At 72.1% G+C, this 50,929-nt stretch carries 54 protein-coding genes and 2 pseudogenes; 20 read left to right on the plus strand and 36 right to left on the minus strand.

Going from position 1 to position 50,929, the window contains the following annotated elements:
* From EAO73_RS31980 to EAO73_RS32005, 6 genes are all read right to left on the minus strand, one after another.
* The coding region (locus EAO73_RS31980; RefSeq protein ID WP_147975419.1) for a DoxX family membrane protein at positions 1-1,319 on the minus strand (1,319 nt) is incomplete at its 3' end.
* 190 nt (positions 1,320-1,509) lie between these two features.
* A complete protein-coding gene (gene rlmB, locus EAO73_RS31985) occupies positions 1,510-2,466 on the minus strand; it encodes a 23S rRNA (guanosine(2251)-2'-O)-methyltransferase RlmB (protein ID WP_147974987.1) in 957 nt (318 codons plus the stop codon).
* 82 nt (positions 2,467-2,548) lie between these two features.
* The gene (cysS, locus tag EAO73_RS31990) at positions 2,549-3,952 is read right to left on the minus strand and encodes a cysteine--tRNA ligase (protein ID WP_147974988.1); all 1,404 of its coding nucleotides are present in this window, start codon (positions 3,950-3,952) and stop codon (positions 2,549-2,551) included.
* Between the two features lie 107 nt (positions 3,953-4,059).
* Positions 4,060-4,578, minus strand: a complete 519-nt coding sequence (gene ispF, locus EAO73_RS31995) for a 2-C-methyl-D-erythritol 2,4-cyclodiphosphate synthase (RefSeq protein WP_147974989.1) — start codon at positions 4,576-4,578, stop codon at positions 4,060-4,062.
* Positions 4,568-5,314: a 2-C-methyl-D-erythritol 4-phosphate cytidylyltransferase gene (gene ispD, locus EAO73_RS32000; RefSeq protein ID WP_147974990.1), complete on the minus strand. Its 747-nt coding sequence runs from the start codon at positions 5,312-5,314 to the stop codon at positions 4,568-4,570. The genes ispF and ispD overlap by 11 nt, the downstream gene beginning before the upstream one ends.
* Before the next feature lie 436 nt (positions 5,315-5,750).
* Positions 5,751-6,233, minus strand: a complete 483-nt coding sequence (locus EAO73_RS32005) for a CarD family transcriptional regulator (RefSeq protein ID WP_006380568.1) — start codon at positions 6,231-6,233, stop codon at positions 5,751-5,753.
* 628 nt (positions 6,234-6,861) lie between these two features.
* Between EAO73_RS32005 and EAO73_RS32015 the strand changes: the two genes are divergently transcribed.
* Positions 6,862-7,512 carry a copper chaperone PCu(A)C gene (locus tag EAO73_RS32015; RefSeq protein ID WP_147974991.1) on the plus strand — a complete coding sequence of 217 codons (651 nt, stop codon included), beginning with the start codon at positions 6,862-6,864 and terminating at the stop codon, positions 7,510-7,512.
* Positions 7,513-7,593: 81 nt separating this feature from the next.
* On the opposite strand, the gene EAO73_RS32020 is transcribed toward EAO73_RS32015, so the two are convergent.
* Both EAO73_RS32020 and EAO73_RS32025 read right to left on the minus strand, forming a co-directional pair.
* On the minus strand, positions 7,594-8,274 hold the full coding sequence (locus tag EAO73_RS32020) for a response regulator transcription factor (protein ID WP_018519642.1): 681 nt from the start codon (positions 8,272-8,274) through the stop codon (positions 7,594-7,596).
* A complete protein-coding gene (locus EAO73_RS32025; RefSeq protein ID WP_147974992.1) occupies positions 8,271-9,545 on the minus strand; it encodes a sensor histidine kinase in 1,275 nt (424 codons plus the stop codon). Before EAO73_RS32025 ends, EAO73_RS32020 begins: the two co-directional genes overlap by 4 nt.
* Before the next feature lie 209 nt (positions 9,546-9,754).
* On the opposite strand from EAO73_RS32025, the gene phoU reads away from it, so the two are divergent.
* Together phoU and EAO73_RS36195 are read left to right on the plus strand one after the other, a co-directional pair.
* Positions 9,755-10,432, plus strand: coding sequence for a phosphate signaling complex protein PhoU (gene phoU, locus EAO73_RS32030; RefSeq protein ID WP_147974993.1), 678 nt, complete (start codon positions 9,755-9,757; stop codon positions 10,430-10,432).
* Positions 10,433-10,641: 209 nt separating this feature from the next.
* The gene (locus EAO73_RS36195; protein ID WP_191134298.1) at positions 10,642-10,791 is read left to right on the plus strand and encodes a hypothetical protein; all 150 of its coding nucleotides are present in this window, start codon (positions 10,642-10,644) and stop codon (positions 10,789-10,791) included.
* 35 nt (positions 10,792-10,826) lie between these two features.
* Here the strand turns inward: EAO73_RS36195 and EAO73_RS32035 are convergent, their stop codons facing one another.
* Positions 10,827-12,200: an MDR family MFS transporter gene (locus tag EAO73_RS32035; RefSeq protein WP_147974994.1), complete on the minus strand. Its 1,374-nt coding sequence runs from the start codon at positions 12,198-12,200 to the stop codon at positions 10,827-10,829.
* A gap of 217 nt (positions 12,201-12,417) precedes the next feature.
* Here EAO73_RS32035 and EAO73_RS32040 point away from each other — a divergent pair, with 217 nt between their 5' ends.
* The 4 genes from EAO73_RS32040 (at position 12,418) to EAO73_RS32055 (ending at position 14,623) form a co-directional block, all read left to right on the plus strand.
* A complete protein-coding gene (locus EAO73_RS32040; protein WP_147974995.1) occupies positions 12,418-13,176 on the plus strand; it encodes a phosphoglyceromutase in 759 nt (252 codons plus the stop codon).
* Positions 13,177-13,276: 100 nt separating this feature from the next.
* Positions 13,277-14,077, plus strand: a complete 801-nt coding sequence (locus tag EAO73_RS32045; RefSeq protein WP_147974996.1) for a hypothetical protein — start codon at positions 13,277-13,279, stop codon at positions 14,075-14,077.
* 58 nt (positions 14,078-14,135) lie between these two features.
* Complete coding sequence (locus EAO73_RS32050; protein WP_147974997.1) at positions 14,136-14,384, plus strand: hypothetical protein; 249 nt, start codon at positions 14,136-14,138, stop codon at positions 14,382-14,384.
* Complete coding sequence (locus EAO73_RS32055) at positions 14,381-14,623, plus strand: hypothetical protein (RefSeq protein ID WP_147974998.1); 243 nt, start codon at positions 14,381-14,383, stop codon at positions 14,621-14,623. The genes EAO73_RS32050 and EAO73_RS32055 overlap by 4 nt, the downstream gene beginning before the upstream one ends.
* 7 nt (positions 14,624-14,630) lie before the next feature.
* Here EAO73_RS32055 and EAO73_RS32060 read toward each other — a convergent pair whose 3' ends face one another.
* The 3 genes from EAO73_RS32060 to mshA all read right to left on the minus strand — a co-directional run bounded on the left by EAO73_RS32060 (position 14,631) and on the right by mshA (position 17,620).
* Complete coding sequence (locus EAO73_RS32060) at positions 14,631-15,422, minus strand: hypothetical protein (RefSeq protein ID WP_147974999.1); 792 nt, start codon at positions 15,420-15,422, stop codon at positions 14,631-14,633.
* Positions 15,423-15,644: 222 nt separating this feature from the next.
* The gene (locus EAO73_RS32065; RefSeq protein WP_147975000.1) at positions 15,645-16,169 is read right to left on the minus strand and encodes a YbjN domain-containing protein; all 525 of its coding nucleotides are present in this window, start codon (positions 16,167-16,169) and stop codon (positions 15,645-15,647) included.
* A gap of 89 nt (positions 16,170-16,258) precedes the next feature.
* Positions 16,259-17,620, minus strand: a complete 1,362-nt coding sequence (mshA, locus tag EAO73_RS32070) for a D-inositol-3-phosphate glycosyltransferase (protein ID WP_147975001.1) — start codon at positions 17,618-17,620, stop codon at positions 16,259-16,261.
* 211 nt (positions 17,621-17,831) lie between these two features.
* Between mshA and EAO73_RS32075 the strand changes: the two genes are divergently transcribed.
* The 3 genes and pseudogenes from EAO73_RS32075 to EAO73_RS32085 all read left to right on the plus strand — a co-directional run bounded on the left by EAO73_RS32075 (position 17,832) and on the right by EAO73_RS32085 (position 21,991).
* Positions 17,832-18,611, plus strand: a complete 780-nt coding sequence (locus tag EAO73_RS32075) for a class I SAM-dependent methyltransferase (RefSeq protein WP_147975002.1) — start codon at positions 17,832-17,834, stop codon at positions 18,609-18,611.
* Between the two features lie 288 nt (positions 18,612-18,899).
* Positions 18,900-19,955 (plus strand): annotated as a pseudogene (locus EAO73_RS32080) (C40 family peptidase); the annotation flags it as partial.
* Positions 19,956-20,653: 698 nt separating this feature from the next.
* Positions 20,654-21,991: a PP2C family protein-serine/threonine phosphatase gene (locus tag EAO73_RS32085; protein ID WP_147975003.1), complete on the plus strand. Its 1,338-nt coding sequence runs from the start codon at positions 20,654-20,656 to the stop codon at positions 21,989-21,991.
* Here the strand turns inward: EAO73_RS32085 and EAO73_RS32090 are convergent.
* The 4 genes from EAO73_RS32090 to EAO73_RS32105 form a co-directional block, all read right to left on the minus strand.
* Positions 21,973-22,308 (minus strand): DUF2516 family protein, encoded by a 336-nt coding sequence (locus tag EAO73_RS32090; RefSeq protein WP_147975004.1) that lies wholly within the window; start codon positions 22,306-22,308, stop codon positions 21,973-21,975. The two genes, EAO73_RS32085 and EAO73_RS32090, sit on opposite strands and share 19 nt — an antisense overlap.
* A 114-nt stretch (positions 22,309-22,422) precedes the next feature.
* Positions 22,423-23,079 carry a hypothetical protein gene (locus EAO73_RS32095; RefSeq protein WP_147975005.1) on the minus strand — a complete coding sequence of 219 codons (657 nt, stop codon included), beginning with the start codon at positions 23,077-23,079 and terminating at the stop codon, positions 22,423-22,425.
* Positions 23,080-23,127: 48 nt separating this feature from the next.
* On the minus strand, positions 23,128-23,559 hold the full coding sequence (locus EAO73_RS32100; protein WP_147975006.1) for a helix-turn-helix domain-containing protein: 432 nt from the start codon (positions 23,557-23,559) through the stop codon (positions 23,128-23,130).
* 74 nt (positions 23,560-23,633) lie between these two features.
* A complete protein-coding gene (locus EAO73_RS32105) occupies positions 23,634-24,488 on the minus strand; it encodes an alpha/beta fold hydrolase (protein ID WP_147975007.1) in 855 nt (284 codons plus the stop codon).
* A gap of 74 nt (positions 24,489-24,562) precedes the next feature.
* Here EAO73_RS32105 and EAO73_RS32110 point away from each other — a divergent pair, with 74 nt between their 5' ends.
* Positions 24,563-25,189, plus strand: coding sequence for a sigma-70 family RNA polymerase sigma factor (locus EAO73_RS32110; protein WP_147975008.1), 627 nt, complete (start codon positions 24,563-24,565; stop codon positions 25,187-25,189).
* A 71-nt stretch (positions 25,190-25,260) separates the two neighbouring features.
* On the opposite strand, the gene EAO73_RS32115 is transcribed toward EAO73_RS32110, so the two are convergent.
* From EAO73_RS32115 to EAO73_RS32130, 4 genes are all read right to left on the minus strand, one after another.
* Positions 25,261-25,917: a TetR family transcriptional regulator gene (locus EAO73_RS32115; protein ID WP_191134299.1), complete on the minus strand. Its 657-nt coding sequence runs from the start codon at positions 25,915-25,917 to the stop codon at positions 25,261-25,263.
* Between the two features lie 66 nt (positions 25,918-25,983).
* Complete coding sequence (locus tag EAO73_RS32120) at positions 25,984-27,237, minus strand: GNAT family N-acetyltransferase (RefSeq protein WP_147975009.1); 1,254 nt, start codon at positions 27,235-27,237, stop codon at positions 25,984-25,986.
* Positions 27,238-27,312: 75 nt separating this feature from the next.
* Positions 27,313-28,299, minus strand: coding sequence for an asparaginase (locus EAO73_RS32125; protein WP_147975010.1), 987 nt, complete (start codon positions 28,297-28,299; stop codon positions 27,313-27,315).
* 46 nt (positions 28,300-28,345) lie between these two features.
* A complete protein-coding gene (locus tag EAO73_RS32130; protein WP_147975421.1) occupies positions 28,346-28,936 on the minus strand; it encodes an ABC transporter substrate-binding protein in 591 nt (196 codons plus the stop codon).
* 153 nt (positions 28,937-29,089) lie between these two features.
* Here EAO73_RS32130 and dtd point away from each other — a divergent pair, with 153 nt between their 5' ends.
* Positions 29,090-29,539 (plus strand): D-aminoacyl-tRNA deacylase, encoded by a 450-nt coding sequence (gene dtd, locus EAO73_RS32135; RefSeq protein WP_147975011.1) that lies wholly within the window; start codon positions 29,090-29,092, stop codon positions 29,537-29,539.
* Between the two features lie 6 nt (positions 29,540-29,545).
* On the opposite strand, the gene EAO73_RS32140 is transcribed toward dtd, so the two are convergent.
* From EAO73_RS32140 to EAO73_RS32170, 6 genes are all read right to left on the minus strand, one after another.
* Positions 29,546-30,511: a YgfZ/GcvT domain-containing protein gene (locus EAO73_RS32140; RefSeq protein WP_147975012.1), complete on the minus strand. Its 966-nt coding sequence runs from the start codon at positions 30,509-30,511 to the stop codon at positions 29,546-29,548.
* A 45-nt stretch (positions 30,512-30,556) separates the two neighbouring features.
* Complete coding sequence (locus EAO73_RS32145) at positions 30,557-31,027, minus strand: Fur family transcriptional regulator (protein WP_147975013.1); 471 nt, start codon at positions 31,025-31,027, stop codon at positions 30,557-30,559.
* A 50-nt stretch (positions 31,028-31,077) separates the two neighbouring features.
* Complete coding sequence (locus tag EAO73_RS32150) at positions 31,078-31,650, minus strand: FABP family protein (RefSeq protein ID WP_147975014.1); 573 nt, start codon at positions 31,648-31,650, stop codon at positions 31,078-31,080.
* Positions 31,651-31,901: 251 nt separating this feature from the next.
* A complete protein-coding gene (locus tag EAO73_RS32160) occupies positions 31,902-32,780 on the minus strand; it encodes a hypothetical protein (protein WP_147975015.1) in 879 nt (292 codons plus the stop codon).
* Positions 32,777-33,577: a hypothetical protein gene (locus tag EAO73_RS32165; protein WP_147975016.1), complete on the minus strand. Its 801-nt coding sequence runs from the start codon at positions 33,575-33,577 to the stop codon at positions 32,777-32,779. The genes EAO73_RS32160 and EAO73_RS32165 overlap by 4 nt, the downstream gene beginning before the upstream one ends.
* Entirely contained in the window at positions 33,574-34,422 is an 849-nt protein-coding gene (locus EAO73_RS32170; RefSeq protein WP_147975422.1) for a hypothetical protein, read from the minus strand. The genes EAO73_RS32165 and EAO73_RS32170 overlap by 4 nt, the downstream gene beginning before the upstream one ends.
* A 107-nt stretch (positions 34,423-34,529) precedes the next feature.
* On the opposite strand from EAO73_RS32170, the gene EAO73_RS32175 reads away from it, so the two are divergent.
* Positions 34,530-34,892 carry a DsrE family protein gene (locus tag EAO73_RS32175; RefSeq protein ID WP_147975017.1) on the plus strand — a complete coding sequence of 121 codons (363 nt, stop codon included), beginning with the start codon at positions 34,530-34,532 and terminating at the stop codon, positions 34,890-34,892.
* A gap of 9 nt (positions 34,893-34,901) precedes the next feature.
* Here the strand turns inward: EAO73_RS32175 and EAO73_RS32180 are convergent, their stop codons facing one another.
* The 8 genes from EAO73_RS32180 to EAO73_RS32210 form a co-directional block, all read right to left on the minus strand.
* Positions 34,902-35,216 carry a DUF3099 domain-containing protein gene (locus EAO73_RS32180; protein WP_147975018.1) on the minus strand — a complete coding sequence of 105 codons (315 nt, stop codon included), beginning with the start codon at positions 35,214-35,216 and terminating at the stop codon, positions 34,902-34,904.
* A gap of 155 nt (positions 35,217-35,371) precedes the next feature.
* Entirely contained in the window at positions 35,372-35,659 is a 288-nt protein-coding gene (locus tag EAO73_RS32185; protein ID WP_018101653.1) for a DUF1416 domain-containing protein, read from the minus strand.
* 50 nt (positions 35,660-35,709) lie between these two features.
* Positions 35,710-36,555, minus strand: a complete 846-nt coding sequence (locus EAO73_RS32190) for a sulfurtransferase (protein WP_132904905.1) — start codon at positions 36,553-36,555, stop codon at positions 35,710-35,712.
* A 161-nt stretch (positions 36,556-36,716) separates the two neighbouring features.
* Positions 36,717-36,824, minus strand: a complete 108-nt coding sequence (locus EAO73_RS37450; protein WP_353961620.1) for a putative leader peptide — start codon at positions 36,822-36,824, stop codon at positions 36,717-36,719.
* A gap of 207 nt (positions 36,825-37,031) precedes the next feature.
* Entirely contained in the window at positions 37,032-37,721 is a 690-nt protein-coding gene (locus tag EAO73_RS32195; RefSeq protein ID WP_147975019.1) for a DUF2993 domain-containing protein, read from the minus strand.
* 169 nt (positions 37,722-37,890) lie between these two features.
* Positions 37,891-39,168, minus strand: a complete 1,278-nt coding sequence (locus EAO73_RS32200) for a hypothetical protein (protein ID WP_147975020.1) — start codon at positions 39,166-39,168, stop codon at positions 37,891-37,893.
* A gap of 10 nt (positions 39,169-39,178) precedes the next feature.
* Positions 39,179-39,433: a MoaD/ThiS family protein gene (locus EAO73_RS32205; protein ID WP_018101657.1), complete on the minus strand. Its 255-nt coding sequence runs from the start codon at positions 39,431-39,433 to the stop codon at positions 39,179-39,181.
* 65 nt (positions 39,434-39,498) lie between these two features.
* Positions 39,499-40,374, minus strand: coding sequence for an alpha/beta hydrolase family protein (locus tag EAO73_RS32210; protein WP_412075708.1), 876 nt, complete (start codon positions 40,372-40,374; stop codon positions 39,499-39,501).
* A 243-nt stretch (positions 40,375-40,617) separates the two neighbouring features.
* On the opposite strand from EAO73_RS32210, the gene EAO73_RS32215 reads away from it, so the two are divergent.
* The 6 genes from EAO73_RS32215 to EAO73_RS32240 all read left to right on the plus strand — a co-directional run bounded on the left by EAO73_RS32215 (position 40,618) and on the right by EAO73_RS32240 (position 47,508).
* Positions 40,618-41,403 carry a response regulator transcription factor gene (locus EAO73_RS32215; RefSeq protein ID WP_147975021.1) on the plus strand — a complete coding sequence of 262 codons (786 nt, stop codon included), beginning with the start codon at positions 40,618-40,620 and terminating at the stop codon, positions 41,401-41,403.
* A gap of 24 nt (positions 41,404-41,427) precedes the next feature.
* On the plus strand, positions 41,428-42,474 hold the full coding sequence (locus EAO73_RS32220; protein ID WP_147975022.1) for a LacI family DNA-binding transcriptional regulator: 1,047 nt from the start codon (positions 41,428-41,430) through the stop codon (positions 42,472-42,474).
* Between the two features lie 101 nt (positions 42,475-42,575).
* Entirely contained in the window at positions 42,576-43,733 is a 1,158-nt protein-coding gene (locus EAO73_RS32225) for a S1C family serine protease (protein WP_147975023.1), read from the plus strand.
* Between the two features lie 72 nt (positions 43,734-43,805).
* Positions 43,806-44,534 carry a response regulator transcription factor gene (locus tag EAO73_RS32230; protein ID WP_147975024.1) on the plus strand — a complete coding sequence of 243 codons (729 nt, stop codon included), beginning with the start codon at positions 43,806-43,808 and terminating at the stop codon, positions 44,532-44,534.
* Positions 44,531-45,937: a sensor histidine kinase gene (locus EAO73_RS32235; RefSeq protein ID WP_147975025.1), complete on the plus strand. Its 1,407-nt coding sequence runs from the start codon at positions 44,531-44,533 to the stop codon at positions 45,935-45,937. Before EAO73_RS32230 ends, EAO73_RS32235 begins: the two co-directional genes overlap by 4 nt.
* 263 nt (positions 45,938-46,200) lie before the next feature.
* Positions 46,201-47,508 (plus strand): LPXTG cell wall anchor domain-containing protein, encoded by a 1,308-nt coding sequence (locus EAO73_RS32240; RefSeq protein WP_147975026.1) that lies wholly within the window; start codon positions 46,201-46,203, stop codon positions 47,506-47,508.
* An 85-nt stretch (positions 47,509-47,593) separates the two neighbouring features.
* Here EAO73_RS32240 and EAO73_RS32245 read toward each other — a convergent pair whose 3' ends face one another.
* Together EAO73_RS32245 and EAO73_RS32250 are read right to left on the minus strand one after the other, a co-directional pair.
* Entirely contained in the window at positions 47,594-48,496 is a 903-nt protein-coding gene (locus tag EAO73_RS32245) for a phosphatidylinositol-specific phospholipase C (protein WP_147975027.1), read from the minus strand.
* 172 nt (positions 48,497-48,668) lie between these two features.
* Positions 48,669-50,546 carry a bifunctional metallophosphatase/5'-nucleotidase gene (locus EAO73_RS32250; protein WP_147975028.1) on the minus strand — a complete coding sequence of 626 codons (1,878 nt, stop codon included), beginning with the start codon at positions 50,544-50,546 and terminating at the stop codon, positions 48,669-48,671.
* 210 nt (positions 50,547-50,756) lie between these two features.
* On the opposite strand from EAO73_RS32250, the pseudogene EAO73_RS32255 reads away from it, so the two are divergent.
* Positions 50,757-50,929: pseudogene (locus tag EAO73_RS32255) on the plus strand (mycothiol synthase); the annotation flags it as partial.

Consider the following 50,929-nt stretch of genomic DNA (forward strand, 5'->3'; position numbering starts at 1 on the left):
GTGCTGTGGGACGGGGTGGGGCGGTCCCCGGCGGGGCTCTCGGAGGCCTTGCCCTTGCGGGACTTGTCGGGGAGCGGCGAGCCGGGGAGCTGGTTGGTGGGGACGCCGTGGGGGCCGGGGACGGTGACGACCTCGGTGGAGCGGACGGCGCCGCCGAGGACGGAGCCGATGAGGAGGGTGAGGCCGACGACGACACTGGCGACGACGGCACCGCGGCGCAGGACGCGGCGGCGCAGGTCCCAGATCTCGGAGCGGGGGCCGAGCTTGCGCCAGGCCTCCCCGGCGAGGCGTCCGTCGATGGAGTAGACGGGGGCGCCCGCGATGATCAGCGGGCTCCAGGCGGCCAGGTAGATGATGTCGGGCGCGTCGTAGGCGGCGACGGTGCGCCAGCTGACGGTGACCAGGAGAGCGGCGGACAGCAGGGCGCCGATGGTGGCGGCGACGCGCTGCCAGAGCCCGAGGACGGTGAGGACACCGACGACGACCTGGAGGAAGGCGATGGAGAGCCCGGCGCCGACCGGGTGCGAGAGCGCGAAGTCGCGCAGCGGTTCGGCCAGCGCCCACGGGTGCAGCGAGTTGAGCCACTTGACCATGGAGCCGCGTTCGCCGCCGTCGAAGTAGACGGGGTCGCAGAGCTTGCCCATGCCGGCGTAGATGGAGATGAAGCCGAGGAAGACCCGCATCGGCAGGAGCACGACGCCGAGGTTCATGCGGCGGCCCGGGTAGTACGCGTGGCGCACGTCGTCGTTGCCGTCCCGGCGGCGGCCACGGGTCTCGCCGTCCCCGTCGGTGAGGTCGACGGCGGACTCGTCGTCGTACGCGTCCCGGTGGTCGTAGCGGTCCGCGTCGTACGGGCCGGGGTCGGCGGCGTCGTAGGCGCCGACCGCCCGGCGCATCGGCGGCAGCAGCGGACCACCGGAACGGGGCGCGCCGATGACGGGGTTGGGCTGGGTCTCTTCGAGGGGGTGCTCGTCCAGGCGCGGGATGACCTGGGTGCCGGCGCCGCCGCGTCCGTGGTCGAACTCGTACGAGGCGTACGGCTCGTACGGGTCGTAGGCGGTTTCGGGGCGGCCGGCGGTGGAGTTGCGTACGGCCTGGAGGAGCCCGGTGGCGCCGGGGTCACCGGGGGCGGACTTGCCGCTCCAGACGACGGGGGCGCGGCGGCCGCGTCCGGCTCCGGCGGCGCTCATGGCGGGGATCCTGGGCGCGCCGGCGGGGGTCGCACCGCGCAGCCGTGCGCGCTGGCCGGGGGCGAGCTGCACCCGGAAGCTGGCGTGGTTGACGATGACCTGCGCAGGGTCGCAGTCCACCTTGGTCATGCTCAGGGCGGGTAGTTCGTCGAACCGAGGCGTTCTGGTGTCCACACTCATCTAACCGAGTGATGTGTGATTAGGACACTGCCTGCACCGTGTCGAAGTGTCCGAGACCCGTCAACAGGTGGTGGGGGGTTGCGCGGGGGCGCGTGCACGTGCGTGCGCGCCCCCGCGCGGCCCGTCCGGGGCCGGTGGATCAGGCGCGGCGGCGGGCGACCTCGTACATGACGATGCCGGCGGCGACACCGGCGTTGAGGGACTCGGCGCCGCCGGGCATGTTGATGCGGACGCGGTAGTCGCAGGTCTCGCCGACGAGGCGGCCGAGGCCCTTGCCCTCGCTGCCAATGACGATGACGACGGGTCCGGCGAGCGCTTCGAGGTCCTCGACGGTGTGCTCGCCGTCGGCGGCGAGGCCGACGACCGCGATGCCCTCCTTCTTGAAGGCTTCGAGGGCGCGGGTGAGGTTGGTGACCTTGGAGACCGGGGTCCGGGCGGCGGTGCCGGCGGAGGACTTCCAGGCTCCGGCGGTCATGCCCGCGGCGCGGCGCTCGGGGACGACGACGCCGTGGCCGCCGAAGGCGGAGACGGAGCGGACGATCGCGCCGAGGTTGCGGGGGTCGGTGACGCCGTCGAGCGCGACGATGAGGGGGTCCTCGCCGTTGTCGTAGGCGGCTTCGAGGAGGTCCTGCGGTTCGGCGTACTCGTAGGGCGGGACCTGGAGGACGAGGCCCTGGTGGTTCAGTCCGCCGGTCATGCGGTCGAGCTCGGGGCGGGGCGCTTCCATCAGGTTGATGTTGCCGCGCTCACCGGCGAGCTGGAGGGCCTCGCGGACGCGCTCGTCGTTGTCGATGTACTGCTGGACGTAGAGCGTGGTGGCGGGCACGCCGTCGCGCAGGGCCTCGAAGACGGGGTTGCGGCCGACGACCATCTCGGAGGCGCCCTTGACACCGCCGCGGCGGGGGGCCGGGCGGCGGTTGGCGGCCTGCTTGGCCCTGGCGGTCGCGATGCGGTTCTTCTTGTGCTTCTTGCGCTCCTCGGCGGGCGGCGTCGGGCCCCGGCCCTCCAGGCCCCGGCGTCGCTGGCCACCGCTGCCGACCTGCGCGCCCTTCTTGTTGGACGTGCGGCGGTTCCTGCGCTGGCTGTTCCCGGCCATGACCTACCTGTTTCGTTGCTTCGGTCGTGCGTACGTATAAGTGAAGTGTGCCGCCCGGCGGACCGGGCGGCATGTGGTGGGGCTACTGGCGCGGGCCGAGTGTCCACCGCGGTCCGGACGGGCTGTCCTCGATGACGAGTCCGGACTGGTTGAGCTGGTCGCGGATGGCGTCGGCGGCGCCCCAGTCCTTGCGGGCGCGCGCGGACTGGCGCTGGTCGAGGACGAGGCGGACGAGGGTGTCGACGACGCCGTGCAGGTCGTCGCCGCGGTCGCTCTCGCCGGCCCAGTGGTCGTCGAGCGGGTCGAGGCCCAGGACGCCGAGCATGGCGCGGACCTCGGCGAGGCGCGCGACAGCGGCTTCCTTGTCGTCGGCGGCGAGGGCGGAGTTGCCCTGGCGCACCGTGGTGTGGACGATCGCGAGCGCCTGCGGGACACCGAGGTCGTCGTCCATGGCTTCGGCGAAGGCGGGCGGCACCTCGGAGGCGGCGGCGACGGTCTCGCCGGCCTTCTCGGTGACGCGCTGGATGAAGCCCTCGATCCGGGCGAACGCCGACTCGGCCTCGCGCAGAGCCTCCTCGCTGTACTCGATCATCGACCGGTAGTGCGGGGTGCCCAGGTAGTAGCGCAGGACGATCGGGCGCCAGGCCTTGACCATCTCGCTGACGAGGACCGAGTTGCCGAGCGACTTCGACATCTTCTCGCCGGACATGGTGACCCAGCCGTTGTGCACCCAGTACTTCGCGAAGTCGTCGCCGAAGGCCTTGGCCTGGGCGATCTCGTTCTCGTGGTGCGGGAAGATCAGGTCGATGCCGCCGCCGTGGATGTCGAAGGCGGTGCCGAGGTACTTGTGCGCCATGGCGGAGCACTCCAGGTGCCAGCCGGGGCGGCCGCGGCCCCAGGGCGTCTCCCAGCTGGGCTCGCCCGGCTTGGTCGCCTTCCACAGGGCGAAGTCGCGCTGGTCGCGCTTGCCGGTCTCGCCCTCGCCGGAGGGCTGGCGCAGGTCGTCGAGCTCCTGGTTGGAGAGCTCCAGGTAGCCGGGGAACGAGCGCACGTCGAAGTAGACGTTGCCGTCGGCGGCGTAGGCGTGACCCCGCTCGATGAGGCCGCGCATCATCTCGATCATCTCCGGGACGTGCCCGGTGGCGCGGGGTTCGTAGGTGGGCGGCAGGCAGCCGAGCGCGTCGTAGCCCGCGTTGAACGCGCGCTCGTTCTCGTAGCCGATGGCCCACCACGGGCGGCCCTGTTCGGCGGACTTGGCGATGATCTTGTCGTCGATGTCCGTGACGTTCCGGACGAACGTCACGTCGTAGCCGCGGTACTCGAACCAGCGGCGCATGATGTCGAAGTTCAGTCCGGACCTGATGTGCCCGATGTGCGGGGCGGCCTGGACGGTAGCGCCACAGAGGTAGATCGAGACACAGCCCGCTGCGAGCGGGACGAAGTCACGGATCTGCCGGGCGCTGGTGTCGTACAGGCGAATAGTCACCCCTCAAGGGTAGTGGGCCCGCACCAGTGCCCCGCGCCCCTGTGGATATTGCGGGCGCAGTTGTTACGGGGCGGGTGCGGGCGGCCCGTGCGTACGTGCGGCCGGCGTCAGCCGGTGCGGTAGACGAGGGCGGTCGCGAGGCCGGCGATGCCCTCGCCGCGGCCGGTGAAACCGAGGCCGTCGGAGGTGGCCGCGGACAGCGAGACGGGGGCGCCGACGGCGTCGGACAGGACCTGCTGCGCCTCGTCGCGCCGCTTGCCGATCTTGGGGCGTACGCCGACGACCTGGACGGCCACGTTGCCGATCTCGAAGCCCGCCGCGCGGACGACACGGGCGGCCTCGGTGAGGAGGGTGACCCCGGCGGCGCCGGACCACTCGGGGCGGCCGGTGCCGAAGTGCTGCCCGAGGTCACCGAGGCCGGCGGCGGAGAAGAGGGCGTTGCAGGCGGCGTGGGCGACGACGTCCGCGTCGGAGTGTCCGGCCAGGCCGGGGCCCTCACCGTCCCAGCGCAGTCCGGCGCACCACAGCTCGCGGCCCTCTTCGAAGGCGTGGATGTCGGTGCCGATGCCGACGAGCGGGATCACCGGCGCGGGGGCCTGTGCGGGCCCGGGGGTCTCAGAAGCCATCGTTGGCCCTCCTGCGTGCGAGTACGGCCTCGGCCAGGACCAGATCCAGGGGCCGGGTCACCTTGAACGCCTCTTCGTGTCCGGGCACGACGACGACGGGCGCGCCGAGCTGTTCGACCATGCCGGCGTCGTCGGTGGCGCCCTCACCGCTGACGGCGACCTGTTCATGGGCGCGGACGAGGGTGGCGCGTTCGAAGCCCTGCGGGGTCTGTACGGCCCTGAGCCGGGCGCGGACCGGCGTCGAGAGCACCGGTTCGGGCGCGCCGGGAGCCCCGGGCTCGACCTCCTTGACGGTGTCGGCGAGCGGCAGGGCGGGGACGACGGCGGGGGCGCCGTCGCGTACGGCCTCGACGACCGCGTCCACGGTGTCGACGGGGACGAGGGGGCGGGCCGCGTCGTGGACCAGGACGGCGGTGATGGTGTCGGGGAGGGCGTCGAGGCCGCGCTTCACCGATTCCTGGCGGGTGTCGCCGCCGGGCACGACGAGGAAGTCGGTGCGCTCGGGCAGGGCGTGCTCGTCGAGGAGGTTGCGGACCTCGGGGGCGCCGTCGGGCGGTGCGACGACGACGACCAGGGAGACGTGCCGGGAGGCCGCCATGGCGCGTACGGCGTGGATGAGCATGGGCGTCCCGTTGAGCGCGCGGAGCGCCTTGGGGGCCCCGGGGCCGAGCCGTACGCCGCGGCCGGCCGCGGGAATCACGGCGGCCGTGCGGGAGGGACGCGGTTGTTCAGACATCGGTAGCACTCCGAGGCTTCGGCATGTTTGTGTCCACGGCCGGCGTGGGTATGGCCACAAGCGAGCCGGGGCGCTGCGCCATGACTCGACCGGGACCCTTTCCGTGACCCCGGGCGGGTGGGGGCACGTCGCGGCCGCTCGGGGTCGGCCTCGCACGCCGGTGTCGGCAAGATCGCGAGCAACGTACCAAGGGCGTGCGGCGGGGGATCATCGGCAGGTGCCGGGGAATCCGGCCGAATCTCGCCGTTGGTGGCCGAAAACAATGTCCAGCCGGACCCGCATATGGCTGGAATTCGCCGTTCGCTTGCGACCCCGCAGGTCCGAACATGCCGCAGCGCCCGACGACACAGCGTGAATAGAGCTGGTCAGCGGGCACCGCGGCACATTTTCTACGGCCGGTGCGATCCGGTCGTCAGGACGACCGGTGCCATCCGGTTCAGGATGCGAGAACCTCGTCGAGGAGGGCCTCGGCCTTGTCCTCGTTGGTGTTCTCCGCGAGGGCGAGCTCGCTCACCAGAATCTGGCGGGCCTTGGCGAGCATGCGCTTCTCACCTGCGGAGAGTCCGCGCTCGCGCTCACGGCGCCACAGGTCGCGAACGACTTCGGCGACCTTGATGACGTCGCCGGACGCCAGCTTCTCGAGATTTGCCTTGTAGCGCCGCGACCAGTTCGTCGGCTCCTCGGCATACGGTGCGCGCAGCACCTCGAAGACGCGGTCCAGCCCTTCCTGCCCGACTACGTCGCGCACACCCACGAACTCCGCATTGTCCGCCGGTACACGCACCGTCAAGTCGCCCTGAGCGACCTTGAGCACCAAGTAGGTCTTGTCCACGCCTTTGATCTGGCGAGTTTCGATAGCCTCGATCAGCGCGGCCCCGTGATGGGGATAGACCACGGTGTCGCCAACCTTGAACGTCATGTGACAGGTACCCCTTCCGTGGCTATCAAGCGTAACACGAGAATCGCTTCTCCTGAATGGCGTTTTCGCAGGTCAGGGCATATCTCGGGGCTTGACAACTGCGACAGGGACGTGCTGCGGACGGGCCGCGGAAGACGGTATTCGCAGGTCGGAGCCGCTGTACGGGGACGGAGAAACGCGGACGTTACACGCACTCCGCCTAGCTCCGAAGGGGCCGAACGTCCCGTTTTGTCGGGTTCCGGTTGCCGAACTTTCCGTAGCCCGTTCGGCGATGGATCACTCGTTCGGACGTAAGTGCCGATGGCCAATGAAATTGATCAACGTACGGCCGCACGGGGGATTATGCGCAATGAATGCGCCACCGTCCGTGAACAGCCACGAAGCCCGGGGTGAACGCGCGGCCGGAATTTGATCAAGCGCGTTATGTGAAGAGACCGCGAATGTACGGACGCGACCGGGCCCGGGATCACGGGCCCGTCAGGGGCGGGTCGGGTGCGGGGCGGCGAGGGGGGTGCGGGGCGGCGAGGGGGGCTCGGTAACCTGACGGCTGACAGACCCTTGGGGCGGCTTTGCACCACCCGCCCGACCCGTCCGTACCCGTCCGCTCGTTCAAGGAGTTGCCGCCGCCGTGAGCCGCAGCCTTCGACACGGCGCCCTCGCCGCCACTGCCATCGCGTTCTCGATCACCGCGCTCACCGCGTGCGGTGCGGGCAATAACGCGCAGACGCTCGAAGTCAGGCCTGACAACGCCGCCACCTCGGCCGGCACGATCAAGATCCAGAACGTCAACGTCATCACGCAGCCCGAGCGCGACGCCAAGGGCCCGGCGGTCGTCTCCGCCACGGTGTTCAACACCGGCACCAAGGCGGAGACCCTCGACTCCATCACCCTGAAGGGCAGCAGCGGCTCCGTGCAGCTGCACCCCGCCAAGGGCTCCGGCCCGCTCGTCGTCCCCGCCGGCGGCAGGGTCGTCCTCGGCGGCAAGGGCAACGCCGCCGCCGTGATCGAGAACGGCGACGAGGCGACGGAGAACGGCAACGTGCAGCCGCTGGTCTTCACGTTCAGCCGGACCGGCCAGGTCTCCCTGGGCGCCTCCGTGGTCCCCGCGACCCACTACTTCGAGGGCTTCGGCCCCAGCGCGCTGCCCGAGCCGCCGAAGACGCCGGACGCCTCGCCGTCCGGCTCCGCCTCCGGGTCCGCGTCGCCGAACACCTCCGAGAGCCCGTCCGGCGAGGCCACGGCCTCCTCCTCGGCGAGCGAGTCCGGCCAGCCCGGCTGAGCCGCACCCCGCAGCACACATGGCTGAGGCGCCTTCCCCGCCGGGGGAGGCGCCTCAGCCATGCCGGACGTACGGGCCGGTCTACGGCTCGAACTTGTACCCCAGGCCGCGCACGGTCACCAGGAACCTGGGCGCGCCCGGGTCCGGCTCGATCTTGGCGCGCAGGCGCTTCACGTGGACGTCGAGGGTCTTGGTGTCGCCCACGTAGTCCGCGCCCCAGACCCGGTCGATGAGCTGCATCCGGGTCAGCACCCGGCCCGCGTTGCGCAGCAGCATCTCCAGCAGGTCGAACTCCTTGAGCGGCAGGTCGACCTTGCCGCCGGAGACCGTGACGACGTGCCGGTCCACGTCCATGCGGACCGGGCCCGCCTCCAGGGCGGCGGGGGCGACCTCCTCGGGCTCGCCGCGCCGGCGGAGCACCGCGCGGATGCGGGCGACGAGCTCGCGGGAGGAGAAGGGCTTGGTGACGTAGTCGTCGGCCCCTATCTCCAGGCCGACGACCTTGTCGATCTCGCTGTCCTTGGCGGTGACCATGATCACCGGCACGTTGGACCGGCTGCGCAGCTGGCGGCAGACCTCGGTGCCGGGGAGTCCGGGCAGCATCAGGTCGAGCAGTACGAGGTCGGCGCCGTTGCGCTCGAACTCGTCCAGGCCGTCGGGTCCGGTGGCCGCGATGGCGACCTCGAAGCCTTCCTTGCGGAGCATGTAGGACAGGACGTCGCTGAAGGATTCCTCATCCTCGACGACAAGCACTCGGGTCACGGAAGAGCCTCCGGGGCAGGGAAGGGTACGTAGGAGTCGGGGGTGGCGCCCGGGTGGGACGCCTCGTCGCCGTTGACGATGAGCGGGCCGCCCGCCGCGCGGTCCCGGCCGCGTGCGGAGCCCGCTTCGGGCAGCCGCAGGGTGAAGGTGGAGCCCTGTCCCTCCGAGCTCCACACGGTGACCTCCCCGCCGTGCGAGGCGGCCACGTGTTTGACGATGGCGAGGCCGAGGCCCGTGCCACCGGTGGCGCGCGAGCGGGCCGGGTCGACGCGGTAGAAGCGTTCGAAGACCCGTTCCCGGTCCTTCTCGGAGATGCCGATGCCCTGGTCGGTCACGGCGATCTCGATCTCGTCCCCGCCGGGCACGACCACACGGCGGGCGGCGATGCCGACGCGGGTGCGGGCGGGGCTGTAGTTGACGGCGTTCTCGACGAGGTTGCCGAGAGCGGCGGCGAGCTGGCCGCGGTTTCCCCATATCCGCAGGTCGGCGGTGCCGCCGGCGGCCATGGTGATCTGCTTGGAGCCGGCCTGCTGGCGGCAGCGGTCGATGGCCTCGGCGACCAGTTCGTCGACGCGGACCGGTTCGGCGTCCTCCAGCGGGTCGTCGTTCTGCACCCGGGAGAGGTCGATCAGCTCCTGGACGAGGTTGGTGAGCCGGGTCGCCTCGATCTGCATGCGGCGGGCGAAGTGCTCCACCGCCTCCTGGTCGTCGGAGGCGTCGAGCACGGCCTCCGAGAGCAGGGACAGGGCGCCGGTCGGGGTCTTGAGCTCATGGCTGACGTTGGCGACGAAGTCGCGCCGGACCGCCTCGATGCGGCGGGCCTCGGTGAGGTCCTCGACGAGCAGCAGCACCAGCCGGGAGCCGAGCGGCGCGACCCGGGCGGAGACGGCCAGCGCCTCGCCCCGGCCCGTTCCCCGGCGCGGGAGATCCAGTTCGACCTGGCGTATCTCGCCGTCGCGGCGGGTGTCCCGCGCCATGTTGAGCATCGGCTCGACGGCGAGCCGGCCGCCCCGGACGAGCCCCAGCGCGTACGCGGCGGAGCTGGCCTTGACGACGCTGTCGCTCTCGTCGAGCACGACCGCGGAGGAGCTGAGCACGGACAGGACCGTGTCGACGCCGGGGGGCAGCGGGGCGTTGCTGTCGGGCCGCAGGGAGGTGCGCGTCGGCTTCTTCTGGTCGCGCTCGCTCCAGCGGAACGCCAGCATGGCGATCACACCGGTACCGACACCGGCGATCGCGGCAGCTGCGGCGACCGCCGCGTTCACGTCCATGTGTCCAGGTTATGCGGCCGGGCGGACACTCTCCCAGCCGTCCGATGGCCTCCTCGGCCACTCGTCGCCCAGAGTTCACCGAGGGGCAAGCACCGGTTCACTTGGCCGGTCGGAATCCGACGCGTACGCCCGTCACGGTGGCGTCGTGGGGTTCGGAGCCGGTCATCGGCGGGCCCCGGCCTCGGTCAAGGACTGGAGAGGGACATCCCATGCGTGACGCGTACCACGAGGAACTCGACTCGATCGGCGAGGGCCTGGTCGAGATGGCCCGGCTCGTCGGGTCGGCGATAGGCAGGGCGACGACGTCGATGCTCGACGCCGATCTCAAGCTCGCGGAGTCGGTGATCGCCGCCGACCAGAAGGTGGACGACCTCCAGCACGAGCTGGAGGCCCGCGCCATCGCCCTGCTGGCGCGCCAGCAGCCGGTGGCGACCGATCTGCGGATCGTGGTGACGTCGCTGCGGATGAGCGCGGACCTGGAGCGCTCCGGCGACCTGGCCCAGCACGTCGCCAAGCTGGCCCGGCTGCGCTTCCCGCAGTCCGCCGTCCCGCACGACCTGCACGCCACCATCCTGGAGATGGGCCAGCTCGCGCAGCGCCTGATGGCGAAGGCGGCGGAGGTGATCGTGACCAAGGACGTCGACCTGGCGCTCCAGCTGGAGCAGGACGACGACGAGATGGACCTGCTGCACCGCGCGCTGTTCCAGCACCTGATGGACGACCGCTGGAAGCACGGCATCGAGACGGCCGTCGACGTGACGCTGCTGGGCCGTTATTACGAGCGGTTCGCCGACCACGCGGTGTCGGTGGCCAAGCGGGTGGTCTACCTGGTGACGGGCGAGCACGCGGACGAGATCCAGCAGCCGGCACCGGTCGACGGCGCTTGAGAGGGCCCCGGCGCGGGAAGGCCGGGGCGCGGGACGGCGGGGCGCACGCCCGCGCGCACGGCTCGCACATGCGTTCCTGCGCATGTGCGCCGTTGATGCGCCCGTCCGGGTGGGCATGCAATGGGGTGGGGCGGCACGACGTGTCCGTACGCCCCGGTCGCGGGCCCCGTGCGGGCGTGCGGCCCTGTCGTACGCCTTGAGGAGGAACCATGGCCGACTCCCCCATGACCGAACCCGAGCAGGAGGCCCCCGTCGAGGTGGTGCGCCTGACCGTTCTGGGCGCCTGCGGCTGCGGATCGGGCTGCGGGTGCGGCTGCCAGTCCGGGGCGCCGTGCCAGTGCGGTGGCTGCTCGGGCTGACGCCGGACCGGCCACCGGCCACTGGGCCGTACGGGTTACGAGGGCGACGCCTCCGCCTTCGTGACCCGTACGCCGGTCTCCTGCGGGGCGGTCCCGGTCGCGACGGCCGTCTCCGTCGCGACGACGGTCTCCACCGCGACGGCAGCCTCCACCGCGACGACGGTCTCCTTCGTGACGGCCGCCCCGGACGGCAGGCCGCGCATCAGCAGCCAGTACCCGGCGGCGGCCACGGTGCCCAGCAGCGCGCAGGTGGCCCACAGCCAGCCGGCGCCGAAGTGGTCGATGACCACGCCGGACATCAGGGGCGCGACGAGCGCGGCGGCCGACCAGGACAGGGCGTACACCCCCTGGTAACGGCCCCTGCCGTGGGCGGGCGACAGCTGGACGACCAGGCCGTTCTGCACGGGCGCGTTGATGATCTCGGCGACGGTCCACACGCAGATGGTCAGGGCGTACACCCCGACGGAGTCCGCGAGAACGGTCAGTCCGAATCCGTACCCCGCGAGCAGCGAGGAGACGACGAGCAGCCGGCGCGGGTCGCGGCTCTGGATGAACCGGGTGACGGGGATCTGCAGGGCGACGATGAGCACACCGTTGACCGCGATCGCCGTACCGAAGTCGGAGCTGCTGAGCCCGTCCGCACCCATCGCCACCGGCAGGCCCACGTACCCCTGCTGGAAGATCAGCGCGATCACGAAGGACAGGCCGACGACGCCCATGAACCGTCCGTCGCGCAGGACGGTGGAGAGCCGTACGCCGTCGTCGGCGGGCACCCCGCCGGCCGTCGGTCCGCCGGAGCGCTCCGGCCTGGACTCCGGCACCTTCAGGAAGACGACGACCGCGCAGACGAGGGTCATCGCGGCCTCGCCGACGAAGCCCGCGAGATAGCTGTACTCGGCGACGAACCCGGCGCCCGCGGAGGAGACGGCGAAGCCGAGGTTGATGGCCCAGTAGTTGAGCGAGAAGGCCCGCACCCGGTCCTCGGCCGGGACGATGTCGGCGATCATCGCCTGGACCGCCGGGCGGGAGGCGTTGCTCGCCATCCCGACGAGGAAGGCGACACCGGCGATGGCCACCGGGTGCACCATGAACCCGAGCACGGCGACCGACACGGCGGTGGAGAGCTGCGCGGCGAGCATGGTGGGCCGGCGCCCGAAGCGGTCCGTCATCACTCCGGCCCCGAGCGAGGACACGACCCCGCCGAGCCCGTGCAGGGCGGCGACAAGACCGGCGTACGAGGCGGAGTAGCCGCGGTCCAGCGTCAGATAGAGGGCCATGAAGGTGGCGACGAACGCCCCGAGGCGGTTGACCAGGGTGCTGGTCCACAGCCACCAGAACTCCCTGGGGAGACCGGAGACCGTTTCCCGGGTGGCCCGGGTGGCCCGGCCGAAACCGGCGGCGGCAGACATACGGGTTCCCCCCAGGGACGTACGACGGATGACGTCGGGGAAGTAAGTGGCCCACCGACGATCCGAACATTACGAACCCGCGAGCCGCCCCTGCCACTCAATTGACGCGCCCCGTCAAACGACGGAGGGCACCCCGCTCCCCCGCCATCCCGGTCCTCGCTGTCCGCCCTGTGACCGGTCGCGCGCGGCTCGGACGGGTTCGATTACGCTCGGACTCATGGCCGACGCACCGTACAAGCTGATCCTCCTCCGCCACGGCGAGAGTGAATGGAACGCGAAGAACCTGTTCACCGGTTGGGTGGACGTCAACCTCACCGAGAAGGGCGAGAAGGAGGCGGTCCGCGGCGGTGAGCTGCTGAAGGACGCCGGCCTGCTCCCCGACGTGCTGCACACCTCCCTCCAGAAGCGCGCCATCCGCACCGCCCAGCTCGCGCTGGAGGCCGCGGACCGCCACTGGATCCCCGTCCACCGCTCCTGGCGTCTGAACGAGCGCCACTACGGCGCCCTCCAGGGCAAGGACAAGGCCCAGACGCTCGCCGAGTTCGGCGAGGAGCAGTTCATGCTCTGGCGCCGCTCGTACGACACCCCGCCGCCCCCGCTCGAGGACGGCACCGAGTTCTCCCAGAGCGACGACGCGCGCTACGCGACGATCCCGCCGGAGCTGCGCCCCCGCACGGAGTGCCTGAAGGACGTCGTCACGCGCATGCTGCCGTACTGGTACGACAGCATCGTCCCGGACCTCCTGACCGGCCGCACGGTCCTGGTCGCCGCCCACGGCAACAGCCTCCGCGCCCTGGTCAAGCACCTCGACGGCATCTCCGACGCCGACATCGCGGGCCTGAACATCCCCACGGGCATCCCGCTCGCCTACGAACTCGACGCGGACTTCCGCCCCCTGAACCCGGGCGGCACCTACCTCGACGCGGACGCCGCCCAGGCGGCCATCGAGGCCGTGAAGAACCAGGGCAAGAAGTAACAGCTGCCCCGAGAAGGCCCCCGCCCGGCACCATCGGGCGGGGGCCTTTGCGTGGGCCGGCACTGCGGGGCACCGGCTCCCTCGCGTAGGTTCGGCCTCTGTGTCCGAACAGACGGCCGATCACCGGTCCCTCATCGATGCCATCCTCGCCAACTGCCGTCGCTCCACGCTGCCGTATCAGCGGGCACACCGCGACGACGCCTTCGGGACGGCGTTCTGGTTCAACGATCTCGTGTCCGAGGACGACGACAGCGAAACGTACGTGCAGTACCTGGTGACCGCGGGGGCGCTGACGCGGTACGACCTCGCCGAAATACGTCTGCGGGCCGAGCTCTCGGATACACCGATGAGCGCGAACGCCCTGATGATGCCGCGGTTCCAGGAGGGCTGGATACCGCTCGGCGACACCGGCGTCTCCGTCCTGCCCGCAGGTGTGCTGCACGCGCTCGCGCGCCGGAAGAAGTGGGCGTGGGCGACCGACGAGATCACCGATGGCATCGCCGCGAAGGCGGAGGACATCGCGCTGCTGGGTGACGGTCCGGTTCCGGCGTACGTACTGGGCCACGACGTGGGCCCCGACCGCACCCAGCGGGAACAGGCCGTGGTCGTCGGGGAGATCGTGCGGCGCGACGACGGCGAGGGTTTCGTCTGGGGCGGGCCCGTCCCCCGAGGCTGTGCCGGGGCGCCGGTCTTCGTCGGGCTCCACCTCGCGGAGCGCAGTTTCAAGCTCATGTGCCTCGGTGTGCTGCTGCCCGGCGAGGGTGAGGACGAGACGGCGTGTCACCCCGTGGCCGGCTTCGACCACATACGTACCGCCGTACGGGACCTGCTGCGGCGGCCCGCCGCGGACTCCGACGCCGCGACGCCCGCACCGGCCCGCTGGTGGCGCAGGCGGAAGTGACGCGCGTCACCTCGCCCCGTACCCTGTGGCGCATGCGGGGAAGAGCGGGAGGGCGGTCATGGGTGAGCCGTTGAAGACCTTTGTCGGGGGTGCCGAGGTCGAGGTGCCCAACAGCATTCCGGCTATCCGCGACGCGTTGCCCGAGGGGCGGCGGGAGGAGTTCGACCGGGCGATCAACGAGGCCGGGGTGCACGAGATCCAGGCCGTGATGCGGCACTGGATGCTGGAGGCCGTACCCGATCCGGAGGCCGAGCGGATCCTGGACCGGCTGGCGCGGGACGAGGCCGAGAGGCGGAGCGTCGCTTGAGCTTCCGGATCTCCTACGCGCCGCCCGCCGACGACACCCTGGCCAAGATGCGGGACGGCGACACCTTCCGGGACGAGATGGCGGGGACCCTGGGGGTGGAGCCGTACGGGCACGGGTCCACCGCCGTCAAGGGAGAGCACGATCGCCGTGAGGCGACGGTCGCCGGGGCGATCGTGCTCTATTACGTCTCCGGGTCGGTCCTGACCGTCACCGTCGTACGGCTCGTCCCGCTGCCCTGACGAGCCGTCAGGCGAGCTTCTTCGCCTGGGCGTCGATCACCGCGGCCGGCAGGTCGAAGTCGCCGCCGTCGTCCATGGCGGCGAGGTTCATCGCGCTGAACGAGGCGACCGTGGCGCCCTGGCGCAGCGCGATGAGCTTGAGGGTCATCTTCTCGCCGTCCGCCTCCACGGCCACCTTCCAGGCCGCGGCCTCCTCGCCGCCCTTGACCTGCTCCTCCGTGATCTTGACGATCTTCTGCTTCGAGCCGGCGGCGGTGAGCGTGAAGCCGGAGGCGCACTCCGTCGCGGCGGTGCGCAGGGAGGCCAGTGTCTCCTCGGCCCCCTTGCCGTCGTACGAGGCCAGCGTGGTCATCGTGGTCGTGATGTCGAACGCGGCCTTGAACGCCTCCTCGGCGTCGGCGGTGTCCTTGTCCGCGCCCTTCTTCGGCTCGCTGGCCACCTTGCGCTGTGTGGAGGCGGCGGGCGAACCGGCCTTGGCGCCCATCAGCAGGTCGCCGAAGACGTCACAGGCGGCCTTGTCCGCGGTGACGTCCTTGGCCTCGATCACATCGGCCGGACCGGCCTTGCTGATCTTGTGCCCCTTGACGTCGCCCTGCGCCAGCGAGACCTTCTCCAGCTCGGCGGCCGACAGCGCCTTCGCGGGAGCCTGGTCCGCGCCCTTCTCCGACGGCTGGGCCGAGGAGCCGGACGCCTTGCCGCTGTCCTTGTCGTCGCTGTCGGAACCGCAGGCCGCGGTGAACAGGGCCAGGGACATCACCGTGGCGGCAACGGCGGTACGGCGTATGGCAGTGGGTCGCATGGCCCATCCTTCTGTCTCAAAGTGTTTCGCCCGCACGAGAGCAGCCCCGCCGGGTTCGGCGCGGCTGGAAATGGGGGTTCGTGGGGGTGAGCCAACTCTAAGAGTCCGCTGTGGTTTGACAATCCTTTACCGTGGGCATCGCGGGTGATCGTGACAACGTCGTGATCACTTCGCTCCCTCGGGGCCGGCGTATCCGCACCTGATCGCGCCGGTCACGCGAGGTCAGCTCTCCGGGCGCTGGGTGAGGTGCGCGAAGGCGTCGAGGTTGCGGGTGGACTCGCCGCGCGAGACCCGCCAGGCGTACTCCTTGCGGATCGCCGTCGCGAAACCGATCTCCAGCAGGGAGTTGAAGGCGCCGTCGGCGGCCTCCAGAACGGAGCCGAGCAGCCGGTCCACTTCCTCCGGCGTCACGACGGAGAGCGGCAGCTTGCCGGTGAGGTAGATGTCCCCGAGCGGGTCGATCGCGTAACTCACGGCGAAAAGGCGCAGATTGCGCTCCAGCAGCCAGCGGTGCACCGCCGCGTCGTTCTCGTCGGGGTGCCGGATGACGAACGCGTTGAGGGAGAGGCTGTGGGCGCCCACGATCAGCGAGCAGGTGGTCGCGAGCTTGCGGGTGCCGGGGAGCTGGACGACGTAGCTGCCCGCCGCGGGGCTCTCCCAGTCGAGCCCGGCGTCGGCGAAGGCCGCTTCGAGGACCTGTGCGGCCCGGGTGGCCTCGTTCTTCGCCGGTACGGGTGCGTCAGCCATGTTTCGAGCGTACGTCAGGCGGTAAAGGCACGCGGTCGGGGGCGGGTGCGCACGGTTTCACGTGTGGCGGAGGCGGGCAGGACGCGAGGTTACGCGCGGGTGCGGGTCCGCCTGCGGTGTTCCTGGACCGCCGCCGTGTACACCTCCGCGGTGGCGGCCGCCGCCGTGTCCCAGCCGAACCGTCGCGCGTGCTCCGCCGCCGCCCCGCCCATCCGGGCGACCAGCTCCGGCGCCGCCACGAACCGCTCAAGCGCCTGCGCGTACGCCGCCGGGTCGTGCCCGGGGATCAGGAAGCCGCTGACCCCGTCGCGCACGGCCACCGGGAGGCCGCCCACGGCCGCGGCGACGACCGGGGTACCGGCCGCCTGGGCCTCGACCGCGACCAGGCCGAAGGACTCGCTGTACGAGGGCATGACCAGGACGGACGCGGCGCGGAACCAGTCGGCCAGCTGGTCCTGCCCGACCGGCGGGTGGAACCGTACGACGTCCGCGATGCCCAGCCGGGCCGCGAGCTTCTGAAGCCCCTCCGGCTTGGCGAGGCCGCTGCCGCTGGGGCCGCCGACGACGGGCACCACAATCCGGGAACGGAGCGAGGGGTCGCGGTCGAGCAGCACGGCGACCGCCCGCAGCAGCACGTCCGGGGCCTTCAGCGGCTGGATGCGGCCCGCGAAGAGGGGCACCAGGGCGTCCTGCGGCAGCCCCAGACGGGCGCGGGCCGCGGCACGGCCGTCGGCGGGGCGGAAGCGGTCGAGGTTGACACCGGGGTGGACGACGGCGACGGCGTGCGGATCGGCGTCGTAGAAGCGGACGAGCTCGTCGGCCTCCTCGGCGGTGTTCGCGATCAGCCGGTCGGCCGCGTCGACGATCTGGGTCTCGCCGATGACCCGGGCTGCGGGCTCGGGGGTGTCGCCCTCGGCGAGCGCGGCGTTCTTGACCTTGGCCATGGTGTGCATGGCGTGCACGAGGGGAACGCCCCAGCGCTGCGCGGCGAGCCAGCCGACGTGTCCGGAGAGCCAGTAGTGGGAATGGACGAGGTCGTAGTAGCCGGGGCGCTGGCCGGCCCACGCCTGCATCACGCCGTGCGTGAAGGCACAGAGCTGGGCGGGCAGCTCCTCCTTGGCCAGCCCCTCGTACGGGCCCGCGTCGATGTGCCGGACGAGGACGCCGGGCGCCAGCTCCACGGCGGCGGGCAGCCCGCCGGTGGTGGAGCGGGTGAAGATCTCGACCTCGATGTTGATCGCCGCGAGCCGCTTGGCCAGCTCCACGATGTACACGTTCATGCCGCCGGCGTCGCCCGTCCCCGGCTGGTGCAGCGGGGAGGTGTGCACGGAGAGCATCGCGATGCGGCGCGGCCTGCGGTGACCGGCGGTGAAGGAGCCGGCGAGTCCTGCGGGGAACCTGAGACGCGGTGCGCCACGGCTGCTGCCGAGCCGAGAGACGTACTGGGTCACGTCGTCCGTCCTCCTCGCTGGGCCCCGGTGCCGGCTTGGTTCACGGCACGGCACCGAAGGGGCGCACGGTCCCTTCGAAGGTGGGGAACAGCGGAATCCCTCCTTTCATTTCCGCTTTGCCAAATCATTACGCTGTACACGCGGCGTGTCGTCACGATGCTCTCCTGCCCGCCCTGCGCCCGCATCCGCCCGGATCGTTACGCTCTGTGTCATGCGCCCGATCGGCACCGCGACCCGCGGGACCACCAACCCGAACCGGCTGCGCCGCATGGACCGCTGGATCGCCGCCACGCACGGCCCTGCGCTGCGCCGCGCCGACTCCCCCGTCGCCGTCGACCTCGGTTACGGGGCGGCGCCCTGGACCGCCGTCGAACTGCTGGAGCGCCTGCGCACCGCCGAGCCGCGCACGGCGGTGGTCGGCATCGAGATCTCCCCGGAACGGGTGGCCGCCGCGCAGCCGTACGCGCGCGAGGGCCTCACCTTCCGGCACGGCGGCTTCGAGATCCCGCTGCCGGAGCGGCCCGCGCTGATCCGGGCGGCGAATGTGCTGCGCCAGTACGACGAGGGCGAGGTGACCGCCGTCTGGCAGCGGCTGTGCGACCGGCTCACGCCGGGCGGGCTGCTGGTGGAGGGCACCTGCGACGAGATCGGGCGCCGGCACGTGTGGGTGGCGCTGGGGCCCGAGGGGCCGCGCACGGTGACCTTCGCGACCCGGCTCGGTTCGCTGGACCGGCCGTCCGATCTCGCCGAGCGACTGCCGAAGGCACTGATCCACCGCAATGTGCCGGGCGAGCGCGTGTACGCGTTCCTCCGCGACTTCGACCGGGCGTGGGCGGCGGCGGCGCCGTACGCGTCGCTGGGGGCCCGGCAGCGCTGGATCACGGCGGTCCGGACGCTCTCCGGCGACTGGCCGCTGACGGACGGGGTACGCCGGTGGCGCCAGGGCGAAGTCACGGTGGAGTGGGGGGCGCTGGAGCCCGGGGGGTTGTGAGGGGGCGCGTTCACCGGTCGCGGCGGTGCGCCCTCGTCGCGCCAGGATTCACCCGTGCGGGGGGAACGGCGGGCGGTCATCGTTCGTCGGAGTCAGTGGGGCACCGATGGGGTGGGGTTGGCGGGGAGTGACGGAAGAGCGAAGTGGCGCCCCCTGGCCGGGATGTGTCTGCCTCTGTTGCTTTTCGGTACGGCATGGCACGATCTCGTCGAGACCACATGTTACTGACGGTTAATCAGGTTGTTGGGAACTGCTCGAACAGTGAGGAACTGCTCGGAGGGGGAGCTCGTGTACCGACGTCACTGTGCCGCCGCCGCGATCACTCTGGTCTGCGCGCTGGCCGTCGTCGCCGCGCCGGTCCAGGCGTTCGCCGCACCGACACCACCGGGGCCGGGCGGGCCGACCGCACCGGCGGAGCCCGGGAAGAAGAGCCTCGAAGAGGTGCGCGCGGAGATCGACGAGCTGTACCTGAAGGCGGGCGCCGCCACGGACGCGTACAACCTCGCCGAGGAGAAGACCAAGAAGCAGTCGGGCGAGATCGTCAGGCTGGCGCAGGCCATAGCCGAGGGCCAGGCGAAGATCGCCGGCCTCAAGAGCCGGGCGGGCGCCCAGGCCCGTGAGGAGTACCGCAACGCCGGACTGCCGCCGGGCGCGCGGCTCATGCTCAGCGGTGACCCGCAGCTCTTCCTCGACGGGATCAGCCGCGCACGCCAGGGCCAGCAGGCCACCAAGGGGCTCCTGGGCGAACTGACCAGGACCCAGCAGGACTTGGAGACCTACACCAAGGACGCCAGCACCAACTGGACCAAGCTCGAAGCCGGCCGGGTCAAGCAGGCCAAGGCCAAGAAGAAGATCAACGCGCAGATAGCGGCGGCGAAGAAGCTGGAGTCGCAGCTGGAGAAGGAGGAGCGCGCCCGGCTCCTCAAGATGGAGCAGGAGGCGGCGCGCCAGGCACAGACCTCCTGGCTCGGCTCCGGAGCGCTGAAGGAGATCAACCGCGAGGCAAGCCCGCTCGGCAAGAAGGCGGTGGCCTTCGCGACGGCGCAGATCGGCAAGCCGTACGTGTGGGGCGCGGAGGGCCCCAAGTCGTACGACTGCTCCGGGCTGACGTCCCAGGCGTGGGCGGCGGCGGGCCGCCCGATCCCGCGCACCTCGCAGGAACAGTGGCGGCTGCTGCCGCACATCGCCATCCAGGACATGCGCCCCGGCGACCTGATCATCTACCACGCCGACGCCACACACGTCGGCATGTACGTGGGCGACGGCCAGATCGTCCACGCCCCGCGCCCCGGCCGCGACGTCACCCTGGCGGGCGCGGGCACGATGCAGATACTCGGCGTGGTAGATGATCAGGTCGCCGGGGCGCATGTCCTGGATGGCGATGTGCGGCAGCAGCCGCCACTGTTCCGCCCCGTACGACGGCATGACAAAGGTCACGCCGAACGGAAGGGCCGCAGTGGCCCGCCTCACGCGGGGGCGGCTGCGCCGCCGGGTGCACCCAAGTGGAGCCGGGCGCCGACCAGGGCCTCCGGCGCGCCGCGCATGGAGCGCCCGCCGCACGGGGCGCCCACGCACCGAGCGCCCAGGCCCCGACGCGTAGTCCCTGGGCGGACGGCGGGGGCACGGGGGCGGCGGTGCCGTCCCGGGGTGCTCCGCGCGCGGGGGCACGAGGCGCGCCGGGGCCTGGGCGCTCGGTGCGTGGGCGCCCCGTGCGGCGGGCGCTCCATGCGCGGCGCGCCGGAGGCCCTGGTCGGCGCCCGGCTCCACTTGGGTGCACCCGGCGGCGCAGCCGCCCCCGCGTGAGGCGGGCCACTGCGGCCCTTCCGTTCGGCGTGACCTTTGTCATGCCGTCGTACGGGGCCGCAGGGCGGCCCACCGCGTCTGATCCGTGGTGGGACGCGGCTTATGGCGGTGCATATGCCGGAGGCCGTGTGCGAGTCGCCATTCCGTTCGCGCGGCCCGGACCGCTATGGTCCCCGTCTGGCGGGACGTCGATCGTCGCTCCGCCGCGCCCTCGGGGGGAGGGAAGGAAACCCGAACCGATGCCCGTACCCGAACCGCAGCCGTGCTCCGCGCCCGCCGCGGAGAACAGCTCCGGCGCCGGCCTCACACTCCTGGTGATCGAGGACGACCCAGCGGGCACCCTCACCGCCCCGGAGCTCTCCGCCGCGGCCGGTGCCCGGGTCCGTATCCGCGCCGCCCGCAACCTCACCGAGGCGGGCCGGCTCCTCACCGACGACGTGGACTGCATCCTGCTCGACCTGGCCCTGCCGGCCGGGGCCGAGACGCGCGGCGACCGCGAGGGCGAGGAGGACGCGCTCGCCACGCTGAAGCACGTCCTGCGGATCGCGCCCCGGCACGCCGTGCTCGCCCTCACCACCGAGGACGACGCCGAACTGGCCGCCGAGGCGGTCCGGGTGGGCGCGCAGGACCACCTGTTCCGGGGTGAGCTGGACAGCAGGCTGCTCAGCCGGGCCATCCGCTACGCCGTCGAACGCAAACGCGCCGACGTCGCACAGCGCCAGCTCACCGAGTCCCGGCTGCGCGCCCAGGAGAACGCCCGGCTGGAACGCGGACTGCTCCCCACCCCGCTCCTCGACGGCTCCGACCTGCGCTTCGCGGCGCGATACCGTCCGGGCCGCAGCCGGGCACTGCTCGGCGGGGACTTCTACGACACGGTCCGCACCCCGGACGGCACGGTGCACGCGATGATCGGCGACGTCTGCGGCCATGGCCCGGACGAGGCGGCTCTCGGCGTGGAACTGCGCATAGCGTGGCGCGCGTTGACGCTGGCGGGGCTGTGCGGCGACGAGTTGCTGTCCACGCTCCAGCAGGTCCTGGAGCACGAGCGGGAGAGCGAGGAGATCTTCGCGACGCTCTGCACCGTGGACATCGCCCCGGACGGCCGCCGCGCGGGCCTGTGCCTGGCGGGCCACCCCGCGCCGCTGATCGCCCGCCACGGACGGGCGGCCCAGCTGCTCCCGTACGAGGACGGCGGACCGGCGCTGGGCCTGCTGCCGCGTGCGCGGTGGCCGCGCCGACAGGTGGAACTGGGCGGCGCCTGGAGCCTGATGATGTACACGGACGGCCTGATCGAGGGCCGCGTCGGCGACGGCACGCAGCGCCTCGGGCAGGACGGCATGCTGGCGATGGTCAACCGGCAGCTGGCCGAGGGGCTGACCGGCGAGGACCTGCTGGAGGCCGCGGTCACCCAGGCCCGGGAGCTGAACGGCGGCGAGCTGACCGACGACGTCGCGGTCCTGCTGCTCGACCGCGACCAGGACCCCGCCCGGCTGCGGGCCCCGGGCGGCGGGCGGAGCGTCAGCATCCCGCGCCCGCGCCCGGCGTCACCGGCAGGGGCTCAGCGCCCGCCGTTGTAGGGGCCGTACGGGCCGTCGCTGCTGGAGCCGCCGCGTCGGCGGCCCCCGCCGGAGACGGCCTTGAGGGCGGGCCGCACGTCGACGAAGAAGACGATGCTGGCGATCAGCCCGGCGAGCTGGAGGAAGAGGAAGGGCGCCCAGAGGTTCACCGCCACCGCGACGCCGAGAATGATCAGCCAGAACGACTTCTTCTGCTTGTCCGCGGCGCGGTACGCGTCCTCGCGGGCCATCAGGGCCATGACCAGCGCGATCACGGCGAGGACGAGCATGGCCGTGTAGAGCAGCCCGAGGAACGAGTTGAAGCCTTCGAGCAACATGATGTGCACCGCCTAGTCAGTGGAAAGCGCCTCGCGGCCAAGGTACCGGGACAACGACCGGGCCACCCGGATGGTGCCCGCACGCCGTCCCGGCACACCTGCCGGACGGCACGGCTACTTGGCGGAGGGCGGCGTGGCCTTCTTCGCGGCGGGCTTGCGCGCGGGCGCCTTCTTGGCGGCAGCGGGCTTCGGCTTCGCCGCGGCGGGCTTGGCGGTGGCCGGCTTGGCGGTGGCGGCGGGCTTCGCGGCGGCCGGCTTCGCGGCGGGAGCGGGCTTCGCGGCCGGGGCAGCCTTCGTGGCGGCCGGCTCCGACTCCTTGCGCGGCTCGACGACGACGGCGATCTCCACGATCTCGTCGGCGGTCTCGCCCCGCCACGTCCGCACGGTGCGCTCGCCGCGCTCGGCGACCTTCTCGTACGTCTCACGGGCCCGGACCGCGTACTCGGCGGCCACGCCCACGCCGCGCAGCGCCAGGTCCTGGGCGTTCTCGCCGAGCTTCTTCAGGTCGGTGTCGAACGCGCCGATCACCTCGGTGACCTTGGACTGGAGCGTCGCCTGCGCCTCACGGGCCTGCTCGGTGACCTTCTCCTGCACGGCCTTGGGGTCGGTGTTGCGCACGGCCTCGATGCGCTCGGGCGCCTCGGCGCGCAGCTGTTCGAGCAGCGCCGGGACCTTGCGGGCCTGGCGCACGGCGAGGTCGGCGGTGCCGGCGGCGAAGTAGAGGGGGGTCGGGTCGGTGAGGGTCTTGCGCAGGTCATCGGTGATGGCCATGACTGTGGTCCTCCCGGATCATCAGACGGTGTGAGGGTGGTGGAACTCTCAAGCTGTATCGGCAGCACTGCCGTCGGCATTGAAGGGCGCGTCCGCGCCGGACGCGTCCCCCTCGCCTGCCCCGGACTCGTCGTCCAAGCCGTTCTCCTTGCGGAAGGAGGCGTAGATCTGGAGCAGCACACTCTTCTGCCGCTCGTTGATCGACGGATCGGCGAGGATCACCGCCCGCGTCTCCAGCTCCTCCTGCTGCCGCTCGTCCAGAATCCCGGCCCGTACGTACAGGGTCTCGGCCGAGATGCGCAGCGCCTTGGCGACCTGCTGCAGCACCTCCGCGCTGGGCTTGCGCAGCCCGCGCTCGATCTGGCTGAGGTAGGGGTTGGACACCCCGGCGGCGTCGGCGAGCTGCCGCAGCGAGAGCTGGGCGGTACGGCGCTGCTCGCGCAGATACTCGCCGAGATTGCCGACGTTGAGTGAGGCCATACGTCGATGCTGCACCCCCTTGCTAACTTTTGCAAGCAACCGCTTGCAAAAGTGTTCCCCGCCACTCGGCGGGGCTACACGGGGCCCGCCCCGCCCAGAAACTCCGCCACCGTCGCCGTGAACGCCTTCGCGTCGTCCGCCCACGGGTAGTGCCCCGCGCCCGGCTGCACGACGAGGGCGGCGTCCCGGAACAGGGCGGCGAACTCGGTCACCGCGGCCGGCGGGCTGTTCAGGTCGTAGGCGCCTGCGACCAGAAGTGCGGGGGCGGCCAGGGCCGCGAGGGCCTTGCGGGTCGCCGGGGGGTCGAAGGCGCCCTCGGCACCGAAGAGGGCGACCGACTCCGGATTGGCGGGGCGGCCCAGCTCCTGCAAGCGGCGGGCGGACTCGTCCCAGCGGCCGTGGAGGAACGGTTCGACGGCCGCCCAGTCGGTGCCGTTTCCGCGTGTGATCGCGTCCAGCGCGGGGAAAGCCGCCGGGAACCACGGCTCGCCGCTCCGCAGCAGTGCGAGCGCCCTGCGCTGCTCGCCGGTGACGTCGATACCGACAGCACGCGTGCTCGGGGCGATCAGGGCCAGCCTGCCGACCCGGTCCGGGTGGCGCTCCGCGTACCGCACCGCGATGTTCGCCCCGGCGGAGTGGCCCAGCAGGTCGACGCGGTCCAGGTTCAGGTGGCGGCGCAGCGCCTCCACGTCCTCGGCGAGATGGTCGCAGCGGTACGTGGTGACGTCCGCCGGGACCGCCGAGTCGCCGTTGCCCCGCAGGTCGGGGACGACCAGGCGGCGGTGCGCGGACAGCCCTCCGAGGTCGCCGAGGTAGCGGGAGCCGGCCGGGCCGCCCGGCACACAGACCACCGGGTCGCCGGGGCCGTCCCCGTACAGGCGGCAGGCGAGGCGGGTGCCGTCGGGCGCGGTGAAGGTGTGCGTCGTCATGGGGACAGAGTGGCACCCAAAACCGGGTTGTACAACCTGGTTATAGCGACCGGACGCCGGTATATAACTGAGTTGTGGCAGGCGAACGGAAGCACAGCGGCGGCAGCGGCACCGCGCTGACCGAGGAACAGGCCGCGCACATGCTCGCCGGGATGAACGAGGTCATCCGCGCCGGCGAGGAGATGCGCCGGCTGCGCACCGAGATGATCAAGGTGTTCGCGGACCTCGGCTGGACGCAGGAGCGCATCGCCCGGCTCACCGGCATGAGCCAGCCCGCCGTCTCCAAGCAGGTGATCAAACACCGCGATGCCGGACCCCCGCGGCCCATGGACGTCTCGCTCGGCCAGAGCGACCTTCCGTGGCTGGAGGGGCGCCTGTGGGGCGTGGCCGGGGACATCGCGGAGACGTACGCGGGCGCCGCCCGCTGCGCCCCCGCCGTCGACGCACTCGCGCGCGGCCGGAAGCGTTTCACGCCCGAGAACACCGATGCGCTGCGCCGTCTCGTCGAGGAGGACCTGCGGCGGTACGGGGACGAACTGGCCGCGCACCGGGCCGCGTACGACGAGATCAGCCGCGCGCTCGACGTCCCGTCACGGTCCACCGGCACCCCGCCCGGCTCGGCCTCCGTGCGCCGCACCCTCGCCCGCCACCTCCAACTCGACCGGCTCCGGGGCGAAGACGGCCGGAGCGCCACGCCGTAGGCTCGTCGGCATGGACCAGTTCCTGGTGGCGCAGGGGCTGACCCGCGCACCCGACCCCGGCCACGCGCGCCCTAGAGCGAGCCGTCCAGCCCCGACCCCAGCTGGTCGAATCCGCCCTCCGCCGCCGCGACCGCCTCCTCGTACAGTTCGTCCGCCGTCGCGCCCTCGCTGATGCGGCGCCAGTTCTCCGAGGCCAGGATGCGCTGGACGGCGATGATCTGGCCGGCCGCCAGGCGGTCCGGGACACGGCCGCCCAGGGCGCGGGCAAGAGCGTCCTCCGAGCGGCGCAGGTAGGCGTGGAGGCGGGCCACCAGGGCGGGGGTGCCGTAGAGGAGCGCGTGGTACGCCAGCACCTCCGGCGCGTCGCAGAGGCCGGTGATCGGGTCGCGGCGCTCCAGGCCGTCCAGGAAGTGCGCCCGGAGCGCGGCCAGCGGGGACATGCCGGACGGGCGGGCGGCGACCACCCGCGCGGCCTCGTCCTCGTGGTCGGCGAACCGGTGCAGGGCCAGGTCCTCCTTGGCCGGGAAGTACCGGAAGAGCGTCGGCTTGGAGATGTCGGCCGCCGCCGCGACCTCCGCCACGGACACCTTGTCGAAGCCGCGCCGGAGGAACAGGGCGATGGCGGCATCGGAGACCGCCTCGTACGTCAGCTGCTTCTTCCGCTCCCGCAGGCTCATCGGCGCGCGCCCGTCCGCCGACCCGTCCGACCTGGCCTTCTCTGCGCTCATGACTCCGAAGCGTACGCCCTTGACCTCAAGCGGAGTTGAGCCCTCCGCCCGGCCCGCCCCCTTCCGTCAGAACACGTCCGGGCACCAGGCCCGCCGCGCCGCCCGGAACACCGCGTCCGCCGTCGCCGCCGCACCGGGGTTCAGCTCCTCCACCCGCCCCAGCGCCACCAGCCGCAGGACCGATTCGTCACCGAGCCAGAGCGTCCCCAGCTCCCGTACGTCCAGGGCCAGGTCCGCCGAGCGCGTGGTCGGCGTACAGGTGGCGCCGTCCGGCGAGGCGTCGAGGTGGAAGCGGCCCGCCGCGAGGCCCGCGTCGTCGCGGATCTCCAGCACCAGGGAGCCGGGCACCGCGTAGGTACGGGCCTCCAGGGCGCGTACGACGTCCAGGACACGCACCCACAGGAAGTCCGCCTGCGTCACCACGCGCGCCGCGCGCGGGTCCGGCAGCAGCAGCGGGAGCAGGTCGTCGGCGGGCCGGTTGCCGGTGCGGATCGTCGAGATCCAGTCCACCGAGCAGAGGAAGTGCCACAGCGAACGTTCGGCCGCCGGGGTCACCGCGATCATGTCGCGCACCTGCGCGCCGTTCAACGGCTGCTTGGCGTCGCCCCAGTTCTCGTCGGCGCGGTAGACCAGCATCCCGTCGACCGTGCCGTCGGCGCCCCGGTACACGGCGTAGAAGGGTTCGGTCCAGTGGTCCCGGGCGAAGACCCCCTCCCCCGTGACCACGTCCCACCAGCGGGTGTCACGGCTCACCGCACCGTGCTGCCGGGCCCGCAGCCGGTCGTGCAGTGCGGGGCCCAGCTTCCGCGCCTCCGCGCCGTCCACCAGGTCGATCCGCCCGCCGTCGCCCTCCGCCGGCACCCGGCGGTGCGGGTCGAGGCCCGTGCGGTGGACGTCGATCTCCCAGTGGGTGGTCCAGGCCGCCGGGCCGAATCCGTACCGGCCGTAGATCGGGTACTCGGCGGCGATCAGCGTCGCCGCCACGTCACCCCGCTCCTTCGCCGCCGCCAGGTCGCCCGCCATCAGCCGCGACAGCAGACCCCGCCTGCGGTGGGTGGGCGAGACCGTGACGTTGGTGACCGCGTTCGCCGGCACCGCGGCACCACCGACCGTCGTCAGCTCCTGGGCGAAGGTGCGGAACGTCGCCACGCACCGCTCCCCGTCGAACGCACCCCACGTGCGCGCCAGGTCCATGTACGCCAGGCGCCCGGTCACCTCCTCCTCCGGCGGTGTGGGCGGCCGGAGGAAACCGGTGTTCAGGGCGCGCAGCCACTCGGGGAACCCGGAGGGGGTGACAGGGCGGATGTCGGGGGCGTTCATGCCCCCCACGCTAAGCAGCACGCTGCGGGATGTCGCCCGGTTTTGCCGCCGGTACGCGCGGGAGGAGCCCGGGGCTCAGAACACCGCCCGGATCTCCCCCACCTGCGCCGCCCCGCCCAGCAGCGGCGCCCGGCCGATCCGCCCGACCACCGGGGCGTCGATCCCGAGCAGCCCCAGCGCACGGGCCAGCACCGGGCCCAGCGCCCGGGTCGAACCGTCGTCGATCTTGAAGGCCAGCGCCCGGCCGTCCGCCAGGGCCACCGCCTGCACGGCCTCCGCGCCCATCTTGGACAGGGTGCCGGGCACCTCGCGCATCAGCCAGGTGTCGGGGCGCCGCGTGCCCGCCACGTACTCCGGGTGCGCGCGCATCGCGTCCGCCACCCGGCGCTCCGCCGTACCCGGCTCGGCCGTGACGAAACCGCGGAACGCCCGCGCGAGGCCCACCAGCGAGATCGCCATCAGCGGCGCCCCGCAGCCATCCGTGCCGACGGCGGCGACCTCTTCGCCGGCGGCCTCCTCGACGACCTGGTGCACCAGCTGCTGGAGGGGGTGCGCCGGTTCCAGGTAGCCCGCCCGGTCCCAGCCGTTGAGCGCGCAGGCGGCGAGCATCGCCGCGTGCTTGCCGGAGCAGTTCATCGTGATGCGCTCGCGGACATGGCCGGCGGCGAGGTACGTCTCGGCCTCCGCCGGGTCCAGCGGCAGGTCCGGCGGGGTCTGCAGGTCGTCGGGCGACAGTCCGTGCTCGGCGAGCATCTTGCGTACGAGATCGAGGTGGAAGCCCTCGCCGGAGTGGCTCGCGGCGGCCAGCGCCAGCCGCTCGCCGGACAGGTGGAGCCCGGCCCGCAGCACGGCCGCGGCCTGCATCGGCTTGTTGGAGGAGCGCGGGAAGACCGGCGCCGCCGGGTCGCCCAGGGCCAGTTCCACGCCGCCGTCGGCGGCCAGCACGACCAGCGAACCCCGGTGGTGGCCCTCGGTGAAACCGGACCGTACGACCTCGGCCAGCACGGGCAGGCCGGGAGCCGGGTCGGATATGGCGGGGGTGCGGGATGCGCTGGAGGTCATGGTGGCCTTCCGGGGACGGGAGGGACCCGCCCCCGGAGGGGTCGCCTCAGGCGAGCAGGTCGTCTACTTGTGCTTCCCCGTCACGGTACCTGCGGGCGATCTCCGCGCCGCACCCGTCCGCCGTGCGCTGGAGCCGGTGCCTGCGGCGGGAGACCTGCTGTTCGTAGCGGACGAGCCGTCCCATCGCGGTGTGCAGCTCTTCGTCCGTCCGGGCGTCGAGGTCGGACAGCTCCACCTCGGCGAGCGTCTCGGCCGCCAGCCTGCGGTACTCGTCGCTGCGCGGCGTGGACAGCGTGACGTGCCGGGCCGAGGAGCGCTGCGGGGACGGGGCGTCGGCAAGGATCTCCGACAGCCGGTCCACCACCGGCGACTCCGGGTCCCGGCGCCGGGCCAGCTCGGCCCGCAGGATGTCGATCCGCCCCTGGACGAGCCGCCGCACATAGCTGAGGTCGGCCTCGTCGCGCTGCGCGTCGCGGCGCAGGGCGCGCAGCTCCGTCAGTCTCAGGGAGCCCAGTTCGGGCCGGGCGCCGTCACCGGCGTCGTCGCCCTGCCCGGTCCGCTGTACGGGCGGGCGCATGGTGCTGATACTCGTACCGGTACCGCTGTTGCTGCTGACGCCGGGGCGCGCGACCGGCACTGCGCCCGGGGACTGCCCGGTTCCATGGGTGCTCATGCTTGTGTCCATCCCCTCGACCGGTGCGTCGGCGCACCGCCTCCCGAGCATGGTGCCACTCCGAGGGCCCCTGTGAGGTTGCTCTGTACCCGTTCGGCCCAAGATAGGTTGGTCTGTATGCGTGCAGTGGTACAGAGGGTGGATGGTGCGAGCGTCACGGTGGCGGACGCCGCGGACGGCGACGGGGGTTCCCGGGTCGTCGGGGAGATAGTCGGCGAGGGCCTGTGTGTGCTGGTGGGGGTGACCCACGACGACACGCCGGAGAAGGCGGCGCAGCTCGCCCGCAAGCTCTGGTCGGTCCGCATCCTGGAGGGCGAGAAGTCCTGCTCCGACGTGAATGCGCCACTTCTGGTGATTTCGCAGTTCACTCTCTACGGGGACGCCCGCAAGGGCCGCCGCCCCACCTGGAACGCCGCCGCGCCCGGTGAGGTCGCCGAGCCGCTGGTCGACGAGGTCGTGGCGCGGCTGCGGGCGCTCGGGGCGACGGTGGAGACGGGCCGGTTCGGGGCGGACATGCGCGTCTCGCTCACGAACCACGGCCCGTTCACCGTCATCGTCGAGGTCTGAGCGGTCCTACGGCTCGACGACCGTCTCCTGGGCCGCCGCCGTGTCCCCCGCCAGCAGCTCCGCGTCGACCGCCACGTTCCGCTTCACCAGGGCCAGGGCGATCGGGCCCAGCTCGTGGTGGCGGGCGGACGTGGTGACGAAGCCGAGCTGCCGGCCCTCGGGCCCGTCGGCCGCGAGCCGGACCGGGGTGCCGGGGCCGGGCAGATGGACCTCGCTGCCGTCCAGGTGCAGGAAGACCAGGCGGCGGGGCGGCTTGCCCAGGTTGTGCACCCGGGCGACGGTCTCCTGCCCCCGGTAGCAGCCCTTCTGGAGGTGCACGGCGACGCCGATCAGGCCCAGCTCGTGCGGGATCGTGCGGTGATCGGTCTCGAAGCCGAGCCGCGGCCGGTGGCCCTCCACACGCAGCGCCTCGTGGGCCAGCACCCCGGCGAGCGGACCGTGCGCGGCCGCGTACTCCTCAAGGCCGGCGCGGGGCAGGAACAGGTCGCGGCCGTGCGGTGTCTCGCGTACGACGACCCCCTCCGGGGCCTCGGCGATCGAGCCGGCCGGGAGGTACACCACCGCGAAGTCCTCGGTGCGGTCGGCGACCTCGACCCGGTAGAAGAACTTCATCGACTCCAGGTAGGCGATGAGGTCGCTCTGCGTACCCGGTTCGACGTGCATCCACACCGTCTCGCCGTCGTCGACGAGGTACAGGGCGTGCTCGATGTGCCCGTTCGCGCTGAGGATCAGGGCCTCGGTGGCCCGGCCCGGAGCGAGTTCGGTGACGTGCTGGGTGATCAAAAGGTGCAGCCAGGCCAGCCGGTCGCTTCCGGTGACGGCGACGACGCCGCGGTGCGAGAGGTCGACCAGACCCGAACCGTCGGCGAGGGCGCGCTGCTCGCGGAACAGGTCGCCGTAGTGCGCGGCGACGCCTTCGTCGCGGCCCTCGGCGGGGACGGCGCCGGGCTGGGACAGCAGGGGGCTCTTCATGCGACCAGCGTACGACTGGTCATCGGGCCCCGGTCGCCGGTGCTCTCAGTCCCCGGCCGCCGGTGCCGAACCGGCCGCGTCCGACGCCTCGTCCGCCGCCTTCGCCGTGCAGCCGGCGCAGCGGCCGAAGATCGCGAAGTGCTTCATGTCCGTCTCGAAGCCGAACGCGCCGCGCAGCTTCTCGGTGAACTCCTCGACGACGCTCACATCGGCCTCGATCACGTCCGAGCAGTCCCGGCACACCAGGTGGATGTGGTGGTGCCGGTCGGCCAGGTGGTACGTCGGAGCACCGTGGCCCAGATGGGCGTGGCTGACCAGCTCCAGCTCCTCCAGGAGCTCCAGCGTCCGGTAGACCGTCGAGATGTTCACGCCCGACGCGGTCCGGCGCACCTCGGAGAGGATGGCGTCGGGCGTCGCGTGTTCGAGGGTGTCGACGGCCTCCAGGACGAGCTGGCGCTGCGGGGTCAGCCGGTAACCGCGCTGCCGGAGATCGGTCTTCCAGTCGGTGCTCACCACAGCCCCCAGTGTAGGTCCGCGCGCGACGCCCTCTCCGGGGAAAGCGACGGCTACTTGAAGAACGCGATCCCGTCGTCCGGCAGGTCGCCGAGGCTCTTGGCCATCGCCTCGACCTCCTCGGGCGTGACGGTCTTCTTCAGGTGCGCCGACATGTACGGCCGCAGCTCGACCTCGGGCGTCGCCTTCTCGCCGACCCACATCAGGTCGCTGTTCACATAGCCGTAGAGCCGCTTGCCACCGCTGTACGGGCCGGAGGCCGCGGTCCGGGCCACCGCGTCGGTGACCAGGTCGATCTGCGGCTTCTTGTCGGCCAGCTCGCCGTACCAGATCTCGATGACGCCCTGGTCACGGGCCATGACGACCTCGACCTTGCGGTCCTTGTCGATGCGCCAGTAGCCGGTCTCGGTCTCCAGCGGGCGCACCTTGTTGCCCTCGGAGTCGAGGACCCAGGAGTGCGAGGTGTACTCCAGGAAGTCGCGGCCGTCCTGGCTGAACGTGACCTCCTGGCCGAAGTTGCACTTCTCGGCGCCCGGGAAGTCGGAGACTCCCGCGCCCGCCCAGTTGCCCAGGAGGAAGGCCAGCGGCACGAGGTCCGGGTGGAGGTCGGACGGAATCTCGATCATGAGCGGCTCAGTCGATCTGTGAGGCGGGAGGCGGGAACGCCGGGAACAAGGAGGGGGTCAGCGCTGACCCTGGTACAGCTTCTTCACGGTCACGGCGGCGAAGGCGAGAACGCCGACACAGACCAGGACCAGCAGGGCGGAGAAGAATGCCTCAAGCACGGGGGGCTCCTCGAACGAGCGGTATGGCGGCATACAGGGCCGGTCCCCAGCCTAATGGGTGGGGACCGGCCCTGCCGTTCCGGGGCGTCCGGTCAGCCCAGGAGCTGGTTCTGCAGGATGAGCGTCTGGTGGAACGGGACCCGGGGCGTCCCGACACCGCCCTCGCGTGACTGGACGACCATCGCGAGGGTGTCCCCCGCGACCACGTAGCCCGCCCGCACCTGGGCGGAGTCGTAGGGCTTCGGTTCGCTGAAGACGTACGAGGACGTGCCCTCGATCTTCCCGCCACCCTTCCAGCTCTCGTCCAGCTTCAGCTCGTGCGCGCCGCGCAGCGGGGCACCGGCCGACGACGCCCCGATGTACCGGTCGTCGCGGTACGCGTCCGCGTCGTCCGCCGAGCTGAACTGGAGCAGGTAGATCCGGTTCGACGTTCCGTCGGGCATGGTCCAGCCACGTGCCGCGATGTGCCGCAGGGTCCCTTCGCGCAGGGTTCTGACGATGCCGGGGCGATCGGTCTCGATGAACTCGGAAACGAACTGCTCGTTGCTGACCCAGCCGCCCTTGAGCTTCTTGTCCACCGTCGCCCCGGCCGGGGCGGGCAGCAGCAGCTCGCGCAGGTCGGCGTAGTGGACCTCGGACGGGTTGCCGTCGTTGTACGGGCGCGGTTTGTCCGCCGGGAGCGCGGGAAGGGCGAGTGCCGGGTAGTCCCAGCGCCCGTCGTCCTCCGTGGCGAGACCGGGCACGTCGGTGCGCTCCATCGAGGTGATGCCGTACGCCGTACCCGCCCCGGCCGCGCCGAACACCAGCACGGCGGCGGTCCACCGCGCCACGGCCCGCAGCACCCGGCGCGGAGGCCGGGGCCCCTGCGCCACGGGGGCCGGCGGCAGCGGCGGCACGGGTGGGAGGTCGGGGGCCGGTGGCGCCGCCACGGGCTCCGGCCCGGTCGCGGGCGCGGCCGTCTGCTCGGTCATACGTACTCCCCCGGGGACGTGATGTGGTTCAGCTGGTCCTTCACCAGTTCGGCGACGGCCGGCCTGCGGAACGGCTCGGTGCCCGACGCCGAGAAGGTGACCATCACCTCGCCCTCGTACGCCATGCAGAACATCCCCTCGATCCGCCGGTCGTCGTCCTTCGGGTCGAGGAAGCAGGAGGCGTTCTTCTTGTGGCCGTCGATCTTCGGGCCGTCGCGCAGGACGCCGATGCTGTCGAAGAGCTCGTGCCGGAAGGTGTAGAGGTCGCGGACGGCCTTCTTGTCCTTCATCCGGACCAGCTGGGTGTCGATGACCAGGTCGTTGTCGTGCGAGGCGTAGGTGCGGACCGCCAGGCCCCGGACGCGGAGCTTGTCGACCCGCTTCTCGAACTCGCGCCGCTGCCGGCCCGACAGGCCGCGCCCGCCGTCCTTCATCTCCGCGGTGGCCGCGGCGCCGCTCAGCTCGGCGTCGTTGCCGTACGTGCCGGAGTCCGGGCCGAGCCGGTAGCCGGCCGGGACGGGCAGCAGCAGCTTGCTCAGCTCGGTGGTGGCCCTGCCCCGCGACAGGTCCCCGGCGGGGTCCTCGGCCGGTTCGTGGGCGGGCTTCTGCCACAGCTGCGTCGGGACCGTACGGTCCGCGTGGTCGACGGTGGCCTTCGTGTACGCGGCGCCGCCGCCGACCGCGGCGAGCACCAGCACGACGGGGAGGACCGCGAGGACCACCCGGCGCGCCCGCCCCTTGCGTACGGGAGCGGGCTCCGGAGCGGCGGGCGCCTCGGGAATGCTGTCGTCGTTCACAGGCGCTCCAGCTGTTGCTCGGCCAGCGTCCGGATGTCCTTCTTGCTGATCGGCGCGCTGTCGAAGATGTGGATGTCGACCATCACGTCGCCCCGGCTGAAGATCGCCCTGGCCTGGTAGAAGGGCAGGTAGCCGGCCTTGCGCTCGGCCGGGAAGAGGTAGTAGCGGCCCTCGGCGCTGCCCTTGATCGGGGTGCCCTCGTTACCGGCGCCCTTCTTGCCGTCGGGCATGTACGAGCGCTGGTCCTCGGCGTGCGAAGCGGCCGCGGCGCCCGAGCGGAACTGCACCAGGGCGACAGCGCCCGAGCGGTACTCACCCTTCTTCCAGGCAGCGCCGGCGACCCGGCGGATGCCCTGGTCGAGGAGCTCGCCGTACATGTAGTCCTCGCTCTCGAAGTCGAGGGCGTAGTTCTCCACCCCGAGCCACCCGTCCTGGGTGAGCGCGGTCAGCTCCTTGGCCTCCTGCCAGCCCTTCGGCCGGGGCACGATGAGCTTGCGCAGGTCACCGTCCGTGCGGACCCGGCGGTCCTGCGAGGCCGGCAGCGGGTCCGGCTCCTCGCCGGCGGGCAGTGCCTTCGCCGGATACGCGAGACCGGGCTGCGAGAGCGCGGCCAGGGGTGTCGGGGCGCGGTCGGCCTGCACGGCGTAACCGGTCGCGATGCCGCCGGCGATGCCGAGCACGAGCGCGGCGGCGATGATCAGGGTCGTACGCCCGCGCGGGCGCCGCCTCACGACGGCGGCGGGCTCGGCGGCGGGCGCCGGGTCCTCCCCCTCGGCACCGGTCACACCGGTACCGGCGTCGACGGGCGGCTCGGGCCCGTCGGAAATGCTGTCCTTCGGATGCAAAATGGGTCCCCCCACGAGACCTTGAAGCACGGATTCCGTTATCCGCGCACACAACTGACCCACAGATTCCGGGTGGGGTTGTGCGGCCGACGATTACAGTTCCGTATATGCCGAAGAAGCTCGTGATCAAGGTGACCGCAGGTGCCGATTCCGCCGAGCGCTGCTCGCAGGCGTTCACCGTGGCGGCGGTGGCCGTCGCCAGCGGGGTGGAGGTCTCGCTCTGGCTGACCGGGGAGTCCGCGTGGTTCGCCCTGCCGGGGCGGGCCGCCGAGTTCGAACTGCCGCACGCCGCGCCGCTGCCCGACCTCATCGAGTCCATCCAGGCGGGCGGCAGCATCACGCTGTGCACGCAGTGCGCGGCCCGGCGCGACATCACCGAGGCGGATGTCCTGGAGGGCGTCCGGATCGCCGGTGCGCAGGTCTTCGTCAGCGAGATCATGGCCGACGGCGTGCAGGCGCTCGTCTACTGAGACCCGTCCTCAGCGCCGCTTCCTGCCGTCCAGCTCGTCCCACCAGGCGTCCGACTCCGGATCGCCCGTGGCGCCGCCGCCCTTCCCGGACCGCGTGTCACGGGGCGGGGGCTCCTGCCGCCCGCCGGGCTCGTCCCACCAGCGGTCCTCCGGCCCCTTCCGGTTGCCCACCATCGCCGCGACGGGCGGGATCACCATCGCGACCACACACATCGCGATGGCGGCCGGCATCGACCAGAGCCTCACGAAGGCCCAGGCCGAGACGAAGAGGACGAGGCATACGCCCATCAGTACGAAGTAGGCGCGCCGGCGTCGGCGGTACATGAGTCCAGCGTAGGACGGATTCGCTCGCACGGCCGGTTCGCGGGAGCGGAGTCCGCGTCCGGGCAGCACGAAGGGCCGTACCCGTGCCAGGCAAGCGTCCAAACCCCCTGGGGTACGGCCCTTCGGCCGGTCGTCGGCCGGCGCCGACGGCGGTGCTAGACGGCGATGGCCACCTCGGCCAGGCCACCGGTCTGCGCGACGACCGTGCGGTCGGCGGTGCCGCCGGGGACGAGCGCACGGACGGTCCAGGTGCCCTCGGCCGCGTAGAAGCGGAACTGGCCGGTCGCCGAGGTCGGGACCTCGGCGGTGAACTCGCCGGTCGAGTCCAGCAGGCGGACGTAGCCGGTGACGGGCTCGCCGTCGCGGGTCACGCTGCCCTGGATGGTGGTCTCACCGGGCTTGATCGTCGAAGCGTCGGGGCCGCCGGCCTTTGCTCCACACATGGTGTTCAGTCCTTCTGGTCGGGGGTCGTGCTGGTCCGGGTGGTGCGGAGTTACTTGTTGGCGCCGAGCTCGATCGGCACGCCGACGAGGGAGCCGTACTCGGTCCACGAACCGTCGTAGTTCTTGACGTTCTCCTGGCCGAGGAGCTGGTGCAGCACGAACCAGGTGAGCGCGGAGCGCTCACCGATGCGGCAGTAGGCGATGGTGTCCTTCGACAGGTCGACCTGCTCGCCCTCGTAGAGCGCCTTGAGCTCTTCGTCGGACTTGAAGGTGCCGTCGTCGTTGGCGTTCTTCGACCACGGGATGTTGCGGGCGCTCGGCACGTGGCCGGGGCGCTGCGACTGCTCCTGGGGGAGGTGGGCCGGGGCGAGCAGCTTGCCGCTGAACTCGTCGGGCGACCGCACGTCGACCAGGTTCTGGGTGCCGATGGCCTTCACTACGTCGTCGCGGTAGGCGCGGATCGACTCGTCCTGCGGCTGGGCCTGGTACTGCGTGGCCGGGCGGGACGGAATCTGGTCGCCGTCGACGAGGTCGCGGGAGTCGAGCTCCCACTTCTTGCGGCCGCCGTCGAGCAGTCGGACGTCCTGGTGGCCGTAGAGCTTGAAGTACCAGAACGCGTAGGACGCGAACCAGTTGTTGTTGCCGCCGTAGAGGACGACGGTGGTGTCGTTGCCGATGCCCTTCGCGGACAGCAGCGCCTCGAAACCGGCCTGGTCGATGAAGTCGCGGCGGACCGGGTCCTGGAGGTCCTTGGTCCAGTCGATCCGGATCGCGTTCTTGATGTGGTTCTTCTCGTACGCGGAGGTGTCCTCGTCGACCTCGACGATGGCGACCTGCGGGTCGTCGATGTGGGCCTCGACCCAGTCGGCGTCTACCAGGACGTCACTGCGGCTCATTGTGTTTCTCCTCCGGGGCAGTCTGCGGCGAGATGGTGCACGGATCGTGCGTGATGCGGATGTGCGGGGCGCGGGCCGGTCCATGGACTGCGGGCGGCATGCGCGCCGGCCCCGACGTGCGGTCGAAGGGCCTGGGGAATGCGGGAAACCGGACGTCCCGCTCAGACAGTGCGACAGAGCATGGCGGCGACGCGGCACAGGTCCACTGCCCGCCGCTTCGTGAGATCCGCCTGGCCACCCTGGGGGAGGCCGCTAATAGAGCACTGCATGGGTCCGATCGTAGGGAGGTACGGGCGGACATGTCACCGCCGTGTCGTATCCTGAGACAGGATCGTCCGCATTACGGAACGGATGCCGCCGCCGAACGGGCCCGTTGCCCCCGGGCGCGACGTCGGAACGGTCGGCCATCTGCGGATCGGACCGGCCTGTCTCACTATGTGGCGGGGCTCTCGATCCCTACCCGCTCGCGGGCCCGGTCATCCCGACAGGCGCACGTCCGTGCCGGTCACCGAGATCTCCAGGCCGTCGGCGGTCGGCTGGATCTTCTCCAGCTTCAGGCCGTTCGGCAGCCCGCCGACCTCGCGCTCGAAGTCGGTCTGGTCACGGACCAGCTTCTCCAGGCCGGGGATGCCCTCGCCCGGCACCTTGTCCGCGTGGACGCGGACGGTGTGGCCGCCGATCAGGGTCACGGTGGACAGGACGCTGCGCGAGATCGTGCGCCCCAGGATGTTGACCGCCCCGGTCACCTTCACCTTGCCCTTGCCGCCGTACTCGACCACGACACCGTCGCTGGCCGCCGCGGTCAGGTCCTTGTACGAGATCACGGCCGTCCCCGAGGCGCGGGCGGCGGTGGCGCCCGAGAAGCCGTCGGTCAGCCGCACGTCGCGCAGCTCGGCGTTCATGGTCGAGATCCGCAGCGTGCGGCCGCCGGCGTGGGTCTCGATCCCGGTGATCTTCACGTCGACCGCGTCGAGCTCCGCCCCGGCGACCTGGGTGAGGAACGGGAAGCCCTTGATGGAGACGTCGGTGGAGCCGATCTGCGCGCCGGGCACCTTCACCCGGTCCTCGGCCTGCGACTCGGCGACGTACACCGCCACCCGGTCCACGGCGACGAACACCGCCACCAGGATCACCAAGACGACGGCCGATATTCGCAGTGCACGCATGCCTGTCCTTCCCCCACCCTGCCGTCCGTACGGACCCCCGGGGCCCATGGGCCTCCTGTCGGCCGCACGGCACATCCCCCGCGTGATCGACGAGCGAAAGCCCCCCAACGGTTCCCCGTGGAGGGCTTCGCCATGCGGACGCGACGGTACGGATTCCGGCGGTACGGGACTACGTCAGTACGCGCCCCAGCAGATAGACGGCCGGCGCGGCGGCGGTGAGCGGCAGGGCCACACCCGCCGTCATGTGGACGAAGCGTGACGGGTAGTCATAGCTCGCCACCCGCAGCCCGATCAGCGCGCAGACCCCGGCCGCGAGGCCGAGCAGCGCGCCCTTCGCGCCCAGGTCGGTGACGCCGCCCGCCAGCGCGCCCGCCCCCGCCGCGACGGCCAGTGCCGCCACGACCGAGACCGGCCCCGGCAGCGGCAGCGCCCGTACGAGCACGGCGGCGGCGACGGCGACCGCGCCCACCGTCACGGCGTCCGGGACGGCCGCGAGGTGCCCGGCCGCCAGGACCGCGAGCGCGGCGGAGGCGACCGTGGCCATCAGGCCCTGCATCCGCTCGTCGGCGCCGGCCCGGCTGCGCAGCTGGAGAACCACGGTCAGCAGCACCCAGACGCCGAGCGTGCCGATGATCGCGGCCGGACCGTTCTCCCGGCCCGCCGCCAGCAGCGCCACATCGGCGACCAGGCCGCCCGCGAACGCCAGCGCGATGCCCTGCCGCGCCGGCCACATGCCGTTGAGCCGGAACCAGCCCGCCGCCGTCACCGCCTGGAGCAGCACCAGCGGCACGGCCAGCGCGTACGAACCGACGGCCGCGCCGAGGGCCAGCAGCAGCCCGAGCGCGGCGGTGATCGCGGCCGGCTGGATTCCCGGCGCGATGATCGGGGAACGCCCCTCGGCCCGCGCGCGCTGCGCGTCGGTGATCCGGGCGTTGCCCAGGGTGGTGGGGGCGCTGTACCCGTCGTCGGGGCCACCGGCCGGAGCGACGGGCGCCGGGGCGGGCGCGGGCTCCGCGTGGACCTCGGGCGGCAGCGGGTACGAGCCGGTGCCGGGGGCCGTGGGCTGCGGCGCGGGGACGGCGTGCGGGTCGCCCTGCGGCGCGGGGCCCTCCGTGCGCCGGACCGTCGGCTGGTACTGGGTGTCCCACGTCTGACCCTGCCAGGTCTGGGCGGCCCCCTGGTCCGGCTGCCCGGCCGGGGTGTCCGGGTACCCCTGCCCGCCGTACGCCTGCTGGTCGCCGTACGCCTGCTGCGGGTACGCGTTCTGCTGCGGGTATCCGTACTGCTGCGGCGCCTGCCCGTACTGCTGCGGGTCCTGCGGCTGCGCGTACGGCTGCTGGGGCTCCTGCGGCCGCGTGTACGGCGGCTGCTGCGGGTCCTGCCCGTACCCGTACTGCGGCTGCTGCTCCGGCCCGGGGTAGTACGGATGCTGCTGATCGTTGCTCATGTGCTGCGGTTCACCCTCCTGCGAACGGCGGGAGCACCTCGACCGTGCCGCCCTCGGCAAGGCGTACGGTCTCATGGCTCCGGGTACCGACGGGGTCGCCGTCGATGAGGAACGAACACCTTCGCAGGACGCTGCTCAGCTCGCCGGGGTGCCGCTCGCGCACCGCGTCGAGCGCCTCCTTGAGGGTCGCGGCGGCGTACGGCTCCTCCGCGGTCCCGGCCGCGGCCTTGGCGGCTGCCCAGTATCGGATCGTTCCCGCAGGCATGGCGGCGCTCCTTTCGTTCCGTCCGGTCGGTGCCCGTTCGGGGGTCACCGGCTGCCCATCATGGTTCACCGTGGCACCGCCCAGTCGGCGATGCGGGTGAGCAAGGTCTCGTCGGCCGCGTTCTCCGCGTGCCCCATGCCGCGCTCCAGCCACAGCTCGGCCGCGTCGCCCGCGGCGGTGGCCAGCATGCGGGGGTGGTCGAGCGGGAAGTACGGGTCCCGGTCGCCGTGCACGATCAGCAGGGGCGCCGGGGCGATCAGGGCGGCGGCCCCGGCCGGGGAGAGCGGGACCGGGTCCCACGCCTCGCGGTGGATGCGCGTGCGGAAGCCGTAGCGCCCGACCAGCCGGCCCGTGGGCCGGGTGACCATCCAGTGCAGGCGGCGCATCGGAGCCGTACCCCGGTAGTACCAACGCGCGGGGGCGCTCACGGACACCACCGCGTCCGCGTGTGCTTCCTTACGCGCCCCTGTGCGCCCCTCGCGCTCCGCAACGCTCCCGGCGCCCCCGGCGTCCGCCGCCCGGTCCGCGTACAGCGCGCCGTGCCGCAGCACCACCGAGCCGCCCATCGAGAAGCCGACCGTCACCACGCGCCGGTGTCCGAGCGAGCGCGCCCAGGCGACCGCCGCCGCCAGGTCCAGCACCTCCCGGTCGCCCACCGTGGACAGCCCGCCGGACCTGCCGTGACCCCGGAAGGAGAAGGTCACCACCGCCGCGTACCGGGAGAACGTGCGCACCGCCCGCCGCACCGCGGGGCGGTCCACCGAACCGGTGAATCCGTGCGCGACGACGATCACCGTTTCCGCCGCGTCATCCGCCGTACACGGGTCGTACACCGCCTCGATCCAGGTCCCGTCATCCGCCCGCAACGTGGCCCGCACCGGACCGTGCGTGACCGAGCGAACAGTGGAATCCGGAATTCTCCCCTCGGACACTGAACTCATGTGGGTTATTCTCCTGTGAAGAGGATCCGGGCAAAGCAGCCCCCGGGTCCTTTTGTGCTTTCCGAGCGTTGTTACGGCAACGTTTCGACAAGCTCAGCGGAACACCAGCGTACGAAGCAGAGCCGCATACTCCCCCGGGTCCGGCCCGGGAGTGCCCCTCTCGCAGGGAACGAGGAGGACCGACGTCATGGGCGAGCCAACCGTGCACGATCACCGACCGACGAACCGGGCAGGTGGGCGGCGATGAGTTCTCTGCTGCTCCTGACCAACGCCCTCCAGCCTTCGACGGAGGTGCTTCCCGCCCTCGGCCTCCTGCTGCACAGCGTGCGTGTCGCACCCGCCGAGGGCCCCGCACTGGTCGACACCCCGGGTGCCGACGTGATCCTCGTGGACGGGCGCCGCGACCTGCCGCAGGTCCGCTCCCTCTGCCAGCTGCTGCGGTCCACCGGACCCGGCTGTCCGCTGATCCTCGTCGTCACGGAGGGCGGTCTCGCGGCCGTCACCGCGGACTGGGGCATCGACGACGTGCTGCTCGACACGGCGGGCCCCGCCGAGGTCGAGGCGCGGCTGCGGCTGGCCACCGGCCGGCAGCAGATCACCGCCGACGACTCCCCGATGGAGATCCGCAACGGTGATCTCTCCGTCGACGAGGCGACGTACAGCGCGAAACTCAAGGGCCGGGTCCTGGACCTCACCTTCAAGGAATTCGAACTGCTCAAATACCTGGCGCAGCACCCGGGCCGGGTCTTCACCCGCGCCCAGCTGCTCCAGGAGGTCTGGGGCTACGACTACTTCGGCGGTACGCGCACGGTCGACGTGCACGTACGGCGGCTGCGCGCCAAGCTCGGCCCCGAGCACGAGTCGCTGATCGGGACCGTGCGGAACGTGGGTTACCGGTTCGTCGCTCCGGAGAAGGTCGAGCGGGCGGCGGAAGAGGCCAAGGCAGCCGCGCGAGAGGTCACCCATTCGGAGCAGTCTCGCATCGTGGACGTTACGGAAGAAGCCCCGGTCCGGCCAGCCAAGAGGTAGTTCCATCCGCGTAGACTGCCGCGCGTGGCCAAGGTGACGCGGGACGATGTGGCGAGACTGGCGGGGACGTCGACCGCCGTGGTCAGTTACGTCATCAACAACGGACCCCGGCCGGTCGCCCCGGCCACGCGCGAGCGGGTGCTCGCCGCGATCAAGGAGCTGGGCTACCGGCCCGACCGGGTCGCCCAGGCCATGGCCTCGCGGCGGACCGATCTCATAGGGATGATCGTGCCCGACGCCCGGCAGCCGTTCTTCGCGGAGATGGCGCACGCGGTCGAGCAGGCCGCCGCCGAGCGCGGGAAAATGGTCCTCGTCGGCAACTCCGACTACCGCGACGAGCGCGAGGTCCACTATCTGCGGGCCTTCCTCGGCATGCGGGTCTCCGGCCTGATCCTGGTCAGCCAGGGCCCCAGCGAGCGCGCGGCGGCGGAGATAGAGGCATGGGACGCCCGGGTCGTGCTGCTGCACGAGCGGCCCGAGGCGATCGACGACGTCGCGGTCGTCACGGACGACATCGGCGGCGCCCAGCTCGCCACCCGCCACCTGCTGGAGCACGGCAACGCGTACGTGGCGTGCCTCGGCGGTACGGAGGAGACCCCGTCCGTCGGCGACCCGGTCGCCGACCACGTCGAGGGCTGGCGCCGCGCGATGCACGAGTCGGGCCGCTCGACGGAGGGCCGCCTCTTCCAGGCCCCGTACAACCGCTACGACGCCTACCGGGTGGCCCTGGAGCTGCTCTCCGGCCCCGACAGGCCGCCGGCCATCTTCTGCGCCACGGACGACCAGGCCATCGGCGTGCTGCGGGCCGCGCGCGAACTGCGCATCGACGTGCCGGGCGAGCTGGCGGTCGCGGGCTTCGACGACGTGAAGGAAGCCGGGCTGACCGATCCGCCGCTCACCACGGTCTTCTCGGACCGCCCGGCGATGGCGCGGGCGGCGGTGGACCTGGTGCTCGACGACTCGCTGCGGGTGTCGGGGTCGCGGCGGGAGCGGCTGAAGCAGTTCCCGTCCGCGCTGGTGGTCCGCCGCTCCTGCGGCTGCGGCGAACCGGCGGGGCGCGCGCTCCCGTAGAGGGCCGCCCGGGTGGCCCTTATATCGGGCATACGAGGTTCTGCCGGGCTTCTCAGGGCGCCCTCACGCTCCTCTCATCTTGGCCGGACAGTCTCATAGACATGACAGAGAGCCAGCGCCCGAGCGGCGAGTACCCGATGTACCCCTCGTACGGCAACGGCGACGCGGCCTACCCGCCGCCGCCGTCATACCAGCCCGTCCAGCCGGTCCCGATGGGCCCCGGGACCACCGTGTGGCCCGCCCCCGCACCGGCCGACGCGCACTACGGCGGAGCCGGCGACGGCGGCGGTGACGGCCCGTACGGTCACGGCCCCGCGCAGCCCGCAGCCGAACCGCCCGCCGCCCGGCGCCGGATCCGCAAGCCGGTCGCGCTCCTCGCGGCGGTGGCCATCGCCGCGGCGATCGTCGGCGGCGGCACCGCCACCGTGATCAGCAGGCTCACGGACGACGGCACCGCGACCACCGCCGGGGGCGGCGTCATCCCGGGCACCACCGTCTCGCAGAGCAGCAAGGGCACGGTGGCCGGTGTGGCCGCGGCCCTCTCGCCGACCATCGTGGAGATCGGCGCGACCTCGACGGCCGGCCAGTCGACGGGTTCGGGCGTGGTCATCACGTCGGACGGCGAGATCGTCACCAACAACCACGTCATCGCGGGCGCCTCGGAGATCAAGGTCACGCTGAGCACCGGCAAGACGTACACCGCCGATGTCGTCGGCACCGACGCCGACAAGGACCTCGCCCTCATCAAGCTCCAGGGCGCGAGCGGCCTGAAGACGGCCACCCTGGGCGACTCCTCCAAGGTCGCCGTCGGCGACCAGGTCGTGGCGATCGGCTCCCCCGAGGGCCTGACCGGCACCGTCACCAGCGGCATCGTCTCCGCGCTCGACCGCGACGTCACGGTCGCCAAGGACGGCGACAGCGGCCAGGACCAGAGCCAGGGCCAGGACCAGGACCAGCAGGGTGGCGGACGCCAGTGGCCCTTCGAGTTCGGCGGGCAGCAGTTCAACGGCAACACCGGCGAGTCGACCACCACGTACAAGGCCCTCCAGACCGACGCCTCGCTCAACCCCGGCAACTCCGGCGGCGCGCTGATCAACATGGACGGCGAGATCATCGGCATCAACTCGGCCATGTACTCGGCGAGCTCCGCCAGCGGCTCGGGCGGTTCGAGCGCCGGCAGCGTCGGCCTCGGCTTCGCGATCCCGGTCAACACCCTGAAGGCCGACCTCGACACCCTGCGCGCCGGCAACGGCTCCTGAAGCGGGCGGGGCTGAGAAACTGGGCCCGCAGCGCCCCGGCCCCGTACCGAACGAGAAGAGGACGAGAGAGCGATGAGCCCCGCCGAAGACGATCCCCAGCGCATCCTGATCGTCGACGACGAGCCCGCCGTGCGTGAGGCACTGCAACGGAGCCTCGCGTTCGAGGGATACGGCACCGAGGTGGCCGTCGACGGTCTCGACGCGCTCACCAAGGCGGAGTCGTACGCCCCCGACCTCATCGTCCTGGACATCCAGATGCCCCGCATGGACGGCCTGACCGCCGCCCGCCGCATCCGCTCCACGGGCACCACCACGCCCATCCTGATGCTCACGGCCCGGGACACCGTCGGCGACCGCGTCACCGGACTCGACGCGGGCGCCGACGACTACCTGGTCAAGCCCTTCGAGCTGGACGAGCTGTTCGCCCGCATCCGCGCGCTGCTGCGCCGCAGCTCGTACGCGGCCGCCGCGGGGCCCGTGCCGGACGACAACGTGCTCTCCTTCGCGGACCTGCGCATGGACCTCGCCACCCGCGAGGTCATGCGCGGCACCCGGCGCGTGGAGCTGACCCGTACCGAATTCACCCTCCTGGAGATGTTCCTCGCGCACCCGCGCCAGGTCCTGACCCGCGAGCAGATCCTCAAGGCCGTCTGGGGCTTCGACTTCGAGCCGAGCTCCAACTCCCTGGACGTGTACGTGATGTACCTGCGCCGCAAGACGGAGGCCGGCGGCGAACCGCGCCTCGTCCACACCGTCCGGGGCGTGGGGTACGCGCTCCGCTCGGGCGGGGGCGACGGATGACGGGGCCGCTGCACCGGTTCCGCGCGCTGCCGCTCCGCTCCCGGCTGGCGCTGCTGGTCGCCACGGCGGTGGCGGTGGCGGTGGCGGCGGTGGCGGTGGCGTGCTGGTTCGTGACGCGGGAGCAGTTGGAGCAGCAGCAGGACAGGGCGTTGCGCGGCGCCAACGTCGACGCGCGGTATCTGACCAACCTGTACGACTACTGCCGCGGGGCCAGCCAGATCTCGCCCCGGCCCTACACGGGGCTCACCGTTCAGCTCATCGATGACCAGGGCACGATCTGCGTCGCCCCCGGCTCCTCCAAGCTCCCCGTGAGCCAGGCAGACCTCGCCGTGGTCACCCACGACCGTCCGGACGCCCTGCGCACGGCGAAGGACGCGGACGGCGTCGAGATGCGCGTGTACACCGCCCCCGTGAAGGGCCCCATCGACCTCGCCGTCTCCATCGCCCGCCCCATGAGCGAGATCGACAAACCCCTCTCCACCCTCGCCTGGGTCCTCCTCCTCGTCAGCGGCATCGGTGTCATCGGCGCCGGCGCCGCCGGCCTCTGGGTCGCCCGCTCCGGCCTGCGCCCCGTCGACGAGCTCACCGAGGCCGTCGAGCACGTGGCCAGGACCGAGGACCTGACCGTCCGCATCCCCGTCGAGGGCGAGGACGAGATCGCGCGGCTGTCCCGGTCCTTCAACTCGATGACCGCCTCGCTCGCCAGCTCCCGCGACCGGCAGGCGCAGCTCATCGCCGACGCCGGCCACGAGCTGCGCACCCCGCTCACCTCGCTGCGCACCAACGTGGAGCTGCTGGCCCGCAGCGACGAGACGGGCCGGGCGATCCCGCCGGACGACCGCAGGGCGCTGATGTCCTCGGTCAAGGCGCAGATGACGGAGCTGGCCGCGCTCATCGGCGACCTCCAGGAACTGGCCCGCCCGGACGCCGCCCAGCCGGGCCCGCTCCAGGTGGTGGCCCTGCACGACATCACCCGCGCGGCGCTCCGGCGCGCCCGGCTGCGCGGCCCCGAGCTGACGATCACGGAGGACCTGGCCCCCTGGTACGTACGGGCCGAACCGGCGGCGCTGGAGCGGGCGATCGTCAACGTCCTGGACAACGCGGTGAAGTTCAGCCCGCCCGGCTCCACGATCGACGTGGTGCTGCACCGGGGCCGGCTCACGGTCCGGGACCACGGCCCCGGCATCCCCGCCGACGAACTCCCCCACGTCTTCGAACGCTTCTGGCGCTCCCCCTCGGCCCGCCAGCTCCCCGGCTCGGGCCTCGGCCTGTCGATCGTGGCCCGCACGGTCCAGCAGTCGGGCGGCGGCATCACCCTGAGCCCCGCCGAGGGCGGCGGCACGGAAGCGTCGATCACCCTCCCGGGGGCACCGCAGCCCCCGCCGGACCCCCCGCAGGAGTAGCCGGACCGGGAAGGGCGCCGGAACTCCACAGCGAACCACGTGACGTTCGACACAGGGAAAACGGCCGAACCGAGGGCAACTGCACTCTTTGGCGATATCTGTCCTCGCCCGGCGAGGGGCGGGGCGGCGGCGCCGCGGAAAATATCTCCCGGCCGTGTCCGACCGGGCTCATACGATCTTCACAGCCGCACGCGTGAACAAGCCGCTGTGGCGCGCACGTCCCCAGAACTCTCCGCTTCTCCGGATCGACCCCAAGGGCTCATGTGAAGATTCGCCGCATACTCGCGACTGCCGTGGCCGTCGCCGTCACCACCCCCGCCGCGCTCCTCTCCGTCACCCCCGCGTTCGCCGACGCCAAGCCGGCGGCGGAGGCCAAGGCCAAGCCGACGATCGAGGAGCTGGAGAAGGCCGCCGCCGAGGCGCAGAAGGCGTACGACGAGGCCGTCGCCGCGCAGAAGGCCGGTTACGAGGTGCTGAAGGCGGCCCTGTCCGACGAGGCGCCCCTCGCCGTGGAGGCCAAGGCCGCCCGTAAGAAGGCCGACGACGCCGCTGCCGCCAAGACCGCCGCCGACCAGGCCGTCACCGACGCCAAGGCGGCGCTCGCCGCGCTGCCCGACACGGCGACCGACGCCGAGCGGACCGAGGCCGAGAAGGCCGTCACCGACGCCGAGACGGCTGCCGCCACCGCGGCCACCGCCAAGGCCGACGCCGAGACCAAGGCGACCGAGGCCACCACCGCCTCCGACGACGCCCGCGTCGCCGCCGCCCGCGCATACAGCGTGCTGCAGAAGGCCGTGGCCGACGCGCTCGCCGTCAAGACCGCCGCCGACGAGGCACTGGCCAAGGCCCGGGAGGAGGAGGGCGGTCCGGACTGCGTGCCCGCGAACCTCCGCGCCACCGTGAGCGGCCTGCCCTCCTCGGTCGTCGCCGGCACGAGCACCACCTTCTCGCTGCGCGTGAAGAACGGCACCGCGCAGACCCTCGACGCGGTCACCACGTACGCGTACGTCCACACCACCGACACGACCGGCCTCAAGACCACCGACCAGTACATGCACCTCCAGTGGTCCACCGCCGCGTCGCCGAAGTGGCACGCCGTCCCCCAGGACCACCAGATCGGTCTCGGTGCGCTGAAGGCGGGCGCGCAGACCGACGTCAAGCTCCGGCTCACCGCCGACGCCAAGGCTCCGGCCGGCAACGGCGTCGTCCTCACCTCGGCCGAGTACGTCAACAAGGACGGCTCCTGCGGCGGCGCCCCCGGCATGGACACGACCGCCTTCACGGTCAAGGCCGCGGGCTCGGGGACCGGCACGACCGGCGGCTCCGGCACCGGCGGCACGACCGGGTCCACCGGCTCCACGGGCTCCACCGGTTCGACGGGCACCACGGGTTCCACCGGCCAGCAGGCCCAGGGCTCGGCGTCCGGTGACGCGTCCACCGGCGGCGGCCTCGCCTCCACGGGCTCGTCCGACGCCACCGTCCCGCTCGGCATCGCCGGCGCCGCGGCCGTCGTCCTCGGTGGCGCGGCCGTGCTCGCCGTCCGCCGCCGCCGGGCCGGCGCGGAGGCCTGAGCAAGCGCGTAGGCAGAAAAAAGGGGGGAGGGGGCTGCGGGCCGGTCGACCGGTCCGCAGCCCCCTCCCCTCTTGCGGGGCCGGGTCAGGACGTGGGGTTGTGGCGGATCAGGGACTCCACCAGGCCGGAGCGGGTCGCCGGGAAGTCCAGCGGGACGATGCCGAGGCCGGTCCAGCCGGCCGTCTGCGCCGAGTCGAGGAACGAGTGGACCTGCGGGTTCAGCCGGTCCGCGTTCCAGCGGGGCGGCAGCAGGGCGGCCGTGCTCACGTAGTTCATGAACAGCTTCCCGGGCTCGGCCGCCACCTTGCGGAACTGGGCCTCGATCTTCGGGTACTTGGCGAACGGCTCCGCCATGTAGTCGTCCTGGATGTCGAAGAGCGCCGGGTCGGCGTACCGCACCCCGGGCAGCCCGCCGTTGTCGGCGAGCAGCACCACCTTGCCGCGGGCCCCGCCGAGCGTGGGCAGCGCGCTGTCGATGTGGAACAGCGGGCGCCAGCCCCTGCCGTCGAGGTAGTCGTCGAAGACCGCCCGGAACGCCGCGTCGCTCTCCTCCGAGTACTCCTGCTTGACCCGCATCAGCACGGTCTCGGTCGGCCGCGCGGCCAGGAAGTCCCAGCAGGCGCCGAGGACATCACCGAACATCAGGTTCTGGTACGAGGCCCCGTGGTGGATCGCGAAGGAGCCGTCGGTGATCCGGCACCGCACGTCGAGGAAGCGCACCCCGCTGTTCAGCTGCTCCGCGATCGTGGTGTTCTGGCACTCCGTCCAGGGGCCGCCGTAGCGGGCGCCGGAGTCGTGCGAGCCGGGGATCGTGAGGCGCTGGAGCGCGGTGCCGTCCGCGATGCCGCTCATCCAGTCCTGGACGGTGAGCGCCTTCGGCGCCGCCGCGCGGGCGGGTGCGGCGCCGACGAGGGCGGTGGCGGAGACGGCCAGCGCCCCGGCCAGGAAGTGTCTGCGGCTCGCGGTGTACGTGCGCGTCTGGCCCATGGGGATGCCTCCGGCTGCGTGGGGGTCGGGACCGGCCCGCGCATTATGTCCCGTACACGTCACTCACGGAACAGGGCTGCGAGCACCGCACCCGCACACGGCGCGAAAACGACGGATGCGCGGGCCGGGGCAGTCGCCCCGGCCCGCGCATCCGCGTCCGCTCACATGCTGCTTACTGCACGATCGTGATCCGGTCCGTCGCCGGCGGGGCCAGCGGGGCCGAGGCCGTGGAGTGCGCGGCCAGGTAGGCGTTGAACAGGTCCAGGTCGGAGGCGCCGATGAGCTTGTTGGTGCCCTCGCCGAGCGCCGCGAAGCCGTCGCCGCCGCCCGCCAGGAACTCGTTCATCGCGACGCGGTACGTCTTGCCCGGGTCGATCGCCTCACCGTTGAGCTTGATCGTGTCCGTGACCACGCGGGCCGCGCCGGACTTCGTCATGTCCAGCGTGTAGGTGAGGCCCTTGGAGACCTGGAGGATCTTCGGGCTGGCCTCGTTGGAGCCGCTGACCTGCTGCTGGAGGGCGCTGACGAGCTGCGCGCCGGTCAGGTCGACGACGTTCATCATGTTGGTGAACGGCTGCACGGTGAACGACTCGCCGTAGGTGACGACACCGTCGCCCTCACTGCCGGACGCCTTGTACACCAGGTCCGCGCGGATGCCGCCCGGGTTCATGAAGGCGACGACCGCCCCGCCCTTGTCCGCCGGGGCCAGGCCCTCCAGCTGCGCGTCGGCGATCAGGTCGCCGAGCGGCTTCTCGGGGGCCGTGGAGCCGCGGCCGTTGATGTCGGCGGAGATGAAGCCCTGCGGCCGGTTCGCGATCGGGGCCGCGAGCGTGTTCCAGCGGGCGATCAGGTCCGTCATGTCCTTGGCGGGCGTCTGGTCCCGGCTGACGAGGTGGTTCGCGGAGACCGGATTCGAAGGCGTCGAACCGTGGTGCTTCGAGCCCTTCTTGCTGCTCCCCTTCACCGCCGTGCGCACGATGTCGCCGGTGCGGCGGTCGTACGTGAGCGTCGTGTCCGTGTACAGCCGGCCGAACGAGGCGGCCGACGTGACCAGGCGCGGGTTGCCCGCCGGGTCCGGGATCGTGCAGACGTACGCCTGGTGCGTGTGGCCCGTGACCAGGGCGTCCACCTTCGGCGTGATGCCCTTGGCGATGTCCGTGATCGGCCCGGAGATGCCGTCACCGGCGCCGGGGCTGTCGCAGTCGTAGTTGTACGACGCCGAGGCGGGCGCGCCGCCCTCGTGGATGAGCGCGACGATCGACTTCACGCCCTGGCGGTCCAGCTCCTTGGCGTACTTGTTGATCGTCTCGACCTCGTCGTGGAACTTGAGTCCCTTGACGCCGTTGGCCGTCACGATGTTCGGCGTGCCCTCCAGGGTCACCCCGATGAAGCCGATCTTGACGCCGTTCTTCTTCCACACCGTGTACGGCTTGAGGATCGGCTTGCCGGTCTTCTCGCTCGTCACGTTGGCCGCGAGGTACGGGAAGTCGGCGCCCTTGAACTTCTTGCCCTTCTCGTAGCACCCCTCGACCGGGTGGCAGCCGCCGTTCTGGAGGCGGGCCAGCTCGACGGCGCCCTCGTCGAACTCGTGGTTGCCGACGCTCGTCACGTCGAGGTCGATCTTGTTGAGCGCCTCGATGGTCGGCTCGTCGTGGAAGAGCCCCGACAGCAGCGGGCTCGCGCCGACCATGTCGCCGCCGGCCGCGGTGATCGAGTACGGGTGGCCCTTGCGGGCGGTGCGCAGCGACGAGGCGAGGTACTCGACGCCTCCGGCCGGGATCGCCTTCGTGGTGCCGTCGGCCTGCGTCTCGGTGACCGTACCGGCCGAACCGGCCGGCGGCTCCAGGTTGCCGTGCAGGTCGTTGAAGGACAGCAGCTGTACGTCGACGGTCCGGGCCGGCGTGTGGTGCCCGTGGTCGTGGCCGTGCCCGTGTCCGCGCCCGTGGGCGTCGGCCGGCATGGCGGCGACCAGCGCACCCACGGTGGCGAGACCGGCCGCGGCGGCGAGCACCCGCCGTGACGCACGGTTCTTCTGCGGTGTCGCTGACATCGGTCCCCTTGTGAGTTCAGCGGGTGGAAGTTCGAGCCGCAGCCTAGAGTCAACGCGCGTAGCGCGACCAGATGTTTACGGTTACGAACTGGTTGCCGACCGGTGCGTGTCTGCCAGCCCGTCCGGCGATTGAGGACGGAACCCCGCGCCCCGGACCGGGGTTCCCGGCAAAGCCCGCCCCCCGCACGAGGGGCCCGTACGCTCGTACACATGACGACAGACGTACCCCTCCCCGCCCCCGGACGCGAGATCCAGACGCTCGACACCCTCTCCCCCGACCAGGCCGCCGGCGTGCTCGACCTGCTCGCCGAGGCCGCCCGGACCGACGGCCGGCAGGCCGTGTCGGAGCAGGGGCGGCTCCAGCTGCGGGGCGGGAGCGGGAG

It is taken from the genome of Streptomyces sp. col6 (assembly GCF_008042035.1).
In the GTDB taxonomy this organism is placed as follows: Bacteria; Actinomycetota; Actinomycetes; order Streptomycetales; family Streptomycetaceae; genus Streptomyces.

What these genes read in the sequence shown, in the direction of transcription:
- EAO73_RS32095 (WP_147975005.1), bottom strand. Translation starts at nt 23,079, where the DNA reads ATGGCCATCACCGATGACCTGCGCAAGACCCTCACCGACCCGACCCCC.
- phoU (WP_147974993.1), top strand. Translation starts at nt 9,755, where the DNA reads ATGCGTGACGCGTACCACGAGGAACTCGACTCGATCGGCGAGGGCCTG.
- EAO73_RS32120 (WP_147975009.1), bottom strand. Translation starts at nt 27,237, where the DNA reads ATGAACGCCCCCGACATCCGCCCTGTCACCCCCTCCGGGTTCCCCGAG.
- EAO73_RS32085 (WP_147975003.1), top strand. Translation starts at nt 20,654, where the DNA reads ATGCCCGTACCCGAACCGCAGCCGTGCTCCGCGCCCGCCGCGGAGAAC.
- EAO73_RS32190 (WP_132904905.1), bottom strand. Translation starts at nt 36,555, where the DNA reads ATGAGCCGCAGTGACGTCCTGGTAGACGCCGACTGGGTCGAGGCCCAC.
- EAO73_RS32245 (WP_147975027.1), bottom strand. Translation starts at nt 48,496, where the DNA reads ATGGGCCAGACGCGCACGTACACCGCGAGCCGCAGACACTTCCTGGCC.
- EAO73_RS32175 (WP_147975017.1), top strand. Translation starts at nt 34,530, where the DNA reads ATGCCGAAGAAGCTCGTGATCAAGGTGACCGCAGGTGCCGATTCCGCC.
- EAO73_RS32050 (WP_147974997.1), top strand. Translation starts at nt 14,136, where the DNA reads ATGGGTGAGCCGTTGAAGACCTTTGTCGGGGGTGCCGAGGTCGAGGTG.
- EAO73_RS37450 (WP_353961620.1), bottom strand. Translation starts at nt 36,824, where the DNA reads ATGCAGTGCTCTATTAGCGGCCTCCCCCAGGGTGGCCAGGCGGATCTC.
- rlmB (WP_147974987.1), bottom strand. Translation starts at nt 2,466, where the DNA reads ATGGCCGGGAACAGCCAGCGCAGGAACCGCCGCACGTCCAACAAGAAG.
- EAO73_RS32140 (WP_147975012.1), bottom strand. Translation starts at nt 30,511, where the DNA reads ATGAAGAGCCCCCTGCTGTCCCAGCCCGGCGCCGTCCCCGCCGAGGGC.
- dtd (WP_147975011.1), top strand. Translation starts at nt 29,090, where the DNA reads ATGCGTGCAGTGGTACAGAGGGTGGATGGTGCGAGCGTCACGGTGGCG.
- EAO73_RS32005 (WP_006380568.1), bottom strand. Translation starts at nt 6,233, where the DNA reads ATGACGTTCAAGGTTGGCGACACCGTGGTCTATCCCCATCACGGGGCC.
- ispF (WP_147974989.1), bottom strand. Translation starts at nt 4,578, where the DNA reads ATGGCTTCTGAGACCCCCGGGCCCGCACAGGCCCCCGCGCCGGTGATC.
- EAO73_RS32210 (WP_412075708.1), bottom strand. Translation starts at nt 40,374, where the DNA reads ATGAGTTCAGTGTCCGAGGGGAGAATTCCGGATTCCACTGTTCGCTCG.
- EAO73_RS32100 (WP_147975006.1), bottom strand. Translation starts at nt 23,559, where the DNA reads ATGGCCTCACTCAACGTCGGCAATCTCGGCGAGTATCTGCGCGAGCAG.
- EAO73_RS32150 (WP_147975014.1), bottom strand. Translation starts at nt 31,650, where the DNA reads ATGATCGAGATTCCGTCCGACCTCCACCCGGACCTCGTGCCGCTGGCC.
- EAO73_RS32200 (WP_147975020.1), bottom strand. Translation starts at nt 39,168, where the DNA reads ATGAGCAACGATCAGCAGCATCCGTACTACCCCGGGCCGGAGCAGCAG.
- EAO73_RS32180 (WP_147975018.1), bottom strand. Translation starts at nt 35,216, where the DNA reads ATGTACCGCCGACGCCGGCGCGCCTACTTCGTACTGATGGGCGTATGC.
- ispD (WP_147974990.1), bottom strand. Translation starts at nt 5,314, where the DNA reads ATGTCTGAACAACCGCGTCCCTCCCGCACGGCCGCCGTGATTCCCGCG.
- EAO73_RS32160 (WP_147975015.1), bottom strand. Translation starts at nt 32,780, where the DNA reads ATGACCGAGCAGACGGCCGCGCCCGCGACCGGGCCGGAGCCCGTGGCG.
- EAO73_RS32185 (WP_018101653.1), bottom strand. Translation starts at nt 35,659, where the DNA reads ATGTGTGGAGCAAAGGCCGGCGGCCCCGACGCTTCGACGATCAAGCCC.
- EAO73_RS32230 (WP_147975024.1), top strand. Translation starts at nt 43,806, where the DNA reads ATGAGCCCCGCCGAAGACGATCCCCAGCGCATCCTGATCGTCGACGAC.
- EAO73_RS32250 (WP_147975028.1), bottom strand. Translation starts at nt 50,546, where the DNA reads ATGTCAGCGACACCGCAGAAGAACCGTGCGTCACGGCGGGTGCTCGCC.
- EAO73_RS32090 (WP_147975004.1), bottom strand. Translation starts at nt 22,308, where the DNA reads ATGTTGCTCGAAGGCTTCAACTCGTTCCTCGGGCTGCTCTACACGGCC.
- EAO73_RS32125 (WP_147975010.1), bottom strand. Translation starts at nt 28,299, where the DNA reads ATGACCTCCAGCGCATCCCGCACCCCCGCCATATCCGACCCGGCTCCC.
- EAO73_RS36195 (WP_191134298.1), top strand. Translation starts at nt 10,642, where the DNA reads ATGGCCGACTCCCCCATGACCGAACCCGAGCAGGAGGCCCCCGTCGAG.
- EAO73_RS32075 (WP_147975002.1), top strand. Translation starts at nt 17,832, where the DNA reads ATGCGCCCGATCGGCACCGCGACCCGCGGGACCACCAACCCGAACCGG.
- EAO73_RS32205 (WP_018101657.1), bottom strand. Translation starts at nt 39,433, where the DNA reads ATGCCTGCGGGAACGATCCGATACTGGGCAGCCGCCAAGGCCGCGGCC.
- EAO73_RS32235 (WP_147975025.1), top strand. Translation starts at nt 44,531, where the DNA reads ATGACGGGGCCGCTGCACCGGTTCCGCGCGCTGCCGCTCCGCTCCCGG.
- EAO73_RS32035 (WP_147974994.1), bottom strand. Translation starts at nt 12,200, where the DNA reads ATGTCTGCCGCCGCCGGTTTCGGCCGGGCCACCCGGGCCACCCGGGAA.
- EAO73_RS32065 (WP_147975000.1), bottom strand. Translation starts at nt 16,169, where the DNA reads ATGGCTGACGCACCCGTACCGGCGAAGAACGAGGCCACCCGGGCCGCA.
- EAO73_RS32040 (WP_147974995.1), top strand. Translation starts at nt 12,418, where the DNA reads ATGGCCGACGCACCGTACAAGCTGATCCTCCTCCGCCACGGCGAGAGT.
- EAO73_RS32060 (WP_147974999.1), bottom strand. Translation starts at nt 15,422, where the DNA reads ATGCGACCCACTGCCATACGCCGTACCGCCGTTGCCGCCACGGTGATG.
- EAO73_RS32025 (WP_147974992.1), bottom strand. Translation starts at nt 9,545, where the DNA reads ATGGACGTGAACGCGGCGGTCGCCGCAGCTGCCGCGATCGCCGGTGTC.
- EAO73_RS32215 (WP_147975021.1), top strand. Translation starts at nt 40,618, where the DNA reads ATGAGTTCTCTGCTGCTCCTGACCAACGCCCTCCAGCCTTCGACGGAG.
- EAO73_RS32105 (WP_147975007.1), bottom strand. Translation starts at nt 24,488, where the DNA reads ATGACGACGCACACCTTCACCGCGCCCGACGGCACCCGCCTCGCCTGC.
- EAO73_RS32115 (WP_191134299.1), bottom strand. Translation starts at nt 25,917, where the DNA reads ATGAGCGCAGAGAAGGCCAGGTCGGACGGGTCGGCGGACGGGCGCGCG.
- EAO73_RS32225 (WP_147975023.1), top strand. Translation starts at nt 42,576, where the DNA reads ATGACAGAGAGCCAGCGCCCGAGCGGCGAGTACCCGATGTACCCCTCG.
- EAO73_RS32195 (WP_147975019.1), bottom strand. Translation starts at nt 37,721, where the DNA reads ATGCGTGCACTGCGAATATCGGCCGTCGTCTTGGTGATCCTGGTGGCG.